A 56,365-nucleotide genomic window follows, 5' to 3' on the forward strand; every position below is an offset into this window, starting at 1 on the left:
CTGCGGCCAAGCGTGAACTTTGGCCGACGTTGCTGGAATGGCGCCGGGCCTGGTCGGCGCCTGGCAGCGAGGCCGATGACTGAACTCGCCATTCAGCGGCTGACGACCGACGACCTGGAACGGCTGGTGGTGCTGGAGAGCTGCCAGCCTCACCCTGGGTCACGGCGCCAGCTCGAGGCCGCCTTGAACGATGAGGATAGCTGCGTGCTGGGAGCCGAGGTGGCGGGAGAACTCGTAGGCCATGCCGTGGTCGTCAGGCTGCCCTTCGAGGCCGAACTGCAAGCCATTCTGGTGGTGCCCGCCATGCGACGCCGCGGCCTGGCCGCGGCGCTGCTCGAAGCGGTGCTGGAGCAGGGGCGGCAATGGCGCAGCGAACGCGTACTGCTGGAGGTGAGGGCAGGCAATGCGTCGGCCATCAGGCTCTATCGGCGGGCAGGCTTCAGCGAAGACGGGCGACGGCGGGGTTATTATCCACCCCTGGAGGACAGGGCCGACGCGAACAGGGAAGATGCCATTCTGATGTCGCGTCGACCATAAGGGCTCAGGCCCGCTCGGTTTCCACCTCGTCGAACTTGCCCAGCAGCGCGGTCAGGCGGCGCTCCCACTCTTCGCGCTCCTGCTTCAGACGGCTGTTTTCCTCGCGCAGCTCCTCGGCTTCCATCTTCAGCAGTTCCAGGGCCTCGACGGCACTGGCCACTTTCTGTTCGAGCCGATTGAAGAGTTCGGTGCTCATCGTGTTCTCCTGAAATAATGTCCTGCCGGAGCGGGCGCCTGCCCGCGCTGATTCCGTTGCGCAGCGTAACGCTGAGGGCCAGGCTCGGCAAGCGTAGCCGAACGGCGACGCCCGACCTATTCTGCGGGCCGGGCGATGCGCCTATAGAGGCGTCCGGTGCTGTCGCCGGCGCGGACTTCGCGATGCAGCGACCAGTTGGCTGGCATGCGCACGTCGAGCGCCGTTTCGGTCTCGACATAGATCCAGGCCTCCGCGGCGAGCCAGCCTTGCTCCAGCCGCTCACAGCATGGCTCGGCCAGGCCTTGGCGAAAGGGCGGGTCGAGAAAGACCAGCGAGAAAGGGGCAAACCCGGCTGGGCCGGCGACAAGCAGCGCGAGAGCGTCGACACTCAGCACCTGGCCCCGCTCTGCGGTGCCCAGGGTGTGGAGGTTGTCCACAAGCGCACGGGCCACCTGGCCGTCGCGTTCGATGAACAGTGCCGTGTCGGCGCCGCGAGAGAGTGCTTCCAGGCCCAGCGCGCCGGTGCCGGCGAACAGGTCGAGCACCCGTGCACCCGGCGTGGCTGCGACCAGCCAGTTGAACAGCGTCTCGCGCACCCGGTCGGGCGTGGGGCGCAGGCCGGGGCTGTCGAGCACGGGCAGCAGACGTCGGCGGTACTCCCCGCCGATGATGCGCAGGCGGCCGTCACGCTGGGGCGAGCGAGCGCCGGGGCGGGAGCGTTGGCGAGAGGAGGAGCGGCGACGTGTCATGCGACGGAATTGTACCTGGCGCCGTGTCCACAGTCATGGTGCGCGGTGTTAGGATGTAGCGATCATTCACCCGTGAGGCTGAATTCCCACATGTTCGGTTTTTTCAAGCGCAAGAAGCAGCAGGAATCCCAGCAGGAAGAGCAGCAGCAACGACAGCCGACTCAGCCTGATGCGGAGCGTGAGGAAGAGGCGTCCCACGAAGGTGCGCCAGCGAGTGAAGCGGCTGCAGAGGTAGAGCCAGAGGCGGCGCCCGCCGAGCCGGACGTCGTCGATGCGCTGCGCCCCGAGGAGGCCGCCATGGCCGGCCCGGCGGCGGATGAGGTGCGTGATCGGACCGAAGCGGTCGACGAGGTTGATCGGGAGGAGGAGAACGAGGTGCTGCGCGAGGAAGCGCTGGCTTCCGAACCCGAACCCGAACCCGAACCCGAACCCGAGCCCGAACCTGAGCCCCTCCGCGCTCCCCTGCAGGAGAAGCCTGTCGCCGAGAAGAAGGGCTGGTTCGCGCGCATCCGTTCGGGCCTGGGCAAGACCCGCGCCAACCTCACCGAGGGCGTCGCCGGACTCTTCCTGGGCAAGAAGCAGATCGACGACGAGTTGATCGAGGACCTCGAGACCCAGCTGCTGATGGCCGACGTGGGCATCGAGGCCACCAGCGAGATCGTCGAGCGTCTCACCGAGCGTGTTTCACGCAAGGAGCTCAAGGACCCCCAGGCGCTTTATCGCGCCCTGCAGGACGAACTCGCCACGATGCTCGACGCCGTGGCCAAGCCGCTGGCGCTGCCGGCCAAGGGAGAGGGGCCCTTCGTGATCCTGGTGGTGGGGGTCAATGGCGTGGGCAAGACCACCACCATCGGCAAGCTGACCCAGCGATTCCAGCGCGAGGGGCGCAGTGTGATGCTGGCCGCCGGCGATACCTTCCGGGCCGCGGCGGTGGAACAGCTCAAGGTATGGGGCGAACGCAACAAAGTGCCGGTCATCGCCCAGCACACCGGCGCCGACAGCGCCTCGGTGATCTACGATGCGGTGGCCTCGGCCAAGGCGCGCAAGATCGATGTGCTGATCGCCGATACCGCCGGGCGCCTGCACAACAAGGGGCACCTGATGGAAGAGCTCAAGAAGGTGCACCGCGTGATGGGCAAGCTCGACGACAGCGCGCCTCACGAAGTGATGCTGGTGCTTGATGCCGGCACCGGCCAGAACGCACTCTCTCAGGCCAATACCTTCAACGAGGCGGTGCCGGTCACCGGCATCACCCTGACCAAGCTCGACGGCACCGCCAAGGGTGGCATCATCTTCGCCTTGGCCAAGCAGCTCGGCACGCCGATCCGTTTCATCGGCGTGGGCGAGGGCCTGGACGATCTGCGTCCCTTCGAGGCCCGAGACTTCGTCGACGCCCTCTTCGACCAGGGCGACGAGGGGGCCGTCGCCTCGTCATGATCCTCTTCGAGCATGTGGGGAAGCGTTACGGCGGGCGTTTCGAGGCGCTCGCCAACATCGATTTCCGCGTGCAGCGCGGCGAGATGGTCTTTCTCACCGGCCATTCGGGGGCCGGCAAGAGTTCGTTGCTACGCCTGATCATGCTGCTGGAACGGCCGACCCGGGGCCGGGTGCTGGTCGCCGGTCATGACATCGGGCGCCTGCACCCCAGTCAGGTGCCGTTCTACCGTCGCCAGATCGGCGTGGTGTTCCAGGATCACCAACTGCTTGTCGACCGCTCCATCTTTCATAACGTGGCGCTGCCGCTGGAGATTCGCGGGGTCGAGCCGCGCGAGGCCGCTCGCCGGGTGCGCGCGGCGCTGGACAAGGTGGGCCTGCTGCACCGTGAGAAGGCGCTGCCCATCGAGCTCTCCGGCGGCGAGCAGCAGCGCGTGGGCATTGCCCGGGCGGTGGTCAACAAGCCCTCGCTGCTGCTCGCCGACGAGCCCACCGGCAACCTCGACCCGCAGCTCTCGGCCGATATCATGGCGCTATTCGAGGACTTCAACCGCATTGGTACCACGGTGATGATCGCCAGCCACGACCTGGCGCTCATTGCGCGCCTGCGTCACCGTGTACTGCGCCTGCGCGAGGGACGCCTGATCGCCGACGAGGAGGCCGCATGAGTCGGCAGCCTCCCGCGCGGCCTCGCGGCGCTCGCAGCCAGCGCACCCGATCGACGAGCCGCTTCCGCGGCTGGCTGCGTCATCACCGCGCCATGAGCCTCGACAGCGCTCGGCGCTTGCTGCAAGCCCCCCTCGCCAGCCTGCTCACCATGCTGGCCATCGCCATTGCCCTGGTACTGCCGGCGGCGCTGTGGCTGGCGCTGGACAGCGCGCGTCTGCTCGATGCCGAACTCGATGAGAGTGCCACGCTCACCGTCTATCTCTCCCACGGCATCGACGAGGCTCAAGCTGGGCGCATCGATGAGGCCGTTGACGCTCAGGAGGGCGTCGCCCGAACCCAACTGATCTCGTCGGCCGAAGGCATGGCTGAGTTTCAGCAGGCGCTTGGGTTGAACGACGCCCTGGGTCGGCTGGAGCACAACCCGCTGCCGGCCAGCATCGTGGTGGTTCCCGTCGACCCGGCTCCCAAGGCCGTACGCCATCTGGCCGGCGAACTCGAGACGCTGAGCGGCGTCGATGAGGTGCGCCTCGATCTGGCCTGGCTCGAGCGTTTGCGCCACCTGGCCGAGCTGGGCAGTCGCCTGGCCCTGGCCCTCGGCGTACTGTTCGGCCTGGGGGTGCTGCTCGTCGTGGGCAACACCATACGCCTGGCGGTGGAGAGTCGCCGCCAGGAGATCGAGGTGGTCATGCTGATCGGTGCCACGCATGCTTTCGTGCGCCGCCCCTTCCTTTACAGCGGCGCCTGGTATGGCCTCGGCGGTGGCCTGCTTGCCTGCGGCTTGCTTGGCCTCGGCAACCAGTGGCTGGCGACACCGGTCAGCGCGCTGGCGGCGAGCTACGGCGCCACCTTCAGCCTGCCTCGTCTGGGGCCGGAGGGCTCGGCAACGCTGCTGTTGTGCAGTACACTATTGGGCTGGCTGGGTGCCTGGATCGCCGTGAGCCGCCACCTTGCGGAGGTTCGGCCGCGATGAGGAGCCGCGGAGGTCCGGCCAAGATAGGGCGTGTGCCCGCGGTGGGCCGGCTGCAGCCAGGCGGCGCGCCGAACGTGGCAAGGGCTCGAGGCATGGCGCTGCGACACGCTGTCGCGAATCCCGTGCTGCGCTAGCGACCGCGTCCGGCATCTGCCAGGCTGAGGACGCCAGGGAACGTTATCGACTTTCGTCCGTCTAATCGAGCGATTGAACTGTATATTAGGTTTTCAAGGAGACAACCTGCAATGAGCACCAGTCTTCTGCCGGTGGGCCAGCTCTCACCGGGGCATGACCTCAACGGGTACATCCAGGCGGTCAACGGCATCCCCATGCTGACCGCCGAGGAAGAGCGCGAACTCGCCTTCCGCCTTCACGACGAAGGCGATCTGGAGGCGGCGCGTCGCCTGGTGCTGTCGCATCTGCGCTTCGTCGTGCATATCGCGCGCAGCTACTCCGGTTACGGTCTGCCACAGGCCGACCTGATCCAGGAAGGCAACGTGGGGCTGATGAAGGCCGTCAAGCGCTTCGATCCCAATCAGGGGGTGCGCCTGGTCTCCTTCGCCGTGCACTGGATCAAGGCCGAAATACACGAATTCGTGTTGCGCAACTGGCGTATCGTCAAGATCGCTACCACCAAGGCCCAGCGCAAGCTGTTCTTCAACCTGCGCAGCGCCAAGAAGCGCCTGGCCTGGCTGAACAACGACGAGGTCGATGCCATCGCACGCGACCTGGACGTCAAGCCCGAGGTGGTGCGGGAAATGGAAGGCCGTCTGTCGGCCCATGATGCCGGCTTCGACGTCTCGCCGAGCGACGACGAGGAGACTGCCTACCAGGCGCCGGTTCACTATCTGGACGATGACGGCTCCGACCCCGCGGCCCAGCTTGAGGACAGCGACTGGGAAGATGATGCCAGTCGCCGCCTGCGGATGGCCCTGGAGGCGCTGGACGAGCGCTCGCGCGATATCCTCCAGCGCCGCTGGCTGGCCGATGACAAGGCCACGCTGCATGAGCTGGCCGATGTCTATGGTGTCTCCGCCGAGCGCATACGTCAGCTCGAGAAGAATGCCATGAAGAAGATCCGGCAGCAGTTGGGCGACGCCCTGGCGGCCTGACGGCATCGCTGCCTGAACGACGAAGCCCCGGTTCGCACGGATCCGGGGCTTTTTCGTGTAGCGAACGAGAGGTTAGGCGCTCTGGGTGATCGGTGCGCGCATCAGCTGTGCCGAGAGCAGTGACCACTGATCGTCCCAGTGCTCGGTGGGGCGGCGCTGGAAATCGCTGCGCACGTACTGGGAGATGCGCCCTTCGGCCACGGCCATCAGCAGGTTGGCGGTGGCCGACACCGGCAGTACGGTGCGCCGCCGCTCGCGCAGCTCGGCTTCGCGCAGTACCTGCTTGAGCTGGGTTTCCAGGCGCTCGAAGAGCTGGTGGATGCGCAGCCGCAGCCTCTCGGTCTCGCCGGTCAGCACGTCGCCCTCGAGCAGGCGGGAGAGGCCCGGGTTCTTCTCGGCGAAGGCCAGCAGCAGGGTAAGGATCTGCCCGCAGCGCGGCACGGCCTCATGCATCTCGTCGAGAATACGCGAAATGCGCTCGAACAGGGTCTCCTCGATGAACGAGATGAGTCCCTCGAACATTCTCGCCTTGCTCGGAAAGTGGCGGTAGAGGGCGGCTTCGGAAACCCCTACCTGGCGCGCTAGCGCCGCGATGGTGATGCGCTTGCCGCTGTCTTCTTCCAGCATCAGGGCGAGCGCCTGCAGGATCTGCTCGCGCCGGCTGGACGTCTGTGTTGCCTGCGTCATGTCGAAGTATGTCTTCTGGTTATTGGATGGCCGGAGGCCCTCGCCCCTGGCCGGTACGGAGCGAGGGCTCCTTCAGTTGTTGTCGTTCCCTTGCTGGTCGGCATCGGTGATCAGGGTACCGACCCCGGCATTGGTGAAGATTTCCAGCAGCGTGGCATGCGGCACGCGGCCATCGATAATATGCGCGCTGCGCACGCCGCCCTTCACGGCCTCGAGCGCGCAGCGGATCTTGGGCAGCATACCACCATGAATGGTGCCGTCGGCGATCAAAGCGTCCACCTGGGCAGTGGTCAGCCCGGTGAGCACCTCGCCCTCGGCGTTCATCAGGCCGGCCACGTTGGTCAGCAGCATCAACTTCTCGGCGCCCAATGCCTCGGCCACCTTGCCCGCCACCAGATCGGCATTGATGTTGTAGCTGTGGCCCTGGGCATCGACGCCGATCGGGGCGATCACCGGAATGAAGTCGCGCTCGGCGAGCATCTCGATCAGGTCGGTGGAGACATGTTCGACTTCCCCCACGTGGCCGATGTCGATGATTTCGGGGGCGGTCATTTCCGGCGTCTTGTGTTCCACCTTGAGCTGGCGCGCGCGGATCTGGGCGCCATCCTTGCCGGTGAGGCCGATCGCCTTGCCGCCGCATTGGTTGATCAGGTTCACGATGCCCTTGTTGACCAGACCGCCAAGCACCATCTCCACCACGTCCATGGTCTGCGAGTCGGTGACCCGCATGCCGTTGACGAAGCGCGATTCGATCTTGAGCTTGGCCAGCAGCTCGCCGATCTGTGGCCCGCCGCCGTGGACCACCACAGGATTGATCCCCACTTCCTTCATCAGCACCATGTTGCGGGCGAAGGAGTCGATCAGGGTGTCCTCGGTCATGGCGTTGCCGCCGTACTTGACGACGACGGTCTTGCCGGAGAAGCGCTGAATGTAGGGAAGTGCCTCGGAGAGCACTTCCACTACCAGCCGCGGGTCACGAGTCGTTTCGGTCATGGTCCTTCCTCAGGGAATCGAAAACGCTGCCGTCAGCTCGGCAGCGTCAGCGCCGGATCGACCTGCGTGAGGGCGTCGGCGAAACGGTTGCGGATGCGCTCGAGGGCCGCGTCGCTCTTGCCCTCGAAGCGCAGCACCAGCACCGGCGTGGTGTTGGAGGCGCGGCAAAGGCCCCAGCCGTCAGGGTAATCGACGCGGATGCCGTCGAGGGTGGTCTTGACGCCATCGTCGCCAAAGTCGCCCTCGCGAGCCAACTTATCGACCAGCTCGAACTTGTTCTCGTCGGTGACGTGGACGTTGATCTCGGGTGTGCCGATATCCTGCGGGTAGCGGGCGAAGTAGGCGTCGGCATCGTCGTCCTGCTTGGCGAGGATCTCCAGCAGCCGGGCGGCGCCGTAGAGGCCGTCGTCGAAACCGTACCAGCGTTCCTGGAAGAAGATGTGACCGCTCATCTCGCCGGCGAGCGCCGCGCCGGTCTCCTTCATGCGTGCCTTGATCAACGAGTGGCCGGTGCGCCACATCTCCGGCGTGCCGCCGGCCCGCTCGACCACGCCAGCCAGATTGCCGGTACACTTGACGTCGAAGATCACCCGGGCGCCGGGGTTGCGCGACAGCATGTCCTCGGCGAAAGCCATCATCAGATGATCGGGATAGATCAGCTTGCCACTCGGGGTGACCACGCCGAGGCGATCACCGTCGCCGTCGAAGGCCAAGCCGATGTCGGCGCCGGTCTCCTTCACCGTGCGGATCACATCCTGCAGGTTTTCGAGCTTGCCCGGGTCGGGGTGATGGTTGGGGAAATTACCGTCGATCTCGGCGAACAGCGGCACGGTGTCGGCGCCGAGCCGCTCGATCAGCTTGGGACCCAGCTCGCCGGCCACGCCGTTGCCGCAGTCGACCACCGCCTTGATCGGGCGCTCGAGCTTGATGTCGCCGACGATGCGCTCGAGGTAGGCGTCGCGCACGTCCTCGTGACGTACGCTGCCCTGGCCCTCGACGAGATCGCCGGACGCGATGCGCTGGTACAGCGCAGTGATCGCCTCGCCTGAGAGGGTCTCGCCACCTAGCACGATCTTGAAGCCGTTGTAGTCCGGCGGGTTGTGGCTGCCGGTGACCATTACCCCGGAGGCGGTGCCCTCCAGCACGTGAGTGGCGAAGTAGAGCACCGGCGTGGGCACCATGCCGATGTCGACCACGTTGCGGCCGGCGGCGGTCAGGCCGCGGATCAATGCCTCGCTAAGCCGCGGACCGGAGAGGCGGCCGTCGCGGGCCACCACCACGGTGGCTTCGTTGCGGGCGGCGGCCTCCGAGCCGATGGCGCGACCGATCTGCTCGACGGTGGCCTCGGTCAGGGTGTCGTCGACGATGCCGCGAATGTCGTAGGCGCGGAAGATGGAGGCCGGTACGCTGCTGTTCTCGACTTGGCTCATAGCGGTTCCTTGTCAGACAGTGTGAGTTCGTGGATATCAGGTTGCGAGGGACTGCTGCCGGGCGTCACCGCTCCTTGGGACGCCCGCGGCGTTCTGCGATCAGTGGCGACCCGAACTGCCGAAGCCGCCTTCGCCGCGCAGGCTGGCCTCGAAGTCGTCGACGACCTCGAGTTCGGCTTGGACCACCGGTACCAGGACATACTGAGCCAGACGCTCGAAGGGCTCCAGCACGAAGGTGGTATGGCCGCGGTTCCAGACGGAAATCATCAGCTCGCCCTGGTAGTCCGAGTCGATCAGCCCCACCAGGTTGCCGAGCACGATGCCGTGCTTGTGGCCCAGTCCCGAGCGCGGCAGGATCAGGCCGGCCAGGCCCGGGTCGCCGATATGGATGGCTAGGCCGGTGCGTACCAGCTCGCACTGGCCGGGCTCGAGGGTAAGCGGCGCCTCGAGCAGGGCGCGCAGGTCCATCCCGGCCGATCCCAGCGTGGCGTAGCGGGGCATGTAGTCGTGCAGCCGCTCGTCGAGCAGCTTGACCTCCAGCCGCGGGCGGTGGGTTGGCCTGGTGTTTTGTGACTCGGGCATGGTCGCTCCGTCGGGTTCACTGATTCTGGATTCGGATAGGTTCGGGGCGGCGCTCAATGCACGGGGCGCGAGGTCAGGCAGCCGAGCGCCCGCTCGATCACCGCCCTGGCGAGCTCGGACTTGGGCTGTGGCGGCAGACTCGCGCCACCTTCTCCCTCGCCGTCACGCCACAGCAGTAGGGCAGCGTTGTCGTCGGCGCCGAAGCCCAGGCCCGCGGTCGAGACGTCATTGGCGACGATCATGTCCAGCCGCTTGCGCTCGAGCTTGTCGCGCGCGTATGCCTCGAGCTCGCGGGTCTCTGCCGCGAAGCCCACGACCAGGGGGCGGCCTCCTGCGCTATCCCGGAGCCTGGCGATGTCGGCAATGATATCCGGGTTCTTGACCAGCTTCAGGGTCAGGCCTTCCTCGCCTTCGCGCTTCTTGATCTTGTGCTCGGCGGCCGTCGCGGCGCGATAGTCGGCCACCGCGGCACAGCCGATGAAGAGATCGCACTCGGTCGCCAGCCGGCGGCTCGCCTCGTGCATCTGTCGCGCCGTCTCCACATCGGTGCGCTCGACTCCTGCGGGGGTCGGCAGGTTCACCGGGCCGCTGATCAGGGACACGCGGGCGCCGAGTTCGGCAGCGGCGGCGGCCAGCGCAAAGCCCATCTTTCCCGAGCTGTGGTTGGAGAGGTAGCGCACCGGGTCCAGCGGCTCACGGGTGGGGCCGGCGGTGATTACCACGTGCAGGCCGCGGGCCGGCATCTCCCCGGCAAGCGCAGCCTGGCCGTGCGCTGTTTCGCGATTCGGCAGGATAAGCTCGGCCATGATCGCCTCGGGCTCGAGCATGCGGCCCGGCCCCACGTCGCCGCAGGCCTGGTCGCCGCTGGCAGGCCCCAGCAGCCGCCAACCGTCCTGTGCCAGGCGCTCGGCGTTGCGCTGGGTAGCGACGTGGCGCCACATGGCCTGGTTCATGGCTGGTGCCAGGATTCTCTCGGCGTCGCTGGCCAGGCACAGCGTGGTGAGCAGGTCGTCGGCCATGCCTTGAGCCAGGCGCGCCATCAGGTCGGCAGTGGCCGGGGCGATCAAGATCGTCTCGGCCCAGCGAGCCAGTTCGATATGGCCCATGCCGGCCTCGGCTTCGGGATCGAGCAGCGAGGTGCGCACCGGTTCGCCGGTCAGAGCCTGCAGCGTCAGCGGCGTGATGAAGGCCTGTGCGCCTTCGGTCATCACCACACGCACTTCGCAGCCCGACTGCTTGAGCAGACGGGCGAGCTGGGCGCTTTTGTAGGCGGCGATGCCGGCGCTGATGCCGAGCAGAATACGCCGGCCGGCGAGCCGATGGGCGGACTGCGTTGTCATGAATACTTCCTGAGCTGAAACCTGACCCCGACCGTTAACCTTACCACTGCCGTTGAACTTGCGCAGCCGCATCCTGTCGCGCGAGTCGGTTACAATGGCTGACGCTAATTAACCCATGGAAAGCGTAGCAAGGAGACAGGGGATGTCGATTCGCGACTGGCCCGAGGGCGAGCGCCCGCGGGAGAAACTGCTGGCGCTGGGCGCCGAGGCGTTGTCCGATGCCGAACTGCTGGCGATCTTCCTGCGCGTAGGGGTGGCGGGGCGCTCGGCGGTAGATCTGGCCCGCGATCTGCTAGGAGCGTTCGGCGGTCTGCGCCAGCTGCTCGAGGCCGACGAGACGCGTTTCTGCGCCGAACGCGGCCTGGGCACGGCCAAGTTCGTCCAGCTCCAGGCCACCCTCGAACTCTCCAAGCGTCACCTGGCGGCTCAACTCGCCCGCGGCAATGCGTTGACCTCACCCACGCTGGTGCGGGCCTACTTGGCCACCCAGTTGCGCCACCTGGGGCACGAGGAGTTCGCCGCGCTGTTCCTCGATACCCAGCATCGCGTGATCCGCTTCGAGTCGCTGTTCCGGGGTACGTTGGACAGCGCCTCGGTCTACCCGCGCGAGGTTGCGCGCCGCGCGCTTGAGCTAGGCGCCGGCGCGATAATCTTTGCCCATAACCACCCTTCCGGGGTGGCCGAGCCCTCCGATGCCGACCGGCGCATCACCGAGCGGCTGCGCGAAGCGCTGGGGTTGTTCGAGATCCGTGTGCTGGACCACTTCGTGGTCGGCGATGGGGAGGTCGTATCTTTTGCAGAGAGAGGGTGGCTTTAGGCGGCAGGACAGGTAGAATACGCGCCTACTATTGCCTGCCGGGGCGCACTCTGCTATAAAGTGCAGCCTTTGAATTCCCTTGGGTCAAATGACAACGGGGTCGTTCCCGGTTTGCCCGACAGGTTTTGAACACACAGGTTTGACCACCTGGCCAAGCGGTTGGAGGCTCCCATGTCCAAAGTATGTCAGGTTACCGGCAAGCGCCCGGTGACTGGTAACAACGTTTCACACTCCCAGCGCAAGACCCGCCGTCGCTTCTTGCCGAACCTGCACACCCACCGTTTCTGGGTGGAGTCCGAGAACCGCTTCGTCAAGCTGCGGGTCTCCTCCAAGGGTATGCGCATCATCGACAAAAAGGGCATCGACGCGGTGCTCAGCGACATCCGCAAGCGCGGCGAAGCCGTCTAAGCGACCAAACAGGGAGACAGCAGTCATGCGCGACAAGATCAAGTTGGTGTCCAGCGCCGGTACCGGCCACTTCTACACCACTGACAAGAACAAGCGGAACACCCCGGACAAGCTCGAATTCAAGAAGTACGATCCGGTCGTTCGCAAGCACGTGATGTACAAGGAAGCCAAGATCAAGTAACCCGATCCGGCGCTCTCCATTGGAGGTGGGCGTCCGGGGCGACTTGACGGCTTCCAGCCGCAGGTAGCAAGACCTGTCCTCCTGAACCCGGTTTTTACCGGGTTCAGGCGTATCTATTTCCGGGATTTTTTTCACCATGCCCGAGCTTCCCGAAGTCGAGACCACCCGGCGCGGCATCGCCCCCCACGTTGAGGGACGCGAGATCGTCGAGGCGATCGTGCGCCAACCGCGCCTGCGCGTGCCGGTACCGGACGACTTCATCGAGCGCCTGGTGGGCTCGCGCATCGGCACGCTTTCGCGACGCGCCAAGTACCTGATGCTGCCGCTCAAGGGCGCAGACACCGGCAGTCTGATCTGGCATCTGGGCATGTCGGGCAGCCTGCGCATCGCCCGGCTGGGCGATCTGCCCAAGAAACACGACCATGTCGATCTGGTGCTCGACGGCGGTGCCATCCTGCGCTACCACGATCCGCGCCGCTTCGGCTTCGTCGACTGGCTCGCCGGCAGCCAGGAGAGCGACCCGCGGCTGGTCAACCTGGGGCCCGAGCCGCTCTCCGAGGCCTTCGACGGCGAGCGGCTCTACTGCCTCTCGCGCGGTCGGCGCATGGCGGTCAAGCCGTTCCTGATGGACAATGCCGTGGTGGTGGGCGTGGGCAACATCTACGCCAGCGAGGCGCTGTTCCTGGCCGGCATCGACCCACGACGCGCGGCGGGGCGCATCTCGCGCGAGCGCTACGAGCGCCTGGCCGCGGCGGTGCGAGAGGTGCTGGCCGCCGCCATCACCCAAGGCGGTACCACCTTGCGCGACTTCGTCAGCGGCACCGGTGAGCCGGGCTACTTCAAGCAGCGCCTCAACGTCTATGGTCGTCATGGCCAGGGCTGCCGACGCTGCAACGGCGAGCTGCGCCTGGTAACGCTGGGGCAGCGGGCCAGTGTCTTCTGCCCTGCTTGCCAAAAATGACCCCCACTCCATGAGACGAACCATGACCCAGACCCTGCGCCTCAAGAAGAACGCCGACCGCCGCCTCAAGGCCGGTCACCTGTGGCTCTACTCCAACGAGGTCGACGTCGAGGCCACGCCCCTCAAGGGCCTCGAACCGGGCGGCCAGGTAATCGTCGAGGCCGCCAATGGCAAGGCCATGGGCGTGGCCTATGTCAATCCCAACTCGCTGATCTGTGCCCGGGTGGTGTCACGCGACCCCGGCATGCGGCTCGACCGCTCGCTGCTGGTGCACCGCTTCAACCAGGCGCTGGCGCTGCGTCAGCGGCTGTATGCCAAGCCCTACTACCGACTGGTGCACGGCGAGGGTGACCTGTTGCCGGGGCTGGTGGTGGACCGCTTCGACGATGTCCTCGTGGTACAGCTCAATACGCTGGGCATGGAGCGCCTCGCCGAGGAGGTCGTGGCGGCGCTGGACAAAGTGCTCTCGCCGCGGGTCATCGTGTTCAAGAACGACTCCTCGGGGCGCCGGCAGGAGCAGCTCGAGCGCCAGGTCACCGTGGCCAAGGGCGAGCTCGACGGGCCGGTACCGATGGAGGAGAACGGCGTGCGCTTCCACGTGCCGGTGCTCGATGGCCAAAAGACCGGCTGGTTCTTCGATCATCGCGCCAACCGCGCCTGGCTCAACGGCTTGGTCGCCGGCAAGCGGGTGCTGGACGTATTCAGCTATGTCGGCGGTTGGGGCGTGCAGGCAGCGGCCCATGGTGCCAGCGAGGTGCTGTGCGTGGACGCCAGCGCCCAGGCGCTGGAGCGGGTAGCCGAGAATGCGGCCCTGAACGGCCTGCACGAGCAGGTGGCGGTAGGCGAAGCCGATGCCTTCGAGGCACTGGCCGCGCTCAAGGCCGACGGCGAGCAGTTCGATGTGGTAATCCTCGACCCGCCGGCCTTCATCAAGAAACGCAAGGACATTCCCAACGGTGAGCGCGCCTATGCCAAGCTCAACCGCGAGGCGATGCGCTTGCTGGGACGCGACGGACTGCTGCTGTCGGCCTCGTGCTCCATGCACCTGGCGCCGGAGCGGCTGGTGGACGTGGTGCGCGGTGCGGTGCGCCACCAGGATCGTCACGGCCAGGTGATTTATCAAGGCCATCAGGCGGCGGACCACCCGGTGCACCCGGCCATTCCCGAGACCGCCTATCTGAAGGCTCTCGGCGTAAGGGTTTTCCGGGATTGAAATGATTGGCTACGTTCGCGTCTTCGCCCACTCCAATTCGCTGCTGGTCAGCCACGTGCGCAACCTGCTGGCCGCGGCGGGCATTCCCGTGGAGCTGCGCAACATGGTGCTGGCCGGTGGCGCCGGCGAGCTGCCGCTGGGCGAGTGCGAACCCGAGGTGTGGGTGGCCGAACACAATCGCGAGCGTGCAGAGAGCCTGATTCGCGATGCCATGGCGGGCAGCAACGAGCAGGCGGAGTGGCGCTGTTCGAACTGCGGCGAAACGCTGGATGGTGTCTTCGAAGCCTGCTGGCGCTGCGGCACGCCCAAAGCCTGAACCTGCAACGGAGTGCACCATGCCACAGGAATGGGATCTTCCCGGACCGTTCGTCATCGAGCTCGAGGTGGAAGCCTCGGCCATCGACGAGTACGGCCATGCCAACAATGCCGCCTACCTGCGCTGGGTCGAGCAGGTGAGCTGGGCGCATTCGGAACACCTCGGCCTCGATCTGGCCCGCTATCGTGAACTGGACCGCGCCATGGCGGTGCATCGCCACGAACTCGATTACCTGGCGCCGGCCTTCGAAGGGGAGCGCCTGGTACTTGCCACCTGGATCGTTGGCTGCGACGGCCGCCTCACGCTGACGCGGCGCTTCCAACTCGTTCGCCCGGCCGATGGTCGCACCTTGCTGCGTGCTCGCACCCGCTTCGCCTGCATCGAGCTCTCCAACGGGCGTCCGCGGCGTCTACCCGAGGAGTACGTAACCGTCTACGGCGGTGCGCTCATTGTCGAGAAAGGCTGATATTTTTTCGTCAGGATCGGATCTTTTGAGCTGATTTTCTGCTAATAAATGGCATTGCATGGATTTTTGCCGTTGTTGGTTTCCTGTGCTTCATGTTTTGACTTCCTGTGCTGTAATGCGCGTGTCGTATACCTAACAACATGCAGCAGACGCTCAGGAGGTGCCCCATGAAGATCGCCGTGCCGAAGGAAATCAAGAACCATGAGTATCGCGTCGCCCTGACTCCCACGGGGGCGCGGGAACTGGCGACGCGAGGCCATTCGGTGACCGTTCAGGTAGGCGCCGGGGAAGGGGCTGGTTTCTCCGATGCCGATTATGAGGCGGCCGGCGCCCGGCTAGAAGCCAGCGTCGATACCCTGTGGGGCGGGGCCGAGCTGATTCTCAAGGTCAAGGAGCCGCAGGCGGAGGAGGTGGCACGCCTCTCCAGTGGGCAGACCCTGTTCACCTACCTGCACCTGGCGGCCGAGGAGAAGCTGACTCGTGGCCTGATGGAGAGCGGGGCCACCTGCATCGCCTACGAAACCGTCACCGACCGCCAGGGCGGCCTGCCGCTGCTGGCACCCATGAGCACCGTGGCCGGTCGCATGGCCATTCAGGCTGGTGCTCACAGCCTGGAGAAGGCCCAGGGCGGCTCCGGCGTGCTGCTGCCGGGCGTGCCCGGCGTGGCGCCGGGCAAGGTGACCGTTATCGGCGGCGGCGTGGTGGGCGAGAATGCCGCACGCATGGCGCTGGGGCTGGGCGCCGAGGTGACCGTGCTCGACAAGTCGATCCCGCGTCTCGAGGTGCTCGACGACCGCTATCAGGGGCGCATGAAGACCGTCTTCTCTACCGCCGACGCAATCGACGAGGCGGTGCACGAGAGCGACCTGATCGTCGGTGCCGTGCTGATTCCCGGCGCCGCCGCGCCCAAGCTGATCACCCGCGCCATGCTCGCCGACATGAAGCCCGGCAGCGTGCTGGTGGACGTGGCCATCGACCAGGGCGGCTGCTTCGAGACCAGCAAGCCCACCACCCATGCCGAGCCGACCTACATGGTCGACGGCGTCGTTCACTACTGCGTGGCCAACATGCCGGGTGCGGTGGCGCGCACCTCGACCCAGGCGCTAACCAACGCCACTCTGCCGTTCGTCATCGCCCTGGCCGACAAGGGCTGGAAGCGGGCGCTGGCCGATGATGCCCACTTCCTGCCTGGGCTCAACGTCCACGACGGCCAGGTCACCTATCGCGCCGTGGCCGAGGCGTTTGGCCTTGAGAGTGTCGATCCCGCCAGCCTGGTGCGGTAACGGCCGATTCGTTTGAAGCGGGGGCAGGTCGCCTTGCCTGCCCCCCTCGCGTTAACATAGCGGGCATTTCCGACAGCAGAGTCCGCTTTCCATGAGTGCAGCTTCCCAGAAGACACGCGTTCTCACCGGCATCACCACCACCGGTACGCCCCACCTGGGCAACTACGTCGGGGCCATCAAGCCCGCCATCGCCGCGAGCCAGGACCCGAGCGTGCAGTCCTACTACTTCCTCGCCGACCTGCATGCGCTGATCAAGTGCCAGGACCCCCAGCGCGTGCAGGAATCGCGCCTGGAGATCGCTGCCACCTGGCTGGCGCTGGGGCTCGATACCGACAACGCCATCTTCTACCGTCAGTCGGACATCCCCGAGATCCCCGAGCTGACCTGGATGCTGTCGTGCGTCTGCGCCAAGGGCCTGATGAACCGCGCCCACGCCTACAAGGCGGCGGTGGCCGAGAACGAGGCCGCGGGCAACCAGGACCCCGACAAGGGCATCACCATGGGCCTGTTCGGCTATCCGGTACTGATGGCCGCCGACATCCTGATGTTCAACGCCAACAAGGTGCCGGTGGGTCGCGACCAGATCCAGCACATCGAGATGGCGCGCGACATGGGTGGGCGCTTCAACCATCTCTACAAAGGGGAGTTCTTTACCCTGCCCGAGGCGGTAGTGGACGACGACGTGGCGGTGCTGGGCGGCCTCGACGGGCGCAAGATGTCCAAGAGCTACAACAACACCATCCCGCTGTTCGTCTCAGAGAAGAAGCTGCTCAAGCTGGTGCGCAAGATCAAGACCAACTCGCTGGAGCCCGGCAAGCCCAAGGACCCGGAGGGCTGCACCCTGTTCCAGATCTACTCCGCCTTTGCCACGCGCGAGGAGCGTGAGGCGATGCGCGGTGAGTACGCCAGCGGCATCGGCTGGGGCGAGGTCAAGAACCGCCTGTTCGAGCTTCTCAACGAGCAACTGCGCGAACCTCGCGAGCGCTACGTGGCGCTGATGGAGGATCCGGGGCACATCGAGAACGTGCTGCTCAAGGGGGCCGAGCGCGCACGCGCCGAGGCGGCACCGTTCATGGACAGGCTGCGCCATGCCGTGGGACTGGGGCGCTTCGTCTGAGCGGTTGTGTACCGTACCCGGGGCGCCTTCTTGGCGCCCTGTCTCGTTCTGATGGCCGGTTGGCGCGCATCGGCGAAACTTGCCACGCTGCATGAGAGTGTCGAGAGGAGAAGAGACATGGTCACTGCGGTGGATACGGTGCGTCCGCGTCGGGTCTCTCTGGTGCTGGGAGCGCTGCTGCTGGCCGCCGCCCTGATGGTAGGTCTGGCCTACGGTACGCGCCTGGGCCTGCTGCTGGTCGTCGGGGCGTTGCTGGGGGTGTCGCTCTACCACGCCGCCTTTGGCTTCACCGGCGCCTGGCGGGTCTTCATCAGCGAGCGCCGCGGGCGCGGACTTCGCGCGCAGATGGTCATGCTGGCCATCGCCGTGGTGCTGTTCTTCCCTGCGCTCGGTGCAGGTACCCTCTGGGGGCAGGGCGTGACCGGCTTCGTGGCGCCGATCGGCGTTTCGGTTGTGGTGGGCGCCTTCCTGTTCGGTATCGGCATGCAGCTCGGCGGCGGCTGTGCCTCGGGCACGCTGTTTACCGCCGGTGGCGGCAATGCGCGCATGATGATCACGTTGCTCTTCTTTATCGTCGGCTCGCTGATCGGCACCGCACATTTCGGCTGGTGGATGAGTTTGCCGGCCTTTCGACCGGTGTCCTTGGTGCAGACCTTCGGCGCGGAAGGCGGCATCGCCGTGAGTCTGGCGCTGTTCGGCACCATCGCCGTGCTCACGGTGCTGATGGAAAAGCGCCGCCACGGCGGGTTGGAGGAGGCGCCTCGGGCCAACTTTGGCCAGGGGCGCTGGCTAACCGGTCCCTGGCCGCTGCTGCTCGGTGCCGTGGCGCTGGCGCTGCTCAACTTCGCCACCCTGGCGCTGGCCGGCCGCCCCTGGGGCATCACTTCCGCCTTCGCCCTGTGGGGCGCCAAGGCTTACGAAATCCTTGGTGGCGACGTCAGCCAGTGGAGCTACTGGCAGAGTCCGGGCAACGCCGCGGCACTGCATGCCAGTGTATGGAGCGACATCACCACGGTGATGAACGTGGGGATCATCCTAGGTGCCATGGTCGCTGCTACCCTGGCCGGGCGTTTCTCTCCGACCCTGCGGATTCCGCTGGGCTCGGTGGGGGCGGCAGTGATCGGCGGCCTGCTGCTCGGCTATGGAGCCCGGCTGGCGTTCGGCTGCAACATCGGCGCCTACTTCAGCGGCATCGCCTCGGGCAGCCTGCACGGCTGGGCGTGGCTGGTGGCGGGTTTCGCCGGCAACATGCTCGGCGTGCGACTACGCCCGCTGTTCTTCGATCGTCCGCCCCGCGACAGGACCCGGGCCAAGGTAAGTTGAGCTTTGCGCCACGGCTCGAGAGGCGTGGTAGAGTTACGCCAACGCGCCGCCAGAGCGCTTGGGAACCTCGCCCCGTCGAGCGTTTCCTACGGCCCGGTTCCAGTCACCGTATCGAGACAAGAGATGCCCGAAAGCAAACGTCCACTCTATATTCCCTACGCTGGCCCTTCGCTGCTCGAAATGCCGCTGCTCAACAAAGGCAGCGCCTTCACCCGCGAGGAGCGGCTCGAGTTCAATCTGATCGGCCTGCTGCCGCAGAACGTGGAGTCCATCGAGGAGCAGGCCGAACGCGCCTACCGCCAGTACCAGCAGTGCCACAGCGACCTGGAGCGGCACATTCACTTGCGGGCGATCCAGGACGACAACGAGACCCTCTATTACCACCTGGTGATGCAGCATCTCGAGGAGATGCTGCCGATCATCTATACCCCCACGGTGGGCCAGGCCTGTGAGGAGTTCTCCAATATCTACCGCAGCCACCGCGGCCTGTTCGTCAGCTACCCTGACCGCGAGCGCATGGACGACATCCTGCGCAGCGCCACCAAGGACCGGGTCAAGGTGATCGTGGTCACCGACGGTGAGCGCATCCTCGGCCTCGGCGACCAGGGCATCGGCGGCATGGGTATTCCGATCGGCAAGCTGGCGCTGTATACCGCCTGCGGCGGCATCAGCCCGGCCTATACGCTGCCGATTACCCTCGACGTGGGCACCAACAACCAGGCCCTGCTCGACGACCCGATGTACATGGGCTGGCGCCACCCGCGTATCTCCCAGGAGGAGTACGACGCCTTCGTCGACGAGTTCATCGCCGCGGTGAAGCGCCGCTGGCCCAACGTGCTGCTGCAGTTCGAGGACTTCGCCCAGGCCAACGCCGTGCCGCTGCTGGAGCGCTACCGTGACCAGTTATGCTGCTTCAACGACGATGTGCAGGGTACCGCCGCCGTTGCGGTGGGCACGCTGATGGCGGCCTGCCAGGCGCGTGATGAGACCGTTGCCGACCAGCGCGTGGTGTTCGTCGGTGCCGGCTCCGCCGGCTGCGGCATCGCCGAACAGGTGATCGTGGCGATGCAGGCCGAGGGGCTCTCCGAGAAGGAGGCACGACGGCGCGTGTACATGGTCGATCGTGACGGTCTGGTGACCACGGACCAGCCGTGGCTGCGCGACTTCCAGCGTCGCCTGGCCCATGAGCCGGAACTCGTCGAGGGGTGGCAGGACCAATCACTGCTCGAGGTGGCGCGCCATGTCCAGCCCACCGTGCTGATCGGTGTCTCGGGGCAGCCGGGGCTGTTTTCCGAGGACGTGATTCGTGCCATGCACGCCGGCTGCGAGCGGCCGGTCATCCTGCCGCTCTCCAACCCCACCTCCCGCGCCGAGGCGACGCCCGCCGACGTGCTCGAGTGGACCGACGGCCAGGCGCTGGTGGCGACAGGCAGCCCCTTCCCGCCGGTGGAGTACGGTGGCAAGACCTACCCCATTGCCCAGTGCAACAACGCTTACATCTTCCCCGGGATCGGCCTGGGCGTCGTGGCAAGCGGCGCCAGGCGCATCACCGACACCATGCTGATGACCGCTTCCCGAGCGCTGGCTCGCGAGGCGCCGCTGGTGAGGGAGGGCGAAGGCTCGCTGCTGCCCGCGCTATCGCAGATTCGAGAGCTGTCCAAGGCCATCGCCTTCGAGGTCGCCGCTCAGGCCCAGCAGGAAGGCGTGGCGTTGCGCACCGACGGCATCAAGCTGCGTCAGGCCATCGAGCGCAGCAGCTGGACGCCGGAGTACAGGTCCTATCGTCGCCGCGCGTTCTAGGTGGCAAGCCACGGGCTACGGGACTCGAGCTGAGAGCTAAATGCAGCCTGAGGCTCGAAGCCCGATACAAGTCGCCCCTGCCGGTTACCCGACAGGGGCTTTTGCATGGATGCAGAATGAAGGAACGGCGGTCTTACGCCGCGCCAATCATGCGCCGCAGCACGTAGTGGAGGATGCCACCATGGCGGTAGTACTCCAGCTCGTTGGCGGTGTCGATGCGGCACAGGGCCTCGAGCGCTCCTTATCATGACGAAAAACGGCAGCCAAAGGTTATAAGTTAGACGGGGTTACTGTATGTCTTGTGAATGATGAGGTTGGTCTTTTATAGCCTTTTCGTAAAGATTTGATAGTGCTATCTGCATGTTTCTGTTCCCTTTGAGTTGCTTTATGAACCTTTTCGAGAATCTTTCAGTGATCTGGGAGTATTTGTTTTGCTCTCCAGTGCTTTCAACTATCGCAGCTTGAAGGGCTAGTGGGATTTTCTTTCCATACTGTTCTATCATTAGGTCATGAGCATTATTGTCTTTAGTTTTTACCAAAACGCTATTTAAAAGGAAAAGTTCAACCATCCCGCTCTCACAAATATCTGGTCGGCTGAATAAGTCGAGAGCTCTTTCCTTTATAGCTTCTGCAAAATAATCATACCCATAGCTTTCATTAAGGCAGTGTGAAATAATGCATAGAAGCTGTATGGCGCTGAATTGTTGTAAAGGACTTTCAGTTTTCTGTTCTATTAATTCTTGGTATAGGTTGGCTGCATCATGAAATGCCGATTCAACGCTTCTGGTTATAATTATGTAAGGGGTGAGGTAGGCTGCCAATAAAAAACCGCCGTGGCCAATTATTTTTAGAAAGCGATATTTTTCATCTCTGAGATCTATGTTGTCAATTGCATTTATGATCTCGGGGCAGTCGCGTTTAATGCCGAGGTAAAAGAAGTATGATGAAGACCAGTACATGTCATATATTTCTTCATTTATGGTCGCCTTGTTATCCCTGGATAGTGCTTGTGCATAAAAGAATTCTGCAAATGTTCTATGGCGAAAGGAAATCGTTTTTTTCTGTCGGTTGTATATAAAAACTTCGTTTTTGCTTATAATTTTCTCAAAAAGTTTTTCTTTCTCTATCTGGAATTTTCTGCTGTTTACGTAGTCGTTGTAAATAGACTTGGCATCCCCGGCAGGGATGTGAATGAGTGAGTTTTCGATTGCAAATTCAGCAATATTAATAACGGTGTTATTGGTGATGTCATATTCTATTTGTGACTGGAGCCCTTTTTGCATATCCCATCTTCCCAGAACAAGCTCCATGTATTTAGCATATAAGTCTGTCATGGTGGATGGGATTTCTTGAATATTTTCTTTCAATATTCTAGCTAGCAGAATAGCAGAAATAGGGGTTCTTGGTAGTGCTTTAAATACCTGTGATCTGTCTAAGTCTTTTTCTAGCCTTGCTATTGCCGAGCTGTCTTGGCATATGGTTTTTACCAAATCCAATACTTGAGGCACCGTAAAGGGACAAAGTTGATATCTTGTGAAAAATCCGTCTAGCTCAGCCTCAAGCTCGGGGTCATCAAAATTTCTCGAAGTGATCACTATCTTTATGTTATCTTGGTTTTTTACACTCTCTCGTATGGATGAAAGAAAAGCTAGTCGATCCTCGTTGGTGATGCGAAGTTCGTCCATTGCATCGATCATGATTAAATACATTTTTTGAGGTTTAAGCTTGAATTTTGTGAGCGTTGTTGTTATTAGGTTGGAAATGCAGGCGGAATGATCATCGTATAAATCAATGGCGTCGATTAAGATTGGCAAAGTTTCGTTTTGGACAAAATTTTCGCTATTTGAAAAATAACTAGCCGCTCTTCCTAGTAGTGTTGACTTTCCGCTTCCCATCATTGCTTCAATGAGGATTAGTCGTTCTTTTCGTATGGCTTCGTGAATGTCGACTCTTTTTATCGGTCTAGGCTTTGTGAGCTTGTATATGCTTTTTGAATTGTCTATTTTGATTAGGCTTTGAGGTACATAGGTATTGTCTGTGATATAAAAACCCATGCCGTTATTGTGAGTGATTTCTTTAGACGTTTCTCTTACATGATTGAGATATTCGTTTTCTTCAATCGTAACATTGTTCCAAAACTCGGAGCAGTGAGTATCAATTAAAGTTATTAGCATGTCTTGATCAATGAATTTTATTTTCTTGCTTTTGTATTTGTTGTGAATTTTCTCTCTGGCATTTTGGGTTATGGTGCCACTTGCGATAACCCAGATTTCAGTTAGGTAGATTTTTTTCTTTCCGCCTTCTACTGTTCTCTCAATATCACATTCTTCTATTTGTCTCTCGACTTCTGAATGGCTCTGAGTTATTTTTCCAATCTTAACAACAGCGCCTATATATTCTGTGCCGCCTAATGTGTTGTCCTTTTTTGTGAGTATGAAGTCTGCGCCCATCTCACTGTTGCCTTGACGATAATCAACGCTCACTATGTCAGTGAGCTTTCTAAATAGTACGTTAAGTAGGGGGTGGAATTCTTTAACCTCGTCTTGAATTGAACGTAATTTTTCTACGCGATGGTCTTTCATGTCTTCCCTGCTTAAGTGATGTTTTGTTAGATAATTTCATAGGTTCTTGTTTATGGCAATAGAAAGGCCCCGCTTCAGCGGGGCCGTTCTATATGCACTGACGTGGCTTGCTCAAGCCGCGCCAATCATGCGCCGCAGCACGTAGTGGAGGATGCCTCCATGGCGGTAGTACTCCAGCTCGTTGGCGGTGTCGATGCGGCACAGGGCCTCGAGCTTCTTCTCGCCCTTGGCGCTCTTCACCGTGACCGTCACCTTGCCGCCCGGGGTGAGATCGGCCAAGCCCTCGATCGAGACTGTCTCGTCGCCGGTCAGGCCGAGGCTCTTGCGATCCTCGCCTTCGGGGAACTGCAGCGGCACCACGCCCATGCCGATCAGGTTGGAGCGGTGGATGCGCTCGTAGGACTCGGCCAGCACGGCGCGCACGCCGAGCAGACGCGTGCCCTTGGCCGCCCAGTCGCGCGAGGAGCCGGTGCCGTACTCCTTGCCGGCCACCACCACTAGCGGCGTCTCCTTCTCCTGATACTTCATGGCGGCGTCGTAGATCGCCATCTGCTCACCCGAGGGCACGTGGCGGGTCTCGCCGCCGACCACGCCGTCGAGCATCTCGTTGCGGATACGCACGTTGGCGAAGGTGCCGCGCATCATTACCTCGTGGTTGCCACGCCGCGAGCCGTAGGAGTTGAAGTCCACCGGCTTGATACCGCGCTCCTGCAGGTAGCGCCCGGCGGGACTGTCGGGCTTGATGGCGCCGGCCGGCGAGATGTGGTCGGTGGTCACCGAGTCGCCCAGCAGGGCGAGGATATGGGCATCCCGGACGTCCTCGATCGGTTCCGGGGCGCGGCCCATGCCCTCGAAGAAGGGCGGGTGCTGGATGTAGGTCGAGGAGGGCGACCACTCATAGACCTGGCTCTGCGGTACCTGCAGCGCCTTCCAGGTCTCGTCGCCTTCGAACACCTCGGCGTACTCCTTGCGGAACATCTCGGTCTTGACCTTTTCCACGGCACTGGCGATGTCGGCCTGAGAGGGCCAGATGTCCTGCAGGTAGACCGGGTTGCCGTCCTTGTCCTCGCCCAGTGGATCGCGGCTGAGGTCGAGGCGTACGTTGCCGGCCAGGGCGTAGGCCACCACCAGCGGCGGCGAGGCGAGCCAGTTGGTCTTCACCAGCGGATGGATACGGCCTTCGAAGTTGCGATTGCCGGAGAGTACCGAGGCCACGGTGAGGTCGCCGTCCTCGATTGCCTTCTCTATGGGCGGCGGCAGCGGACCGGAGTTGCCGATGCAGGTGGTGCAGCCGTAGCCCACCAGGTTGAAGCCGAGGGCGTCGAGGTCGTCGTTGACGCCACCCGCTTCGAGGTACTCAGTGACCACCTTCGAGCCGGGTGCCAGCGAGGTCTTGACCCAGGGCTTGGTCTTGAGCCCCTTGGCCAGGGCGTTGCGCGCCAGTAGCCCGGCGGCCATCATCACGCTGGGGTTAGAGGTGTTGGTGCAGGAGGTGATGGCGGCGATCACCACGGCGCCGGGGTTGAGCATGAACCGCTCGCCGTCCAGTTCGACGTCCTGGCTGTCATGGTGCTCATAGCTCTCGTGCACGCCGACCGCCGTCTGGCCACCCTCCGAGTAGAGCCGTCCCTTCTCCTCACTGGGAGTCGGCGTGCCGTTCTGCTCGCCCTCCATCAGTTTCTCGAAGGTGACCTTCATGTCCTTCAGCGCGACGCGGTCCTGGGGGCGCTTGGGGCCGGCCAGGCTGGCCTCGACGTCGCCCAGGTCCAGGTGCAGGGTGTCGCTGAAGATCGGTTCGTCCCCGCTTTCGCGCCACAGCCCTTGAGCCTTGCTGTACGCCTCTACCAGTTCGATCTGGGCATCGTCACGGCCGGTCAGGCGTAGATAGGCGAGCGTTTCGTCGTCGACCGGGAAGAAGCCGCAGGTGGCGCCGTACTCCGGCGCCATGTTGGCGATGGTGGCGCGGTCGGCCAGTGGCAGGTCGGCCAGGCCGTCACCGTAGAACTCGACGAACTTGCCCACCACGCCGCGGCTGCGCAGCATCTGGGTCACCGTCAGCACCAGATCGGTGGCGGTGATGCCTTCCTTGAGCTTGCCGGTGAGCTTGAAGCCCACCACCTCGGGAATCAGCATCGACACCGGCTGGCCGAGCATGGCGGCTTCGGCCTCGATGCCGCCCACACCCCAGCCCAGGACGCCGAGGCCGTTGATCATGGTGGTGTGGGAGTCGGTGCCCACCAGCGTATCCGGATAGGCGAAGGTCTTGCCGTCTTCTTCCTTGCTCCACACCGTACGGCCCAGGTACTCCAGGTTGACCTGATGGCAGATCCCGGTGCCCGGCGGCACCACGCGGAAGTTGTCGAAGGCGTCCTGGCCCCAGCGCAGGAACTCGTAGCGCTCCCGGTTGCGCTCCATCTCGATGGCGACGTTGTCCTTGAAGGCGGTAGGGTTGCCGTACTTGTCGACCATCACCGAGTGATCGATGACCAGATCCACCGGCGACAACGGATTGATGCGTGAAGGGTCCTCGCCGAGCTTCTGCACCGCGGCACGCATCGAGGCCAGGTCCACCACGCCGGGCACGCCGGTGAAGTCCTGCATCAGCACCCGGGCCGGGCGGTAGCCGATTTCGCGGTCGGAGCGCCCGCCTTGCTGCCAGTTGACCAGCGCCTGCAAGTCCTCGCGCGCAACGCTCGGGTCGTCGGCGAAGCGTAGCTGGTTTTCGAGCAGGATCTTCAGCGTCTTCGGCAGCCTGTCGATGTTGCCCAGGGCATCGGCTGCCTGCGGCAGGCTGTAGTAGTGATAGGTGGTGCCGCCGGCGTCCAGGGTCTGCAGGGTGTCCGGCATCTCGTCACGGCTCATGAAGGTCTCCTGTCACGGTAGTGAACGGTCCTTTTCTTCGCTCTCATGCTTAACACATGGTCATGATAGGTCCCCCTTTCAAGCGCTGCCCAGGGTTTCTATGCTGAATGAAAGCCTGTTGCGTGGCGCCGCCGCCCTTGAGGGGAGCAGCGCCGGGAGTTTTCGTCATGCATGAAGAGCGGCTCGACACTCATCCGGTCAACTGCCCCTACTGCAGTATGCCCTTCGACCTGCTCGTGGATATCACTCAGGGCAGCCACCAGACGTGGGAAGACTGCCCCTATTGTTGTGCACCGATCCAGCTTCGGGTGGAAGTGTCGCCGCTGACGGGAGAGCTCGATGCCCTGATGCTGGGGCGCGACGACGAAGTGCTGTGAAAGCGTGGGGCAGGACGACGCTCTCGGCCTCCGAGGCTGGTACAATGGCGACAACCCTTGCCCCGGCGGGTCGCCAAGGCAGCGACCGGGGACATGACAAGCCTCATCTTGTTTTCGAGCTGCGAGGATTCCCTTCATGAGCGAAGCGCGTCACGAACGCTTGATCATTCTCGGTTCCGGCCCGGCCGGCTATACCGCTGCGGTCTACGCGGCCCGGGCCAACCTCAAGCCGGTGCTGATCACCGGCATCCAGGCCGGCGGCCAGTTGACCACCACCACCGACGTGGACAACTGGCCCGGCGACGATGCCGGCGTGCAGGGGCCGGAACTGATGGAGCGCATGAAGCGCCATGCCGAGCGCTTCGATACCGAAGTACTGTTCGACCATATCCACGAGGTCGACCTGCGCAACCGCCCCTTCACCCTCAAGGGCGACAGCGGCAGCTACACCTGTGATGCGCTGATCATCGCCACCGGTGCCAGCGCCCGCTATCTGGGGCTACCCTCCGAGCAGCAGTTCATGGGCCAGGGGGTGTCGGCCTGCGCCACTTGCGATGGCTTCTTCTACCGCAACAAGGAGGTCGTGGTGGTGGGCGGAGGCAATACCGCCGTGGAAGAGGCGCTCTATCTCTCCAATATTGCCTCCAAGGTGACCCTGGTGCATCGTCGCGACAGCCTGCGTGCGGAGAAGATCCTGCAGGACAAGCTGCGCGAGAAGGCCGAGAACGGTAACGTCGTGCTCGAGTGGAACCATGTGATGGAAGAAGTGCTGGGCGACGCCAGCGGCGTGACCGGCGTGCGTATTCGCTCCACCGTCGACGGCAGCGTCAAGGAGCTCGAGGTCCCCGGCGTCTTCATCGCCATCGGCCACAGCCCCAACACCGCCATCTTCGAGGGCCAACTGGAGATGCACGACGGCTACATCAAGGTGAAGTCCGGCCTCGAGGGCAACGCCACCGCCACCAGCATTCCCGGCGTGTTCGCCGCCGGCGACGTGATGGATCATGTCTACCGCCAGGCGGTGACCTCCGCCGGTACTGGCTGCATGGCGGCATTGGATGCGGAGCGCTACCTGGACGATCTGTAAAACAAATCTGGAAGCTGCTTGGCTATGAGTCCGCGGCTTCCTGGCGTCAGGCCTGTTCGGGGGCGCTGTGAACCCTTCCCTGGGCGCTACCGATGCCATCCATGGCATCGGACCCCCTCTCAGGCCTGCCCCCAGCGCCGCTTGAGTTGGTGGCGCCAGATCTTGGTACAGAACCGGTCAATAGTGCGGCGGCACCTCATCCTGCGCTGACGGTGCCCCCATCTCCGAATCCTGCAGCGCCCGCTGCTGGTCGCGCAGCTTTTCCTGCATCAGGGTATTGATCCGCTCCAGCTGCGCCAGGCGCCGTTCCTGATTGGCAACGGCATGGTCCAGCGTGTCCAGCCAGTGCTCCTGGTAGGCGATGCGGCTCTCCAGTGCTTCGAGCCGGGTGGCGAGCACCCGGGAAAGGCTCATGCTAGAATCGTCGCGCTGCGTGTCGCTGTTCATCGTGACACCTTCATTGGGCGATAGGGCCTCGGGTCGTGTCGTCATCAGACATCCTGTTTCGCCAATTCCACATAACAAGTGAGCAATACGGATCCATGAATCGCAAGGTTATCATTCGCTGTACGTTGATCAGCCTGCTGCTGGCGCTGCCGGCACCGTTGCTGATTGCCCTGTCACTGGCCCTGGCCGATGTCGGACTACCCCAGCAGCTGCTTACCCTGCTGGAGCCCGACGGCTACATTGCGGGCTATGTTACCGTGTCTCTCGCCGTGTTCGTGCTGCTGCTCGTCGCCACCCTGGCCACCCATGCGGTAAGCCCTCAACTGGCGGTGCTCGCCGCCGTGGAGAACGACGATCGCGAGATCGGAGAGGTCAAGTGGTTCAACGTCAACAAGGGCTATGGTTTCATCAAGCGCGAGAGCGGGGAGGACGTGTTCGTGCATTTCCGCGCCATCCGCGGTCGCGGCCATCGTACCCTGGCCGAGGGTCAGAAGGTGCGCTACTACGTGATCGAAAATGAACGGGGACTACAAGCCGACGATGTCACCGTAATCACTTGAACGAAGTACCTGGCCTGGCCATCGCTCGGCAGCTTTTGCGAGCAGGTCAGGCTTCAAGAACATCGCCCCGCATGTTTCAGAACATGCGGGGCGATGTCGTTTCGGCTCACTGGCCGGAATCGGGCCAGTCGATGGCGTTTTCGCTGCCGTCGGGAAGCACTTGCCAGAAGCGGTCGGGATCGTCGCCGGGCTGCCAGCCACCCAGCGAGCAGCGTACCTCGCAGCCGAGCCGTGCAGCGGCGTCGCGGGCACAGTCGCAGTCCCTCAGCCACGGGGTATGCGAGCTGTCGAACCACAGGCTGGCGAAGCCGTCGGCGGCCTTCTCGACCAGCAGCACCGGGACCTCATGACCTTCGTGATGACCTCGCGTTTGCCACTTGCCCCGGCCGGCGCCGCGCAGCGGGGCCGCATCCAGCGTCTCGCCGAGCCAGGCATCGATCGCACCCGGCTGGGGCTGGCGCAGGTAGATCTCGATGTCGGGATAGCGCAGGTGACTGTCGTGCTGGTGTGGCATGGTGATCCCTCTCGGCGCGGTCAAGGCTGGGCGGTGCCGTTGGTGAAAAGCTTGGCCAGGATCGCCTCGTAGATTCGACTCAGGTCGTCGAGGTCGGCGGCGCGAACGTGCTCGTTGGTCTGGTGAATGGTGGCGTTGCGAGGCCCCAGTTCCACGACCTGGCTGCCCAGCGTGGCGATGAAGCGCCCATCCGAGGTCCCTCCGCTGGTCGAGAGCCGGGAGCGACGGCCGAGTACGGCCTCCACGCCGTGCAGGGCGGCCTCCACCAGCTCACCCTCGGCAGTCAGGAACGGCTCGCCGTTGAGGGTCCAGTCGAGCTGGTACTCGAGGCCGTGGGCATCGAGTATCGCTTCGGTGCGTGAGCGCAACTGCTCATGGGTCACCTCGGTGGAGAAGCGGAAGTTGAACACCACTTCCACATCGCCGGGTATGACGTTGGTCGCACCGGTGCCGGCACGCAGGTTGGAGATCTGAAAGCTGGTGGCGGGGAAGAAGTCGTTGCCGCCGTCCCAGTGTTCACGTACCAGTGCGTCGAGTGCCGGCATGGCCTGGTGGATCGGGTTGCGCGCCAGGTGCGGGTAGGCCACGTGGCCCTGCACGCCCCGGATGTGCAGCACGCCGCCCAGCGAGCCGCGCCGACCGTTCTTGATCACGTCGCCGAGCACGTCGGTGGAGGAGGGTTCGCCGACGATGCAGTAGTCGAGGCGCTCGTTGCGCTCGCGCAGGTGCTCGACCACCGCCCGGGTGCCGTCCACGGCGGGCCCTTCCTCGTCGGAAGTGATCAGGAAGGCGATCCGTCCGTGGTGGTCGGGATGTGCGCTGACGAAACGCTCCACTGCGGTGATCATCGCCGCCAGGCTGCCCTTCATGTCGGCCGAGCCGCGGCCGCGCAGCATGCCTTCGTCATCAATGCAGGGCTCGAAGGGGGGCGTATCCCAGTGCACGTGGGGCCCGCTCGGCACCACGTCGGTATGGCCGGCAAAGGCCAGTACCGGGCCGTGATGGCCGTGGGTGGCCCAGAAGTTCTCCACGTCGCCGAAGGGCAGGCGTTCGATGTGAAAGCCCAGCCGCTCCAGGCGCTCGATCATCAGCGCCTGGCAGCCGAGGTCGTCGGGGGTGACCGAGGGGCGGCGAATCAGCTCGAAGGCGAGCTGCAGGGTCGCCGAGAGCCCCTGGGGATCAGTCGTTGGCATGCAGGGCCTCGTTGAGCGCGATGGCGCTCTTGTTGGTCAGGCACTCGATGCGACCGTTCTGCGAATTGCGTCGCAGCAGCAGGTCGCTCTGGCCGGCCAGCTCGCGCGCCGCCACGGTCCTGACTTCCTGGCCCTGGTCGTCGAGCAGGGTCACCTTGGCGCCGGCAGTGATGTAGAGCCCGGCTTCCACGGTGCAGCGGTCGCCCAGCGGAATGCCGATACCGGCGTTGGCACCGATCAGGCAGCCCTCGCCGACCTTGATGACGATGTTGCCGCCGCCGGACAGGGTACCCATGGTGGAGCAGCCGCCGCCCAGGTCGGAGCCCCTGCCCACCATCACGCCGGCGGAGATGCGACCCTCGATCATGCCGGGACCTTCGGTGCCGGCGTTGAAGTTGACGAACCCCTCATGCATCACGGTGGTGCCTTCGCCCAGGTAGGCGCCCAGGCGCACCCGGGCGGTATCGGCGATGCGTACGCCGCTGGGCACCACGTAGTCGGTCATCTTGGGGAACTTGTCCACACAGTCCACCGATAGCGTGCGGCCCTCCAGGCGTGCCTTGAGGCGGCGGGCAGGGAGCTCCTCGATGTCGATCGGCCCTTCGCTGCTCCAGGCCACGTTGCGCAGCAGGCCGAACATGCCGGTGAGGTCGACGCCGTGGGGCTTGACCAGGCGATGCGACAGCAGGTGCAGCTTGAGATAGACCTCGGGCGCGCTCTGCGGCGGCAGGTCGCTTTCCAGGAAACTGGCGACCAGCGGGCGCTGGCTGGCGGCCAATGCCTCGATCAGCTCGGCCTGGGCGACGTGGCCCGCTGCCGTTAGCGCCTCACCAAGCTTGGCGCAGTGTTCGGGCAGGAAGCTGACGGCGCTGTTGCCGGCGGGGACGTCGAGCACCTTGCCGACGGCCTCCACCAGGCTGGCATCCGGCTTGAGCAGCGGCGCCGGATAGTAGATCTCCAGCCAGTCGCCCTGGGTGTTCTGGGTGCCGATTCCGAAGGCAAAACTCAGCATGTGGTGTCCTCACGTCATGAAGGGGATGGGCTTCAGCCCTTGAGATCGTCGTAGTCGCCGTCGCGATAGCCGATGCGTATCTCGTCGCCGGTATCGAGCAACGGCCGCTTGAGCAGGGTCGGATTGGCCATGACCAGCGCGCGGACTTTGTTGGCATCGAGGTCCTGCTTGTCCTCATCGGGCAGGTTGCGCCAGGTGGTGCTGCGCCGATTGATGGCCTCCATCACTGGGACCCGCGTGAGGATATGCTCGAGCAGAGCGGCGGAGAGGCCATCCTCGCGCAGGTCGTGGATCTGATAGGGCAGTCCTTTCTCGTCCAGGGCCTTGCGCGCCTTGCGGCAGGTGTCGCAGTTCTTGATCACGAAGAGGGTCGCCATCATGCACTCCTTTCGATGAAACGGCGAATTCGCTGGGCGGCTTCCACGGTGGCGTCGAGCTCGGCCACCAATGCCAGGCGGATGCGGCCTGCCCCGGGATTGGTGCCATCGGCACCCAGGCGTCCCATGTAGGAACCGGGGAGCACGCTGACGTGTTCCATGGAGAACAGCGCTCGGGTGAAGGCTTCGTCGTCACCGCCCGGTACCGCCGGCCATAGGTAGAAACTGGCCTCGGGGGTGGGAAATTCAAGCACCGGGGCGAGAATTTCGCTCACCGCGGCGAACTTCTCGCGATAGGCGTCGCGGTTGGCGCGCACGTGGGCTTCGTCGTTCCAGGCGGTGATCGAGGCGTGCTGCAACGGCAGCGACATGGCGCAGCCATGATAGGTGCGGTAGCGCTTGAACGGGGCGATCAGCCCGGCGTCACCGGCGACGAAGCCGGAGCGCAGCCCTGGCAGGTTGGAGCGCTTGGAGAGCGAATGGAACACCAGGCAGCGGCGGTAGTCGTGGCGGCCGAGGGAGGCGCAGGCCTCGAGCAGCCCCGGCGGCGGGGCACCCTCGTCGAGGTAGAGCTCTGAGTAGCACTCATCGGAGGCGATGATGAAGTCGTGTTCATCGGCCAGGGCGATCAGTTTCTCGAACTCGGCCCGCGGCGTCACCGCGCCGGTGGGGTTGCCCGGCGAGCAGAGGAAGACGATCTGCACCTCGCGCCAGGTGTCGGCCGGCACGGCGTCGAAGTCGGGGCGAAAGCCGTTTTCGGCCCGGCAGTCCAGGTAGAGCGGCTGTCCGCCAGCAAGCAGGGTGGCGCCCTCATAGATCTGATAAAAGGGGTTGGGCACTGCCACCCGGGCCGGGCGGGTGCGGTCCAGCGCGGCCTGGACGAAGGCGAAGATCGCCTCGCGGGTACCGTTGACCGGCAGCACCTGGCGCTCGGCGTCGAGTCCCTCGAGGCCGAAGCGTCGCCTGGCCCAGCCGGCGATGGTGTCGCGCAGCTCGGGAATACCGGCGGTGGCCGGGTAACGGGCGAAGTCGAGCTGGTGCGCCTGGAGCGTCTCCAGCGCGGCAGCGAAAGGGGCGTGCTGCGGTTCGCCGATGGTCAGCGGAATGTGCGCGGGCCCGGCGGGAGGCATCACGCCGTCCTTTAGATTGGCGAGCCTTTCGAAGGGGTAAGGCTTGAGGGCGTCGAGATCGGGGTTCATCGGTGTCCAGGCGCCGTGGGTCGGCGTCGTTGTCGTGTCTGCGGGCAGACCGACGATTATAGGGAAGGCCCCGGCTCGCCTCAAACCCGTACGTGGCGTGACGTCAGCGCGCCACGTCCAGCATTTCGATCAGCCGCTCGCGCAGGCGCTGCTGACGCTCGGGGTCGGTCAGCGGCGCGCCCGCCTTGTCGGTAATGAAGAACACGTCCTCGACGCGCTCCCCCAGGGTGGCGATCTTGGCCGCCGACAGCGAGATATCCTGCTCCATGAAGATGCGCCCGACCCGGGCCAGCAGGCCGGGGCGGTCCGGGGCGGTCAGCTCCAGCAGGGTTCGCTCGTTGGCCGGGTCCTGCTCGATCAGCACCTCGGTGGGTACCTTGAAGTGGCGCAGTTGGCGCGGCGTGTGGCGGGTGACTATCTGCGGGTAGTCGTCCGGGTCGTCGAGCTCCTCGACGAGATGCGCGCGGATCTCCTCGATGCGACTCGGGTCGCGAATGGCGCGGCCCTGATCGTCGAGCACGATGAAGGTATTGAGCGTCCAGTCATTGCTCGAGGTGGCGATGCGCGCATCGTGGATAGAGAGCCCGAGCTGCTCCATGGCCGCGGCGGTGGCGGCGAACAGGTCGTCCACCGAACGGGTATGGATGAACACCTTGGTGCCGCCGTCGGTCATGTCGTCGGTGGGGGCGCTGATCAGGATCAACGGCAAAAGGGACTCCCCGTGGGCCAGGATCCCCATGGTCTGCCAGGCGATCTCGCTCGGCGCGTACTGCAGGAAGTACTCCTCGCCGAGCGACTCCCACAGGCGGTCGACCCGATCGATGTCGGCCCCTACCGTGGCCAGCAGCGAGCGCGCCTCGCTGCGGGTCTCGCGCACCCACTCCTCGCGGTCGAGGGGGTTGTCCAGGCCGCGGCGCAGGGCGCGCTTGGTCTCGGCGTGGAGCTGGCGCAACAGCGAGGCGCGCCAGCCGTTCCACAGCGTCGGGTTGGTGGCGTTGATGTCGGCCACGGTCAGCACGTAGAGGTAGTCCAGGCGGATCTCGTCGCCGACCTGGAAGGCGAATTCGCGAATCACGTCGGGGTCGGTGATGTCGCGTTTCTGTGCCACCATCGACATCACCAGATGGTTCTCCACCAGCCAGCTGACCAGCCGCGTGTCGCGGCTCGACAGGCCGTGGCGCTCGGCGAAGCGCTCCACGTCGCGGGCGCCTAGCAGCGAGTGATCACCGCCGCGTCCCTTGCCGATGTCGTGGTAGAGCCCGGCAATCCACAGCAGTTCCAGCTTGGGCAGTTGGTGCACCAAGGCTGCCGCCACCGGGAAGTCGTCGCGCGCCTCGGGCTTGCGAAACTGATGGATGAACTTGAGCAGGCGCAGGGTGTGGGCGTCCACGGTGTAGATGTGGAACAGGTCGTGCTGCATCAGCCCCACCGCCTGGCCGAATTCCGGCAGGTACTTGCCCAGCACGCCGTAGCGGTTCATGCGCCGCAGCTGGCGCGCCACGTTGCCGCTGGAGCACAGCAGCGACATGAACAGGTGCTGGTGCTGGGCATCGTCACGGTAGAGATCGTCGATCAGGTGGCGATGATCGCGAATCAGGCGGATAGTGTCGGCGCGCACGCCCTCGATCTCGGGATGCTCGGCCATCAGCAGGAACAGCTCGAGTAGCGCATAGGGGTGGTCGCGAAACACCGAGCGGTTGCGCGCCTTGATATAGCCGCCCTCGATCACGAAGCGCTCGTTGAGGTCGCTGGTCTCCAGCCGCTCGCCGCTGCGCAGTATCGCTTCGTCGAAGTGCTGCAGCAGCATGTCGTTGAGACCCGCCAGCGCCGTGACATGGCGGTAGTAACGCTTCATGAACTGCTCGACGGCGAGCCGTTCGGGCGTGTCGCGAAAGCCGAACAGCTCGGCAATGGTACGCTGGTGGTCGAACAGCAGGCGATCCTCGGCGCGACCGGTGAGCATGTGCAGGGCGTAGCGCACCTGCCACAGGAAGGCCTGACCCTGGCTCAGGATGCGCAGTTCGGCATCGTTCATGAAGCCGTTCGCCACCAGATCCTCGTAGCGCTGGCTGCCGAAGTGGCGCTTGGCCACCCAGCCGATCATCTGGATATCGCGCAGTCCGCCCGGCGAACTCTTGATGTTGGGCTCGAGGTGATACTCGGAATTGTTGAAGCGGTGGTGGCGGGCGATCTGCTCCTGCCACTTGGCCTCGAAGAAGCGATCGGACGGCCACATCCGCTCGCGGGCGATGCGCGCCTTCATCGCCTCGCGCAACGACTCGGGGCCGGCCAGGAGGCGCGACTCCATCAGGTTGGTGATGATGGTGATGTCGCCTTCGGCCTCGCGCTCGCAATCCGACAGCGAGCGCACGCTGTGGCCGATCTCCAGGCCGATGTCCCACAGCAGCGTGATGAAGGCGGTCAGCGGCTCGCGGTAGGGGGTGTCGTCATCGTCCTCGAGCAGCAGCATCAGGTCGACGTCGGACTGGGGGTGCAGCTCGCCGCGACCGTAACCGCCTACTGCCAGCAGCGCCACGCCGTCGTCGGGCCACGCCTGCAGCGACCAGGCCACGCCGAGCAGCTGGTCGAGGCACCAGGCGCGGCCGTGCACCAGGTCGCGGATGTCGGCACCGGCGTGGAAACGCTCGTCGAGTCGGCTCTGGATGTCGCGTAGCGCCGCCTTGAACGGGGCGATGGGAGAGCGCGTGCCGGCGAGCTCGCGCCGGAAGGTCTCGGCGTCGAACAGCGACTCGTCGGGCACGAAGCGATAGTGGTGCAGGAGCATGTTGGCTCGGCTCAGTGGTCGAGGAAGGACAGGTCTTCCTCGTGGCGTGCGGTGAGCACCTCGACGCCGGTCTCGGTGACCAGCAGCGTGTGCTCCCACTGCGCGGACAGGCTTTTGTCCCGGGTCACGGCGGTCCAGCCGTCGCGCAGCACCTTGGTCTGGTGGCCGCCGACGTTGATCATCGGTTCGATGGTCAGGCACATGCCGGCGGCCAGGGTGGCATCGGCCTCGGGCGCATAGCCGTCATAGTGCAACACTTGCGGATCCTCGTGGAAGCCGGCGCCGATGCCGTGACCGCAGAAATCGCGTACCACCGAGTAGCCGTTGGCTTCGGCGTGGCGCTGGATGGCGCGTGCCAGTTCCGAGAGGCGCACGCCCGGACGTACCAGGGCGATGCTCTTGTAGAGGCACTCCTGGGTCACGCGGCACAGCCGCTCGCCCTGGATGTTCTCGCCGACGATGAACATGGCGCTGGAGTCGCCGTGGTAACCGTCGGCGGTCTTCACGGTGACGTCGATGTTCATGATGTCGCCCCGCTTCAGCTTCTTTTCCGAGTCGGGGATGCCGTGGCAGACCACGTGGTTGAGCGAGGTGCAGATCGACTTGGGAAAGCCGTGGTAGTTGAGCGGCGCCGGCGTCGAGCCCAGCTCGTTCACGATATAGTCGTGGCACAGACGATCCAGCTCGCCGGTGGACACGCCGGCCTTGACGTGCGGTGCTATCATTTCCAGCACGCTGGCGGCCTGTCGGCCGGCCTCGCGCATCTTCTCGATCTCGTCGGGCGTCTTGATGAGTATGTTCATGGAATCTCGGTTCAGAGGGGTTGCAGCGCCGGCAACGTGGCCAAGGACGGCGGGCGACTTCATCTCGTTGGCGAACTATGGTATAAAGCCGCGCGCTTTCCTGCAATCGTCGCCCGTCTGGCCCAGGTCGGTTCGGCGGCGAGGCGGCGGAGCGTCGGCGTCCGGCAGCGACAGGTCGCGGCTCGAGCCGTTAACTCAACAGCCTTGAAAACACACACGTACCGGCACATGGTCCCGGGTGCTGCCGCGGTCGGTCCCGGCAGTCGGATCCATGGGGTGCGTGGAGGCCTAACCCGATTTTTCAGGAGTCATCCATGGCACATGTCAACATGCGCGACCTGCTCAAGGCAGGCGCACACTTCGGCCACCAGACCCGTTACTGGAACCCGAAGATGGGCAAATTCATCTTCGGCGCCCGCAACAAGATCCACATCATCAACCTCGAGCACACCCTGCCGGCCCTCAACGAGGTGATCGACGTGGTCGAGAAGATGGCGGCGGCCAACAACAAGATCCTGTTCGTCGGCACCAAGCGCAGCGCGAGCAAGATCATCAAGGAAGAGGCCAACCGCGTCGGCATGCCTTTCGTCAACCACCGCTGGCTCGGTGGCATGCTGACCAACTACAAGACCATCCGGCAGTCGATCAAGCGTCTGCGCGACCTCGAGACAATGCGCGAGGACGGCACCTTCGAGAAGCTGACCAAGAAAGAAGTCCTGATGGCGACCCGCGAGCAGGACAAGCTCGAGCGTTCCATCGGCGGCATCAAGGAGATGGGCGGCCTGCCCGACGCGCTGTTCGTGATCGATGTCGACCACGAGCGCATCGCCATCAACGAGGCGAACAAGCTCGGTATCCCGGTCATCGGCGTGGTGGACACCAACTCCGACCCGGACGGCGTCGACTACGTGATCCCCGGCAACGATGACTCCATCCGTGCCATTCAGATCTACGTCAAGGCCATCGCCGATGCCTGCGCGCGGGCGAAGGAAGGCCGTCCCGACGAATTCGTCGAGGTCACCGAGGGTGAAGGCGGCGACGCGGCTGCCGCTGCCGAGTAACGGCGAGTCGCCCGGATCGGCGCTGTCGATCCGGGCGGGCGGCCGACCAAGATGGCCGCCCGCGACCGCTCCGTTGCGGCGGGGCGGGACCCCACCGGGCCCATGGGCCCGGCGCCCTTATTCCCAGGTCGAACCTGAACGGGTTCCACTTATCGAGAGGTGAATACCATGGCAGCGATCAGCGCTTCCCAGGTGAAGGAACTGCGCGAGCGTACCGGGCTCGGCATGATGGAGTGCAAGAAGGCACTCACCGAAGCCGATGGTGACATCGAAGTCGCTATCGAGAACCTGCGCAAGAGCTCGGGTCTGAAGGCCGCCAAGAAGGCCGGTCGTACCGCCGCCGAAGGCGCCGTGGCGACTCGCGTCGCCGAGGACGGCAGCTACGGCGTGGTGGTCGAGATCAACTCCGAGACCGACTTCGTCGCTCGTGACGACAATTTCAAGGCGTTCGCCGACCAGGTTGCCGATGCCTTCTTCGCTGCCAAGAGCGAAGACGTCGCCGCGGTGATGGAAGGGGCTCTCGAGAGCGCCCGCGAGCAGCTGGTGCAGAAGATCGGCGAGAACATCGGCGTGCGTCGCTGCGCCGTGGTCGAGGCGCCCGAAGGCGGGCTGGTGGGCGAGTACGTCCACGGCGGCCGTATCGGTGTGCTCACCGTGCTCAAGGGTGGCAACAGCGAAGTGGCCAAGGACGTCGCCATGCACGTGGCTGCGATCAACCCGGCCGTGGCGCGTCCCGAGAACATGCCTCAGGAGCAGCTCGACAAGGAGAAGGCGATCATCCTGGCCCAGCCCGACATGGCCGGCAAGCCCGAGCAGATCGCCGAGAAGATGGTCGAAGGCCGCCTGAAGAAGTACCTGGCCGAGAACAGCCTGACCGAGCAGCCCTTCGTCAAGGATCCGAACCAGTCCGTCGCCGAGTTCGTCAAGGCCGCCGGCGGTGAGGTGATCGGCTTCACCCGTTTCGAGGTGGGCGAGGGCATCGAGAAGGAAGAGGTCGACTTCGCCAAGGAAGTCATGGAACAGGCTGGCCGTCGCTAAGGTCAGAGGTTCCAGCTCGAGAATGGCGTGCGCGCGAGCGCACGCCTTCTCGTATCCGGCCCCCGCGTCGGACATAGTAGAGTAGCTTCATCCCCTTGACGCCCAGGAGAGTTGCCATGCCCGCATCCGATCTCGTCGACAGCCCCGCCAAGTCCCGCGCCGAGAAGTCGAAGTACAAGCGTATCCTGCTCAAGCTCTCTGGCGAGGCCCTTATGGGTGAGCACGACTTCGGCATCGACCCCCAGGTGCTCGATCGCATGGCGCTGGAGATCGGCCAGTTGGTCGGTATCGGCGTGCAGGTGGGTATCGTCATCGGCGGCGGCAACCTGTTTCGTGGCGCCGCTCTCAACGCGGCCGGCATGGACCGGGTCACCGGCGACCACATGGGCATGCTGGCCACGGTGATGAATGCGCTGGCCATGCGCGACGCCCTGGAGCGTTCCAACATCCGTTCCCGGGTCATGTCCGCCATTCCCATGAGTGGTGTGGTCGAGCATTACGATCGCCGTACCGCGATTCGCTACCTGACCTCGGGAGACGTGGTATTGTTCTCCGCCGGCACCGGCAATCCCTTCTTCACCACCGATTCCGCGGCCTGCCTGCGCGGCATCGAGATCGATGCCGACGTGGTGGTAAAGGCCACCAAGGTGGACGGCGTCTACGACAAGGACCCGGTGAAGCATGCCGATGCGGTCAAGTACGATCATCTGAGCTACGATAATGCGCTCGATCAGAAGCTCGGCATCATGGATTTGACCGCTATCTGCCTGGTGCGGGACCATGACATGCCGGTTCGCGTCTTCAACATGAACAAGCCGGGCGCCCTGCTGAACCTGGTGGTGGGCGGCAAGGAAGGCACGCTGATAGACAGAGGTTGATACCCGTGATCAATGACATCCAGAAAGATGCCGAAAGTCGCATGAAGAAGAGCCTCGACGCTCTGCATGCCAATTTCAACAAGATCCGTACCGGGCGTGCTCATTCCAGCATTCTCGACTCGGTCACCGTGGAGTATTACGGCAGCCAGGTACCGCTCAACCAGGTAGCATCGGTCAACGTGGAAGACGCTCGAACCCTCTCCGTGGTGCCGTGGGAGCAGAACCTGGTGCCCAAGATCGAGAAGGCGATCATGACCTCCGACCTGGGCCTGAATCCGGCGAGTGCCGGCAACGTGATCCGCGTGCCGATGCCGATGCTCACCGAGGAGACCCGCAAGGGCTACATCAAGCAGGCTCGTGCCGAGGCCGAGAATGCTCGCGTGGCGGTACGCAACGTACGTCGCGATGCCAACAACGACATCAAGGCCCTGCTCAAGGAGAAGGAAATCTCCGAGGACGAGCAGCACCGCGCCGAGGATGCCATCCAGAAGCTGACCGACAAGTACATCGCCGAGATCGACAAGCAGCTCGAAGTGAAGGAACACGACCTGATGCAGGTCTGAGCAGCGCCGGGCGGCGGCCTGCCGCGTTGCCGCCCGGTCCTTACACCGCCATTGCGAGACATCATGACGTCAGCGCAGACTTCCGCATCGCAGATGCCACCCAAGCCCCCCGGCGACGACCTGCCTCGACACGTGGCGATCATCATGGACGGCAACAATCGCTGGGCGCGTGCACGTGGGCTGTCCGGCATTCGCGGCCACCGTGCCGGCGTCGAGGCCGTGCGCGCGGTGATTCGCCGGGCCGCTGAGCGCGGCATCCACACCCTGACACTGTTCGCCTTCTCCAGTGAGAACTGGCGCCGCCCTGAGGCCGAGGTGCGCGCCCTGATGGAGCTGTTTCTCATCGCGCTCAAGCGCGAAGTGCGCAAGCTGCACGACAACGGTATCCGCCTCTCCGTCATCGGCGACCGCAGCGCCTTCTCTTCCTCGATCCAGAAATACATCGTGCGGGCCGAGGAGCTCACCCGTGAAAATACCGGCCTGCACCTTGTCGTGGCTGCCAATTACGGCGGCCGCTGGGACATCGTCAACGCCACCCGGCATCTGGCCGAACGTGCCGCGGCCGGCGAACTTGAACCTGGCGCCATCGACGAGGACGCTTTCCAGCGGGAGCTGTGCCTGGGCGACGAGGCGCCGATCGATCTGTGTATCCGTACCAGTGGCGAGCAGCGCATCTCCAATTTCCTGCTGTGGCAGATGGCCTATGCCGAACTCTATTTCACGCCGCTGCTGTGGCCGGACTTCGACGGTCAGGCTTTCGATATGGCGATCGACGATTTCTGTCGGCGCCAGCGTCGCTTCGGTATGACCGATGAACAGATCGAGGCGAAAGGTGCTTAGACAGCGGATCGTGACGGCGGCATGGCTGGCGCCGCTGATGCTGGCCGGTCTGTTCGGCCTGGCGGGCGGCGCCTTTGCCGCCTTTACCGGCGTCGTCGTGCTGCTGGCCGCCTGGGAGTGGACCAACCTCGCCGGGGTGCTGGCGGCAAGCCGTCGCCTGGCACTGGTGGCCGTCCTGGCTCTGCTGATGGCGCTGCTTTGGTGGTGTGGCGCGGCGCGGTCTGTCTGGCCGCTGTGGTTCGCCGTGGCCGGCTGGGCGGTCAATTTCTACTGGGTCGTGCACTATCCGGCGAAGCGCGAGCAGTGGGGTTCGACGACGGCACGCCTTGCCATGGGGCTGTGGGTGCTGCTGCCGGCCTGGGTCGGCTTCAATGTGCTGCGCGACACCGGCGGTGTGTGGTTGCTCTACGTGCTGCTGTTGGTATGGGGCGCCGATATCGGGGCCTATTTCTGCGGGCGCGCCTGGGGCCGTCGCAAGCTCGCACCGGGGGTGAGCCCCGGCAAGTCCTGGGAGGGCGTGGCCGGCGGCGTGGCCGTGACGCTGCTGCTGGCGCTGCTGTTCGCCGTGTGGCAGGGGCTTGGTGTGGCCGCGGGGCTGGGGCTGGTGATGGTGACCGCGGGAGTGACGCTGGTCTCGGTACTTGGTGACCTGCTGGAGAGCATGTTGAAGCGCTTTCGCGGCATCAAGGACTCCAGCAACTTGTTGCCCGGACACGGCGGCGTGCTCGACCGCATCGACAGCCTGACCGCGGCGGTGCCGCTATTTGCGCTGCTCTCGCTCGGGATGCTGTGACATGAATGGGACGCTTCACCAACAGAGTGTCACGGTGCTGGGGGCCACCGGCTCCATTGGCACCAGTACGCTCGACGTGATCGCGCGCCACCCCGAGCGTTACCGGGTGCATGCGTTGACGGCTCACCGCTCGCGCGAGGCGCTGCTGACGCTGTGCCTGCGCCATCGCCCGGCGGTGGCGGTGCTCGGTGGCAAGGAAGATGCGGCCTGGCTGCATGAGCGCCTGGCCGAAGCGGGGCTCGATACCGAGGTGTGCGCGGGTGAGGCGGCGCTCGTCGAGGCGGCGAGTGACGCTGGCGCCGACGTGGTGATGGCCGCCATCGTCGGCGCCGCAGGCCTGTTGCCGACGCTTGCCGCGGTGCGTGCCGGCAAGCGCGTGCTGCTGGCCAACAAGGAGGCGCTGGTAATGTCCGGAGCGCTGTTCATGGATGCGGTGACGCGCCATGGAGCAACGCTGCTGCCGATCGATTCCGAACATAATGCCATCTACCAGTGTCTACCACCCGAGCACCGCGGCGGCCTGTCCCGCCATGGCGTGACTCAGCTGCTGCTGACCGCCTCCGGCGGCCCCTTCCGCGGCTGGTCCCGTGAACGTCTGGCCACGGTGACGCCGGCACAGGCCTGTGCTCATCCCAATTGGTCGATGGGGCGCAAGATCTCGGTCGACAGCGCCACGCTAATGAACAAGGGCCTGGAACTGATCGAGGCGTGCTGGCTGTTCGATGCCCGGCCCGACCAGGTGCAGGTGGTGGTGCACCCGCAGAGCGTGATCCACTCCATGGCCGCCTACAGCGATGGCTCCGTGCTGGCCCAGTTGGGTAACCCGGACATGCGCACCCCGATTGCCTACGGGCTGGCATGGCCAGAGCGCATCGAGGCCGGGGTCGAGCCACTGGATCTGTTCCAGATAGCCCGTCTCGACTTCGAGGCGCCCGACGAGGTGGCGTTTCCCTGCCTGCGACTGGCGCGCGAAGCTATGCAGGCCGGCGGTACGGCGCCGGCCGTGCTCAACGGGGCCAACGAGGTGGCCGTCGATGCCTTCCTGGCGGGGCGGTTGAGCTTTCCGGGAATCGGTGAGCTGGTGGCGGAAGTCCTGGAAGCGCTGCCGGTCGAGGCCGGTGGCGATCTGGAGCTCATCCTCGATGCCGATGCCCGGGCGCGCCAGACGGCGCGCGCCAGGCTAGAGCGACGCTGAGCCGCGGGCGGCCGTCGGCGTGACTTTGCAAGGAGAATGACTTGGGTCTGATCCAGAACGTGCTGGCCGTCATCGTGGTGCTGGGCCTGTTGATCACCTTCCACGAGTTCGGCCATTACTGGGTGGCGCGCCGCTGTGGTGTCAGGGTGTTGCGCTTTTCGGTGGGCTTCGGCAAGCCGATCTGGTCCCGCGTCGATCGTCACGGGACCGAGTTCGCCGTAGCAGCGATTCCGCTTGGCGGCTATGTCAAGATGCTCGACGAGCGTGAGGCGCCGGTTCCCGGCGAGCAGCTCCATGAAGCGTTCAACCGCAAGACGGTGTGGCAGCGCATCGCCATCGTCGCGGCGGGGCCGCTGGCCAACTTCCTGCTCGCTATCGTCGCCTACTGGGCGCTGTTCGTGGCCGGCACCTCCACCGTGGCACCGGTAATAGGCGAGGTGACGCCCGATTCGCCGGCGGCCCGCAGCGGCCTGCAATCAGGACAGGAGATCGTAGCCGTTCAGGACAGCGAGGTGCGCTCCTGGGATGAGATCAACCTGCGCCTGATCGCACATATCGGCCACAGCGGGGAGCTTTCCCTTCAGGCTCGCGAGGGTGCCGCATCCGAGCCTCGCCGCTATCGACTGCCGGTGGAAGAGTACCTGGTGCGCCAGGAGCCGCCACAGCCGCTGGCCACGCTCGGCATTACACCCTGGCAGCCGCGCATTCCTGCGGTGCTGGGCCAGGTGATCGACGGTGAACCCGCTGCCGAGGCGGGGCTGCGACCGGGCGACCGGATTCTGGCCGTGAACGGCAACCCGGTCGAGGAGTGGATGGATTTCGTCAGTATGGTGCGCGGCCGGCCGGGCGAGACGCTGGAGCTAGAGGTGGCGCGTGGTGACGAGCGTCTCGGGCTGACGCTCACGCCGGGCACGCGCGACATCGAGGCCGGGGCGGCCATCGGCTATGTGGGTGCCGGCGTCGAAGCGGTCGAATGGCCCGAGGAGTATCGCCGCGAGATTCGCTACGGCCCCGTGGCGGCGGTGGGGCAGGCCATGAGCCGTACCGGTGAGATGACGCTGCTGACCCTGGATGCGATTCGCAAGATGCTGGTGGGGCTGATCTCACCGTCCAACCTGTCGGGGCCGATCACCATCGCCCAGATGGCAGGCGACACGGCGCGCACCGGGCTTGAGAGTTTCGTCAGCTTCCTGGCCTATCTCTCGATCAGCCTGGCGGTGTTGAACCTGTTGCCCATTCCGGTACTGGATGGTGGCCACCTGCTTTACTATTTCGTCGAGGTGGTTCGCGGCCGGCCGGTGTCGGAGCGGGCTCAGGCGTTTGGATTGCGCATCGGCCTGGCGCTGGTCGGTACGTTGATGCTGATGGCCCTGTATTTCGATCTGATGCGTCTCTGGTAGCAAGCGCCCCACAGGGGCACGGGGAGGCGGAGCTTCGCTCTGCCTTGTCAGTCACCCGCACATATGTATATGGTGCCTGTCTGGACAGGCAGGCGGATCAACGCGAGCGAAGCGACTGCATGAATATCAAGACCCTCGGACTGGCGGCACTGCTGCTGGCCGGTTCCAGTACGGTGCTGGCCGAACCTTTCGAAGTTTCCGACATTCGCGTGGAGGGGCTGCAGCGGGTTTCCGCTGCTTCCGTCTTCAACGCCTTCCCCATCAGCACACGTGACCAGGTCGATGACCGTGAGCTTGCCGAGGCGGCTCAGAGCCTGTTCGCCACCGGCCTGTTCGAGGATATTCAGCTTGCTCGCGACGGCAACGTGCTGGTCATCCAGGTCGTCGAGCGGCCGACCATCTCGCGCCTCAACATCAGCGGCAACAAGCAGCTCTCGGAAGAGGACCTGCGTCGCGGACTGCGCGAAGGCGGGCTGGCGGAAGGCCAGGTGCTGCAGATATCGACGCTCGAGGACATCCAGCGCGAGCTGGAGGGGGTCTACCAGGCCCAGGGGCGCTACAGTGCCCGTATCGAGACCAGCGTGCGCGAGATCGACGAGGGGCGCGTCCAGGTCGATATCGACATCAACGAAGGTGCGGTGGCCAAGATCCGTCAGATCAACATCGTCGGCAATCGACAGTTCGACGATGACGAGCTGCGCGAGGTGTTCGAGCTCAACGACCGTCCCGGACGCTTCTTCGGTTGGTTCTCAAAGGACGAGTACTCCCGCGAGGCGTTGGCCGGCGACCTGGAGCGGCTACGCTCCTTCTACCTCGATCGCGGCTACGTCAATTTCAACATTACCTCTACTCAGGTGTCGATCAGCCCCGACAAGTCGCAGATCTTCGTCACTATCAACGTCGACGAGGGCAGCCAGTACAGGCTGGGTAACATCGACTTCGCCGGCGAGCTGCAGATCAGCGAGCGCGAGGCGCGTAATCTGCTGCAGGTGGAGAGCGGCGAGACCTTCTCGCGCAGCGACGTGATCGCCACCAACGAGGCGCTGCGCTCGCGACTGGGCGCCGAGGGCTTCGCTTTCGCCCGCGTGGAGGGCGTGCCCGAGCCGCGCGCCGACGGCGAGACGGTCGACCTCACCTTCCACGTCGAACCGGGGCGCCGTGCCTACGTGCGCCGGATCAACTTCATCGGTAACACCACCACCCAGGACGAGGTGCTGCGCCGCGAGATGATCCAGATGGAGGGGGCACCGGCCTCCACCGAGTCGATCAGCCAGTCGCGTCGTCGTCTGGAGCGCCTGGGCTTTTTCCGCCAGGTGGAAGTGGAGACCCAGCCGGTGGCCGGAGAGCCCGACAAGCTTGACGTGACCTATACCGTCGAAGAGCAGCCCTCCGGCTCGGTGTCGGCGAGCATCGGTTTCTCCCAGAGCGCCGGGGTGATCTACGGGGCGGCCCTGGCGCAGAACAACTTCCTGGGTACCGGCAACCGCGTCAATATCGGCGCCCAGCGCAGCGACACCTTCACCAGTGTCAACTTCGGCTTCACCGACCCCTACTGGACGCTGGACGGCATCTCGCGCGGTTACAATCTGTTCTATCGCGAGACCGACTACGAGGACTCGGATATCTCGACCTACTCCACCGACGCCTATGGCGCGGGGATCAACTTCGGCTATCCGGTCAGCGAACTGTCGCGGCTCAACTTCGGGGCCAGTCTCGAGGACCTCTCGATCAAGACCTACCGCGATACCGCTTCGGAGATCGTGCGCTACGTCGACGACCAGGGCGCCGAGGCCCAGAGTCTCAAGCTCACCGCGAGCTGGACCCGCAACAACCTCAACCGCGGCATCATGCCCACCTCGGGCGATTACCAGCGCGTGTCGCTGGAGACCGCAGCACCCGGCAGCGATGCCGACTACTACAAGCTGCGCGCCCGCGCCCAGCAGCTCTTCGCGCTCAACGAGGAGGAGACCTGGGCCCTCAAGTTCGGCACCACTCTGGGCTATGCCGACAGCATCGGTAACGATCCCTACCCGTTCTACGAGAATTTCTTTGCCGGTGGCTTGGGGTCGGTGCGCGGCTTCACCGCCAACACCCTGGGTGAGCGCACCACGCCGCGCGAGTCCGGGCGCGACCGGACGCTGGGCGGCAACATTCTGGTCGAAGGCAGTGCCGAGCTGCTCTTCCCGCTGCCCTTCATCGAGGATCAGCGCTCGTTGCAGACCGGCTTCTTCGTCGATGCCGGCAACACCTTCCTGACCAGCTGCTACCCGGTGGTCGAGGGCGACGGCCCTTCGAATTGCTCGTCGGGAATCGATCTGGGCGAACTGCGCTACAGCGTCGGCGTAGGTCTCTCCTGGCTGACGCCGGTCGGGCCGCTGACCTTCAGCATCGCCGAGCCGCTCAACGACGAAAGTGGCGACGATACTCAGTTCTTCCAATTCTCGCTGGGCCAGACGTTCTGAGCCGGCCTGCCAAGAGGTGCTTTGCATGCGTAAGTCGATTGCCATTCTTTGCCTGGGACTGTTCGCCGCGCTGGCCGTCCCGGCCTACTCGGCCGAGGTTGCGGTACTGGACTGGCGCAGGGCGCTGCTCGCTTCCGATGCTGCCCAGCGCTCCATGCAGGACCTCGAGGGCCGTCTGTCCGGCCAGCAGCAGGAGGCCCAGTCGCTGGGCCAGGAGCTGTCCCAGCTGCAGCAGCGGCTGCAGCAGGAGGGCGATAGCCTCCCCGACGCCGAGCGACAGTCGCTGATTCAGGAATTCCAGCAGAAAGGCAGCCGCTTCGAGCAGCTGCGCCAGCAGATCATGGAGGCGCAGATGCAGGCCGAGCAGGAATTCCTGCAGCAGGCCGAGCCGAAGCTGCAAGAGGCGGTGGGCCAAGTGATCGAGCGACACGGCGTCGAGGTGTTGGTGGAACCCCAGGGTGTGCTTCACGCCGAACAGGACCTGCCCAATCTGACGGACGAAGTGATCGAAATCCTCAACACTCTCAACTGAACATTGCGGCAGTCGCTGCCGCTCGCTGTCGATACGGGTTTCCATGACGCATCCAGCAATTCGTGAATTCACCCTGGCCGAACTGGCCGAGCGGCTTGGCGCCCACCTTGTGGGGGACGGCGCTCTCCGGGTCCGGGGGCTGGCTACCTTGAAGGAGGCCGGCCCCGATCAGGTTGCCTTCGTGGCCAACCGCAGCTATCTGAAGGATCTGTCGGGGACCTCGGCCGGCGCCGTGCTGCTGCATCCGGAGCATGCAGACGCCTGTCCCGGGGCACGACTGGAGTTGTCGAACCCCTATCTTGGCTACGCCCAGCTGTCGCAGCTGTTCGACCCGATCCTGGCAGCTCCTCAAGGGGGCATCCATCCCGAGGCCGTGGTGGCCGATGACGTGGTACTGGGCGAGCGAGTCGAGATCGGCCCCAATGCCGTCATCGAGGCGGGTGTGGAGCTGGGCGACGAGGTGGTGGTCGGTGCCGGCTGCTTCATCGGCGCCGGCTCGCGCATCGGCGCCGGCTCGCGCCTGCATCCCAACGTCACCGTCTGTCATGGCGTGATCGCCGGGGCGCGGGTCATCCTGCACAGCGGCTGCGTGATCGGTGGCGACGGTTTCGGCTTTGCCCATGACGGCGGTCGCTGGCACAAGATCGCCCAGCTCGGTGGCGTGGTGCTGGGCGACGACGTCGAGGTGGGCAGCTGCTCCAGCATCGATCGCGGTGCGCTCGACGACACCGTGATCGGCAACGACGTCAAGATCGATAGCCAGGTGCAGATCGCGCACAATGTGCGCATCGGCGATCACACGGCGCTGGCTGGCTGCGTCGGTATCGCCGGCTCCACCCGGGTGGGCAGGAACTGCATGCTGGGTGGCGGCGTGGGGCTCGCCGGCCACCTGACACTCTGCGACGGCGTACAGGTCACCGGCATGAGTCTGGTGACCAACTCGATTCATGAGCCGGGCATCTACTCCTCCGGTACCGGGGCCATGGTCAATGGCTTGTGGCGCAAGAATGCGGTGCGCTTCAAGCAGCTCGATGATTTCGCCCGGCGTCTGGCGCGGCTGGAGAAGCGCAGCCAGGAGGGTTGAGGCAGGGTCGGGCGGCGCTATAATTCCGCTTGCCTGATGCAGGCGTTCTATCGGGAAGCCCGGGCGATGCGCGCCGACGCTCGTAATGGCTTCCCTACTTCATTTCAGAGGTCGCTACGATGGTAATGGACATCAACGAGATTCGTGAATACCTGCCGCACCGATACCCGTTCCTGCTGATCGACCGGGTAACGGAGCTGAGCCTGGGTGAATCCATCGTTGCCTATAAGAACGTCAGCATCAACGAGCCGTTCTTCAATGGCCATTTCCCACACCATCCGATCATGCCCGGGGTGCTGGTGCTGGAAGCGCTTGCGCAGGCCTGTGGAATTCTCGGCTTCAAGACCGTCAACAAGCTGCCGGCCGACGGCTATGTCTATTACCTCGTAGGTAGCGACAACGCACGTTTCAAGCGGCCGGTGATGCCGGGCGACCGACTGCGGCTGGAGGCGAAGGTCGAGCGTGAAAAGCGCGGCATCTGGAAGTTCGCCTGTCGTGCTACGGTAGATGGCGAACTGGTCTGCGAGGCCGACGTCATCTGTGCGGAGAGGAAGGTTTCTTGATACATACCACTGCCATCGTCGACCCTGGGGCACGTCTGGCCGAGGATGTGGAAGTCGGGCCCTTCAGCGTGATCGGACCCGACGTCGAGATCGGGCCCGGCAGCCGTATTGGCCCACACGTTGTCATCAAGGGGCCGACCGTACTGGGAGCGCGAACGCGTATCTTCCAGTTCGCCTCGGTGGGCGAGGATTGCCAGGACAAGAAATATGCCGGCGAGCCGACGCGTCTGGTGATGGGCGACGACAACGTCATTCGCGAATGCGTGACGCTGCATCGGGGTACCGCACAGGACCGGGGCGAGACCACCATCGGTTCGCGCAACCTGTTCATGGCTTATGTGCATGTCGGCCATGACTGCGTCATCGGCGACGACTGTGTGCTGGCCAACCAGGCGACCTTGGCCGGGCACGTGACCTTGGGCAACTTCGCCATTCTCGGCGGCCTGTCGGCGATCCATCAATTCTGTCACTTCGGCGATCACGCCATGGCCGGCGGTGGTTCAATCATCACCAAGGACACCCCCGCCTTCGTCATGATCAACGGCAATCCGGCCAGGGTGCACGGGCTCAACCAGGTGGGACTCAAGCGGCGCGGCTTCTCTGCCGAGACGATCAAGGCGCTGAACGATAGCTACCGGCTGGTCTATCGTCAGGGACTGACCGTACCGCAGGCGCTGGAGGAGATACGCAGCCGCTACGCGCTGCCCGAGACCGAAACCTTCGCTGCCTCCATCGAGGTCTCGACACGCGGCATCATACGCTGACGCGGCTTCGCAACGGGTTGGATATGAGCAAGCTTGCGCGTGTCTATATCGTCGCCGGCGAAATGTCCGGCGACCTGCTCGGGGCGAGCCTGATGCGTGCGCTGAAGGCGCGCCATCCCGAGGTGCAGTTCCGTGGTATCGGTGGCCCCGGCATGATTGCCGAGGGTATCGACAGCCGCTTCCCGCTGGAAACGCTCTCGGTCATGGGCTTGGTCGAGGTGCTCAAGCATCTGCCCGAGCTGGTCCGGGTGCGTCGCGCCCTGCGCGCCGATGCCCTGGCATGGCAGCCCGACGTGATGATCGGCATCGATGCCCCGGACTTCAACCTCGGTCTCGAGCGTCAGCTGCGCGAGGCGGGGCTAACCACGGTTCATTATGTCAGCCCTACGGTATGGGCTTGGCGCCAGGGCCGAGTGAAGGGCATCGCCAAGTCGGTCGACGCCATGCTCACGTTCCTGCCCTTCGAGGCGGCCTTCTACGAACGACATCGTCTGCCGGTGGCCTTTGTCGGCCATCCGCTGGCCGACGAGCTGCCGCTGGTCTGTGATCGTGGCGGCGCGCGGGGCGAACTCGGCCTGCCGCAAGACGCGCCGGTGCTGGCCGTGCTGCCGGGCTCGCGGAGCAACGAAGTCCGCTTTCTCGGCACCACTTTTCTCGATGCAGCCGAGCGACTGTGTCGCGAACGTGCCGCACTCAAGGTGGTGATCCCAGCGGCGACACCGCTGCGCCGGGAGGAGCTCGAACGCCTGCTGGCAAGCCGTCCGACGCTGGAGGGGCGGGTCACGCTGCTCGACGGTCGGGCGCGCGAGGCGATGGTGGCCAGCGACGCGGTATTGCTGGCTTCGGGGACGGCGGCCCTCGAGGCGATGCTGTGTCATCGCGCGATGCTGGTCGCCTATCGCATGGCGCCGCTGACGCACTGGCTGGCCCGTCGCCTGGTCAAGACCCGGTGGATCTCGCTGCCCAACCTGATCGCTCAGGAAACCTTGGTGCCGGAGCTGATCCAGGACGCCGTGACACCCGAGGCGATCGTCACGCATCTCGGGGCGATGCTCGACGACGCCGAGCGCCGCGTCGCCCTCGAGGCGCGCTTCGCCGAGCTGCATGCCGGGCTGCAGCGCAATGCCAGTGCCAGGGCGGTCGATGCCATCGAGGCCGTGGTCGCAGGGCAGCCGCTTCCCGCCTCGCTGGACAGCGAAGCGGGGAGTGAGGCAGCGGCCGAACGGGCGCCGCAGAGAGGGAGAGAGTAGACATGAGCGACTGTCCGTTTCCTCCGTTGGTGATCGACTACCAGGGCCATTTGCTGGCCGGTGTCGATGAAGTGGGCCGTGGGCCGTTGATCGGTGCGGTGGTGGCCGCAGCGGTGATCCTCGATCCCATGCGCCCCATCGAGGGCCTGACCGATTCGAAGAAGCTTACCCCGCAGCGGCGTGTACAGCTCGACGCTGAGATCCGCGAGCGAGCTCTGGCCTACGCCGTGGCAGAGGCGAGTCACGCCGAGGTCGATGAACTCAACATCTACCATGCCACCCATCTGGCCATGCGCCGGGCGATCGATGGCTTGTCGCTGGTGCCGGAGTACCTGCTGGTGGACGGCAATCGCCTGCCCGGGCATCATGTCCCCGGCCAGGCGATCGTCAAGGGGGATGCCCGCCATCCGGCCATTGCCGCCGCCTCGATACTGGCCAAGGTGGCGCGCGATGCGCAGATGGTGGCGCTCCATGGCCTCTACCCCGAGTATGGCTTCGCCCGTCACAAGGGCTACGCCACGCCCGAACACCTTGACGCGCTGGAGCGCCTCGGGCCATTGCCCGAGCATCGTCGCTCCTTCGCCCCGCTGAAGGGCCAACTCGAGCTGCTTTAGCCCACACACCGCCACACCCCGAGCCTCTTATGACCACGCCTTTCGTACACCTTCGCGTCCATACCGAGTACTCCCTGGTCGACGGTCTGGTGCGGCTCAAGCCCCTGCTCAAGGCCACCGCCGAGCAGGGCATGCCGGCGCTGGCCGTGACCGACGAATCCAACCTGTTTGGCCTGGTCAAGTACTATCGCGGCGCTCAGGGCAGCGGCCTCAAGCCGGTCATCGGGGCCGACCTGTGGCTGGCCAACCCCCACGACGAGACGCACCCCTATCGGCTGACGCTGCTGGCGATGAACGGCACCGGCTACCGCAACCTCACCGAGCTGATCTCGCGTGGCTGGATGCAGGGGCAGCGCCAAGGGCGCGCGGTGCTGGAAAAGCGCTGGGTGTTCGCCCAGAGCGAGGGGCTGATCGCGCTGTCCGGCGGCCGCGAAGGTGAGATTGGAAGGCACCTGCTGTCGGACCATCGCGACGAGGCGCGTGCACTGCTCGAAGAGTGGAAGTCCGCCTTCCCCGATCGCTTCTATCTGGAGCTGATCCGCACCGGACGGCCGCTGGAGGAGGAGTGCGTGCACCTCTCGGTGGAGCTTGCCATGGCGACGGATACGCCGGTGGTGGCCACTAACGACGTGCGTTTCCTCGAGCGCGACGACTTCTGGGCACACGAGACGCGGGTCTCAATCGGCGAGGGCAAGGCGCTCGACGACCCGCGCCGAGAGCGCAAGTATACCGAGGAGCAGTATCTCAAGAGCCCGGCGGAAATGGCCGAGCTGTTCGCCGACATTCCAGAGGCGCTCGAGAACAGCGTGATGATCGCCGCGCGCTGCAACGTCGACGTGCGCCTGGGCGAGATCTTCCTGCCCGAGTTCGAGATTCCCGAGGGCATGACCCAGGACGAGTTCTTCCGCAAGGTCTCCCACGACGGCCTCACCGAGCGCCTCGACTTCCTCTACCCGGCCGAGAAGTATCCGCGTGACGGTGCCGAGTTCGTCGAGATCGACAAGCGCTACCGCGAGCGGCTGGATTTCGAGCTCGACATCATCATCCAGATGGGCTTCCCCGGCTATTTCCTGATCGTGATGGACTTCATCAAGTGGGCCAAGGAGAACGACGTGCCGGTAGGGCCAGGGCGTGGCTCCGGGGCCGGCTCGCTGGTGGCCTACGCGCAGAAGATCACCGATCTCGACCCGCTGGAGTACGACCTGCTGTTCGAGCGCTTCCTCAATCCCGAACGGGTCTCGATGCCCGACTTCGACGTCGACTTCTGCATGGAGAAGCGCGACCGGGTGATCGAGTACGTGGCCGACCGCTACGGCCGCAACGCGGTATCGCAGATCGTCACCTTCGGCACCATGGCGGCCAAGGCGGTGGTGCGCGACGTGGCCCGTGCCCAGGGCAAGCCCTATTCGCTCGGCGACAAGCTCTCCAAGCTGATCCCTTTCGAGGTGGGCATGACGCTGGCCAAGGCCATCGAAGCGGAGCCGGCGCTGAAGGAGTTCATCGAGAATGACGAGGAGGCCGCCGAGATCTGGGAAATGGCGGTAAAGCTCGAGGGCATCACTCGCGGTACCGGCAAGCACGCCGGCGGCGTGGTGATCGCGCCCACCAAGCTGACCGATTTCTCGCCGCTGCTGTGCGACGAGGAGGGCAACGGCCTGGTCGTGCAGTTCGACAAGAACGACATCGAGGAGGCCGGGCTGGTCAAGTTCGACTTCCTCGGCTTGCGCACCCTGACCATCATCGACTGGGCGCTGGAAATGGTCGACAAGGTGCGTGCGGTCAAGGGAGAGGGGCCGCTCAACATCGATAGCATCCCGCTCGACGACGGGCCCACCTTCGAGATGCTCAAGCGCGCCGAGACCACTGCGGTGTTCCAGCTCGAATCGCGCGGCATGAAGGAGCTGATCAAGCGCCTGCTGCCCGACTCGCTGGAGGACATGATCGCACTGGTCGCGCTGTTCCGCCCAGGGCCGCTGCAGTCGGGCATGGTCGACGACTTCATCAACCGCAAGCACGGCCGTGCCGAGATCTCCTACCCGCACCCGGACTATCAGCACGAGTGGCTCAAACCGGTACTCGAGCCCACCTACGGCATCATCCTCTATCAAGAGCAGGTGATGCAGATCGCTCAGGTGCTGGCCGGCTACACCCTGGGCCAGGCCGACATGCTGCGCCGGGCGATGGGCAAGAAGAAACCCGAGGAGATGGCCAAGCAGCGTGCCGGCTTCATGGAAGGCTGTGCGGCCAACGGCATCGACAAGGAACTGGCGGGCAACATCTTCGACCTGGTAGAGAAGTTCGCCGGCTACGGCTTCAACAAGTCGCATTCGGCGGCCTACGGCCTGGTCTCCTACCAGACCGCCTGGCTCAAGACGCACTACCCCGGCCCGTTCATGGCCGCGGTAATGTCCACCGAGATGGACAACCTCGACAAGGTGGTGCCGCTGATCGAAGAGTCGCGGCGCATCGGGCTCACCGTGACGCCGCCGGACGTCAATATCGGCGCCTACAAGTTCAGCGTCGACAGCGAGGGGCGCGTGGTTTATGGCCTGGGCGCCATTCGCGGCGTGGGCGAGGGGCCCATCGGTGCCATCGTCGAGGCGCGCGAGACGGACGGGGCGTTCGCCGACCTGTTCGACTTCTGCCGCCGGGTCGACCCCAAGCGCATGAACAAGCGCACGCTGGAGGCATTGATCCGCTCCGGCGCCCTGGACAACCTGGGCCCGAACCGCGCGGTGCTTTCCGCGGCACTCGACGACGCCATCCGCGCCGCCGCCCAGACCCAGACCAACCAGAACCTGGGCATGATGGACATGTTCGGCGAAGCCTTCGCCGACGATGAAGCCGAGAGCGATCCCTACGAGGCCTACCGCGGCGCCCGCGAATGGACCGACAAGGAGCGCCTCGCCGGTGAGAAGGAGACCTTGGGGCTCTACCTCACCGGGCATCCCATCGACGAGTATGAGAAAGAGCTTGCCCGTTTCGTCTCCACCCGCATCAGCGATCTCAAGCCCTCTCGCGAGTCGCAGCGCGTGGCCGGCCTGGTGGTGGCCATGCGCACCATGAAGTCCAAGCGTGGCGACACCATGGCATTCATTACCCTGGACGACCGCACCGGACGCATCGAGGCGTCGCTTTTCGGTGAGCTGTTCGATTCCCTGCGCGGCCAGATCGAGGCCGATCAGGTACTGATCGTCGAGGGCGAGGTCTCCAGCGACGACTTCTCCGGCGGCCTGCGCCTGCGCGGCAAGGATGTCACGCCGATGGTGGCCGCCCGTGCGCGCTACGGCGAGGCGGTGGAGCTCTCTCTCGACGGCACCCGGGTCAATGGCCGATTGGTCGACACGCTGCGCGACAGCTTGACGCCGCACCGTGACGACGGTGGCCTGCCGGTGCGTCTGCGCTATCGCAACGATTTCGCCGCCGGCTGGATGGAACTCGATGCGCAGTGGCGCGTGGCACCCAGCGACGAGCTGCTGATCGCGCTGCGTGAAGTAGAGGGGCAGGACGGCGTGCGCCTCAAATACCGTTAGACCCACTACCCTTGGCGGCGATCGGCGCTGGTGAAGGCCGCCGGGGCTGACCGGCGACAGGCCTGCGAGGAGGCGCTGTGAACCCATCCCTGGGCGCTACTTTTGCCATCCATGGCAAAAGACCTCCTCTCCGGCCTGTCCCCGGCACCCCTTGGTGCTGGAGAAGTCCGCATACGTTGCCTTGCGCCGTGCGTTGAGGGTGCGATAATGCCCGACACTCGATTTTATGGCTTCCGGGACGAACAGCATCCATCATGCCCCGGCGACAGCAAAGACAAGGCGGCCCAGCCACTATGAATCCCAACTATCTCGATTTCGAACAGCCCATCGCCGAACTTCAGGCCAAGATCGAAGAACTGCGCCTGGTCGGCAACGACAGCCAGCTCAACCTCAGCGACGAGATCAGTCGCCTCGAGGAGAAGAGTCGCAAGCTCACCGAGTCGATTTTCAAGGACCTCACGCCCTGGCAGGTGTCGCAGATTTCGCGCCATCCCCAGCGCCCCTATACGCTCGACTACCTCGAGCATGTCTTCACCGACTTCGATGAGCTGCACGGCGATCGTCGTTTCGCCGACGACCCGGCCATCGTCGGCGGCGTCGCCCGCCTCGACGACCGCCCGGTGATGGTCATCGGCCACCAGAAGGGGCGTGACGTCAAGGAGAAGGTGCGGCGCAACTTCGGCATGCCGCGCCCCGAGGGCTACCGCAAGGCGTGCCGCCTGATGGAGATGGCCGAGCGCTTCAAGATGCCGGTGCTCACCTTCATCGACACGCCGGGCGCCTACCCCGGCATCGACGCCGAGGAGCGCGGCCAGAGCGAGGCCATCGCCTACAACCTGGCGGTGATGTCGCGGCTCAAGACACCGATTATCTCCACCGTGGTGGGCGAGGGCGGCTCCGGCGGGGCACTGGCCATCGGCGTGTGCGACGAGCTGACCATGCTGCAGTACTCCACTTATTCGGTGATCTCGCCCGAGGGCTGTGCCTCGATCCTGTGGAAGAGCGCCGAGAAGGCCGCCGATGCCGCCCAGGCCATGGGCATCACCGCCGAGCGACTGCAGGAGCTCGGCTTCGTCGATACCCTGATCGAGGAGCCGCTGGGCGGCGCCCACCGCCACCCGCAGACCACCGCTGAGCGGGTCAAGGAGGCGCTGTTGGCGAGCCTCGAACGGCTCGAGGCGATGGATACCGACGCTCTGCTCGAGCGCCGGTATGAGCGGTTGATGAGCTATGGCGCACCGGCATAAGAGAGCGCCTCTACAGATCGTGATCGACGACGCCCTGGCGGAGACCCCGCCGGGGCGTGTCGTCTGGGTGGCGCTTTCCGGCGGGCTGGATTCGAGCCTGCTGCTGACCCTTGCCGCGGCGGCCTGCCGGCGCCATCCCCGGCCGCTGTACGCGCTGCACGTTCAT

The 56,365-nt window shown here is 64.6% G+C and carries 55 protein-coding genes (2 of these 55 running past the window's edge); 38 read left to right on the forward strand and 17 right to left on the reverse strand.

Annotation, left to right across the window (positions count from 1 at the left end; all coding sequences use genetic code 11):
* Together KPL81_RS04585 and KPL81_RS04590 are read left to right on the forward strand one after the other, a co-directional pair.
* On the forward strand, positions 1–83 hold the final stretch of the coding sequence (locus KPL81_RS04585) for a hypothetical protein (protein ID WP_219790859.1). The gene continues 733 nt to the left of window position 1, outside the view; 83 of the gene's 816 nt are visible here — the last part of the coding sequence; its start codon lies beyond the left edge, outside the window; the stop codon is at positions 81–83.
* Positions 76–537, forward strand: coding sequence for a GNAT family N-acetyltransferase (locus KPL81_RS04590; RefSeq protein WP_219790860.1), 462 nt, complete (start codon positions 76–78; stop codon positions 535–537). The genes KPL81_RS04585 and KPL81_RS04590 overlap by 8 nt, the downstream gene beginning before the upstream one ends.
* A 4-nt stretch (positions 538–541) precedes the next feature.
* Here the strand turns inward: KPL81_RS04590 and KPL81_RS04595 are convergent, their stop codons facing one another.
* Both KPL81_RS04595 and rsmD read right to left on the reverse strand, forming a co-directional pair.
* Entirely contained in the window at positions 542–733 is a 192-nt protein-coding gene (locus KPL81_RS04595; protein ID WP_209475881.1) for a cell division protein ZapB, read from the reverse strand.
* A gap of 116 nt (positions 734–849) precedes the next feature.
* Positions 850–1,482 (reverse strand): 16S rRNA (guanine(966)-N(2))-methyltransferase RsmD, encoded by a 633-nt coding sequence (gene rsmD / locus KPL81_RS04600; RefSeq protein WP_219790861.1) that lies wholly within the window; start codon positions 1,480–1,482, stop codon positions 850–852.
* A 90-nt stretch (positions 1,483–1,572) separates the two neighbouring features.
* Here rsmD and ftsY point away from each other — a divergent pair, with 90 nt between their 5' ends.
* The 4 genes from ftsY (at position 1,573) to rpoH (ending at position 5,667) form a co-directional block, all read left to right on the forward strand.
* Positions 1,573–2,919: a signal recognition particle-docking protein FtsY gene (gene ftsY / locus KPL81_RS04605; protein WP_219790862.1), complete on the forward strand. Its 1,347-nt coding sequence runs from the start codon at positions 1,573–1,575 to the stop codon at positions 2,917–2,919.
* On the forward strand, positions 2,916–3,584 hold the full coding sequence (gene ftsE / locus KPL81_RS04610; RefSeq protein ID WP_209475887.1) for a cell division ATP-binding protein FtsE: 669 nt from the start codon (positions 2,916–2,918) through the stop codon (positions 3,582–3,584). The genes ftsY and ftsE overlap by 4 nt, the downstream gene beginning before the upstream one ends.
* Positions 3,581–4,555, forward strand: a complete 975-nt coding sequence (gene ftsX / locus KPL81_RS04615) for a permease-like cell division protein FtsX (protein ID WP_219790863.1) — start codon at positions 3,581–3,583, stop codon at positions 4,553–4,555. The genes ftsE and ftsX overlap by 4 nt, the downstream gene beginning before the upstream one ends.
* Before the next feature lie 245 nt (positions 4,556–4,800).
* Entirely contained in the window at positions 4,801–5,667 is an 867-nt protein-coding gene (gene rpoH / locus KPL81_RS04620; RefSeq protein ID WP_219790864.1) for an RNA polymerase sigma factor RpoH, read from the forward strand.
* A gap of 72 nt (positions 5,668–5,739) precedes the next feature.
* Here rpoH and slmA read toward each other — a convergent pair whose 3' ends face one another.
* The 5 genes from slmA to coaBC form a co-directional block, all read right to left on the reverse strand.
* Positions 5,740–6,354 (reverse strand): nucleoid occlusion factor SlmA, encoded by a 615-nt coding sequence (gene slmA, locus KPL81_RS04625; protein WP_209475892.1) that lies wholly within the window; start codon positions 6,352–6,354, stop codon positions 5,740–5,742.
* A gap of 72 nt (positions 6,355–6,426) precedes the next feature.
* Positions 6,427–7,347: an acetylglutamate kinase gene (gene argB, locus KPL81_RS04630; RefSeq protein ID WP_219790865.1), complete on the reverse strand. Its 921-nt coding sequence runs from the start codon at positions 7,345–7,347 to the stop codon at positions 6,427–6,429.
* A gap of 32 nt (positions 7,348–7,379) precedes the next feature.
* Positions 7,380–8,777: a phosphomannomutase/phosphoglucomutase gene (locus KPL81_RS04635; RefSeq protein WP_219790866.1), complete on the reverse strand. Its 1,398-nt coding sequence runs from the start codon at positions 8,775–8,777 to the stop codon at positions 7,380–7,382.
* Positions 8,778–8,876: 99 nt separating this feature from the next.
* Complete coding sequence (dut, locus tag KPL81_RS04640) at positions 8,877–9,359, reverse strand: dUTP diphosphatase (RefSeq protein WP_219790867.1); 483 nt, start codon at positions 9,357–9,359, stop codon at positions 8,877–8,879.
* 53 nt (positions 9,360–9,412) lie between these two features.
* Entirely contained in the window at positions 9,413–10,699 is a 1,287-nt protein-coding gene (coaBC, locus tag KPL81_RS04645) for a bifunctional phosphopantothenoylcysteine decarboxylase/phosphopantothenate--cysteine ligase CoaBC (protein WP_219790868.1), read from the reverse strand.
* Positions 10,700–10,841: 142 nt separating this feature from the next.
* Here coaBC and radC point away from each other — a divergent pair, with 142 nt between their 5' ends.
* The 11 genes from radC (at position 10,842) to KPL81_RS04700 (ending at position 20,584) form a co-directional block, all read left to right on the forward strand.
* Positions 10,842–11,516, forward strand: coding sequence for a RadC family protein (radC, locus tag KPL81_RS04650; protein ID WP_219790869.1), 675 nt, complete (start codon positions 10,842–10,844; stop codon positions 11,514–11,516).
* A gap of 171 nt (positions 11,517–11,687) precedes the next feature.
* Positions 11,688–11,924: a 50S ribosomal protein L28 gene (gene rpmB, locus KPL81_RS04655; protein WP_010630182.1), complete on the forward strand. Its 237-nt coding sequence runs from the start codon at positions 11,688–11,690 to the stop codon at positions 11,922–11,924.
* A gap of 25 nt (positions 11,925–11,949) precedes the next feature.
* Complete coding sequence (gene rpmG, locus KPL81_RS04660) at positions 11,950–12,105, forward strand: 50S ribosomal protein L33 (protein WP_016417370.1); 156 nt, start codon at positions 11,950–11,952, stop codon at positions 12,103–12,105.
* Positions 12,106–12,241: 136 nt separating this feature from the next.
* Positions 12,242–13,066, forward strand: coding sequence for a bifunctional DNA-formamidopyrimidine glycosylase/DNA-(apurinic or apyrimidinic site) lyase (mutM, locus tag KPL81_RS04665; RefSeq protein WP_219790870.1), 825 nt, complete (start codon positions 12,242–12,244; stop codon positions 13,064–13,066).
* A gap of 22 nt (positions 13,067–13,088) precedes the next feature.
* Positions 13,089–14,279, forward strand: coding sequence for a class I SAM-dependent rRNA methyltransferase (locus KPL81_RS04670; RefSeq protein ID WP_219790871.1), 1,191 nt, complete (start codon positions 13,089–13,091; stop codon positions 14,277–14,279).
* Between the two features lies 1 nt (position 14,280).
* Positions 14,281–14,595: a putative signal transducing protein gene (locus KPL81_RS04675; RefSeq protein ID WP_219790872.1), complete on the forward strand. Its 315-nt coding sequence runs from the start codon at positions 14,281–14,283 to the stop codon at positions 14,593–14,595.
* Positions 14,596–14,614: 19 nt separating this feature from the next.
* A complete protein-coding gene (locus tag KPL81_RS04680; protein WP_219790873.1) occupies positions 14,615–15,061 on the forward strand; it encodes an acyl-CoA thioesterase in 447 nt (148 codons plus the stop codon).
* A 167-nt stretch (positions 15,062–15,228) separates the two neighbouring features.
* Positions 15,229–16,344, forward strand: a complete 1,116-nt coding sequence (gene ald, locus KPL81_RS04685) for an alanine dehydrogenase (RefSeq protein ID WP_219790874.1) — start codon at positions 15,229–15,231, stop codon at positions 16,342–16,344.
* A 91-nt stretch (positions 16,345–16,435) separates the two neighbouring features.
* Positions 16,436–17,461 (forward strand): tryptophan--tRNA ligase, encoded by a 1,026-nt coding sequence (locus KPL81_RS04690; RefSeq protein WP_219790875.1) that lies wholly within the window; start codon positions 16,436–16,438, stop codon positions 17,459–17,461.
* 117 nt (positions 17,462–17,578) lie between these two features.
* Positions 17,579–18,784: a YeeE/YedE family protein gene (locus KPL81_RS04695; protein WP_219790876.1), complete on the forward strand. Its 1,206-nt coding sequence runs from the start codon at positions 17,579–17,581 to the stop codon at positions 18,782–18,784.
* Positions 18,785–18,907: 123 nt separating this feature from the next.
* Positions 18,908–20,584, forward strand: coding sequence for an NAD-dependent malic enzyme (locus tag KPL81_RS04700; RefSeq protein ID WP_219790877.1), 1,677 nt, complete (start codon positions 18,908–18,910; stop codon positions 20,582–20,584).
* Between the two features lie 287 nt (positions 20,585–20,871).
* On the opposite strand, the gene KPL81_RS04705 is transcribed toward KPL81_RS04700, so the two are convergent.
* On the reverse strand, positions 20,872–23,166 hold the full coding sequence (locus KPL81_RS04705) for an NACHT domain-containing protein (RefSeq protein ID WP_219790878.1): 2,295 nt from the start codon (positions 23,164–23,166) through the stop codon (positions 20,872–20,874).
* A 111-nt stretch (positions 23,167–23,277) separates the two neighbouring features.
* Positions 23,278–26,028 carry an aconitate hydratase AcnA gene (acnA, locus tag KPL81_RS04710; RefSeq protein ID WP_219790879.1) on the reverse strand — a complete coding sequence of 917 codons (2,751 nt, stop codon included), beginning with the start codon at positions 26,026–26,028 and terminating at the stop codon, positions 23,278–23,280.
* 167 nt (positions 26,029–26,195) lie between these two features.
* Here acnA and KPL81_RS04715 point away from each other — a divergent pair, with 167 nt between their 5' ends.
* Together KPL81_RS04715 and trxB are read left to right on the forward strand one after the other, a co-directional pair.
* On the forward strand, positions 26,196–26,405 hold the full coding sequence (locus KPL81_RS04715) for a zinc ribbon domain-containing protein (protein WP_209475921.1): 210 nt from the start codon (positions 26,196–26,198) through the stop codon (positions 26,403–26,405).
* 136 nt (positions 26,406–26,541) lie between these two features.
* Entirely contained in the window at positions 26,542–27,492 is a 951-nt protein-coding gene (gene trxB, locus KPL81_RS04720) for a thioredoxin-disulfide reductase (protein WP_219790880.1), read from the forward strand.
* Positions 27,493–27,669: 177 nt separating this feature from the next.
* On the opposite strand, the gene KPL81_RS04725 is transcribed toward trxB, so the two are convergent.
* Positions 27,670–27,984, reverse strand: coding sequence for a SlyX family protein (locus KPL81_RS04725; RefSeq protein ID WP_219790881.1), 315 nt, complete (start codon positions 27,982–27,984; stop codon positions 27,670–27,672).
* Between the two features lie 50 nt (positions 27,985–28,034).
* Here KPL81_RS04725 and KPL81_RS20715 point away from each other — a divergent pair, with 50 nt between their 5' ends.
* Positions 28,035–28,499 (forward strand): cold-shock protein, encoded by a 465-nt coding sequence (locus KPL81_RS20715; protein WP_209475926.1) that lies wholly within the window; start codon positions 28,035–28,037, stop codon positions 28,497–28,499.
* A 106-nt stretch (positions 28,500–28,605) separates the two neighbouring features.
* On the opposite strand, the gene KPL81_RS04735 is transcribed toward KPL81_RS20715, so the two are convergent.
* From KPL81_RS04735 to map, 7 genes are all read right to left on the reverse strand, one after another.
* Positions 28,606–29,013, reverse strand: coding sequence for a hypothetical protein (locus tag KPL81_RS04735; protein ID WP_209475928.1), 408 nt, complete (start codon positions 29,011–29,013; stop codon positions 28,606–28,608).
* A gap of 20 nt (positions 29,014–29,033) precedes the next feature.
* On the reverse strand, positions 29,034–30,206 hold the full coding sequence (gene dapE, locus KPL81_RS04740; RefSeq protein ID WP_219790882.1) for a succinyl-diaminopimelate desuccinylase: 1,173 nt from the start codon (positions 30,204–30,206) through the stop codon (positions 29,034–29,036).
* Positions 30,193–31,218 carry a 2,3,4,5-tetrahydropyridine-2,6-dicarboxylate N-succinyltransferase gene (gene dapD / locus KPL81_RS04745; RefSeq protein WP_219790883.1) on the reverse strand — a complete coding sequence of 342 codons (1,026 nt, stop codon included), beginning with the start codon at positions 31,216–31,218 and terminating at the stop codon, positions 30,193–30,195. The genes dapE and dapD overlap by 14 nt, the downstream gene beginning before the upstream one ends.
* Positions 31,219–31,250: 32 nt before the next feature.
* Positions 31,251–31,595, reverse strand: coding sequence for a Spx/MgsR family RNA polymerase-binding regulatory protein (locus KPL81_RS04750; RefSeq protein WP_219790884.1), 345 nt, complete (start codon positions 31,593–31,595; stop codon positions 31,251–31,253).
* The gene (gene dapC / locus KPL81_RS04755) at positions 31,595–32,794 is read right to left on the reverse strand and encodes a succinyldiaminopimelate transaminase (RefSeq protein ID WP_219790885.1); all 1,200 of its coding nucleotides are present in this window, start codon (positions 32,792–32,794) and stop codon (positions 31,595–31,597) included. Before dapC ends, KPL81_RS04750 begins: the two co-directional genes overlap by 1 nt.
* A gap of 103 nt (positions 32,795–32,897) precedes the next feature.
* Positions 32,898–35,579 (reverse strand): [protein-PII] uridylyltransferase, encoded by a 2,682-nt coding sequence (locus KPL81_RS04760; RefSeq protein WP_219790886.1) that lies wholly within the window; start codon positions 35,577–35,579, stop codon positions 32,898–32,900.
* 11 nt (positions 35,580–35,590) lie between these two features.
* Entirely contained in the window at positions 35,591–36,382 is a 792-nt protein-coding gene (gene map / locus KPL81_RS04765; RefSeq protein ID WP_219790887.1) for a type I methionyl aminopeptidase, read from the reverse strand.
* Positions 36,383–36,696: 314 nt separating this feature from the next.
* Between map and rpsB the strand changes: the two genes are divergently transcribed.
* The 18 genes from rpsB to tilS all read left to right on the forward strand — a co-directional run.
* Entirely contained in the window at positions 36,697–37,443 is a 747-nt protein-coding gene (gene rpsB, locus KPL81_RS04770) for a 30S ribosomal protein S2 (RefSeq protein WP_209475940.1), read from the forward strand.
* 168 nt (positions 37,444–37,611) lie between these two features.
* Positions 37,612–38,481, forward strand: coding sequence for a translation elongation factor Ts (gene tsf, locus KPL81_RS04775; RefSeq protein ID WP_209475942.1), 870 nt, complete (start codon positions 37,612–37,614; stop codon positions 38,479–38,481).
* Between the two features lie 116 nt (positions 38,482–38,597).
* Entirely contained in the window at positions 38,598–39,359 is a 762-nt protein-coding gene (gene pyrH, locus KPL81_RS04780; RefSeq protein WP_219790888.1) for a UMP kinase, read from the forward strand.
* Between the two features lie 5 nt (positions 39,360–39,364).
* Positions 39,365–39,922: a ribosome recycling factor gene (gene frr / locus KPL81_RS04785; RefSeq protein WP_219790889.1), complete on the forward strand. Its 558-nt coding sequence runs from the start codon at positions 39,365–39,367 to the stop codon at positions 39,920–39,922.
* A gap of 63 nt (positions 39,923–39,985) precedes the next feature.
* The gene (gene uppS, locus KPL81_RS04790) at positions 39,986–40,762 is read left to right on the forward strand and encodes a polyprenyl diphosphate synthase (RefSeq protein WP_422674099.1); all 777 of its coding nucleotides are present in this window, start codon (positions 39,986–39,988) and stop codon (positions 40,760–40,762) included.
* Positions 40,755–41,555 carry a phosphatidate cytidylyltransferase gene (locus KPL81_RS04795; RefSeq protein WP_219790890.1) on the forward strand — a complete coding sequence of 267 codons (801 nt, stop codon included), beginning with the start codon at positions 40,755–40,757 and terminating at the stop codon, positions 41,553–41,555. Before uppS ends, KPL81_RS04795 begins: the two co-directional genes overlap by 8 nt.
* Before the next feature lies 1 nt (position 41,556).
* A complete protein-coding gene (gene ispC, locus KPL81_RS04800) occupies positions 41,557–42,750 on the forward strand; it encodes a 1-deoxy-D-xylulose-5-phosphate reductoisomerase (protein WP_219790891.1) in 1,194 nt (397 codons plus the stop codon).
* Positions 42,751–42,791: 41 nt separating this feature from the next.
* Positions 42,792–44,150 (forward strand): sigma E protease regulator RseP, encoded by a 1,359-nt coding sequence (gene rseP / locus KPL81_RS04805; RefSeq protein WP_219790892.1) that lies wholly within the window; start codon positions 42,792–42,794, stop codon positions 44,148–44,150.
* Positions 44,151–44,269: 119 nt separating this feature from the next.
* Positions 44,270–46,612: an outer membrane protein assembly factor BamA gene (gene bamA, locus KPL81_RS04810; RefSeq protein WP_240549065.1), complete on the forward strand. Its 2,343-nt coding sequence runs from the start codon at positions 44,270–44,272 to the stop codon at positions 46,610–46,612.
* A gap of 25 nt (positions 46,613–46,637) precedes the next feature.
* Complete coding sequence (locus KPL81_RS04815) at positions 46,638–47,144, forward strand: OmpH/Skp family outer membrane protein (protein WP_209475953.1); 507 nt, start codon at positions 46,638–46,640, stop codon at positions 47,142–47,144.
* 43 nt (positions 47,145–47,187) lie between these two features.
* Positions 47,188–48,228, forward strand: coding sequence for a UDP-3-O-(3-hydroxymyristoyl)glucosamine N-acyltransferase (gene lpxD, locus KPL81_RS04820; protein ID WP_219790893.1), 1,041 nt, complete (start codon positions 47,188–47,190; stop codon positions 48,226–48,228).
* 119 nt (positions 48,229–48,347) lie between these two features.
* Complete coding sequence (gene fabZ / locus KPL81_RS04825; RefSeq protein WP_209475956.1) at positions 48,348–48,791, forward strand: 3-hydroxyacyl-ACP dehydratase FabZ; 444 nt, start codon at positions 48,348–48,350, stop codon at positions 48,789–48,791.
* On the forward strand, positions 48,788–49,555 hold the full coding sequence (gene lpxA, locus KPL81_RS04830; protein WP_209475958.1) for an acyl-ACP--UDP-N-acetylglucosamine O-acyltransferase: 768 nt from the start codon (positions 48,788–48,790) through the stop codon (positions 49,553–49,555). Before fabZ ends, lpxA begins: the two co-directional genes overlap by 4 nt.
* Positions 49,556–49,578: 23 nt before the next feature.
* A complete protein-coding gene (lpxB, locus tag KPL81_RS04835; RefSeq protein ID WP_219790894.1) occupies positions 49,579–50,805 on the forward strand; it encodes a lipid-A-disaccharide synthase in 1,227 nt (408 codons plus the stop codon).
* A gap of 2 nt (positions 50,806–50,807) precedes the next feature.
* Complete coding sequence (gene rnhB / locus KPL81_RS04840; RefSeq protein WP_219790895.1) at positions 50,808–51,419, forward strand: ribonuclease HII; 612 nt, start codon at positions 50,808–50,810, stop codon at positions 51,417–51,419.
* 29 nt (positions 51,420–51,448) lie between these two features.
* A complete protein-coding gene (gene dnaE, locus KPL81_RS04845) occupies positions 51,449–54,952 on the forward strand; it encodes a DNA polymerase III subunit alpha (RefSeq protein WP_219790896.1) in 3,504 nt (1,167 codons plus the stop codon).
* 293 nt (positions 54,953–55,245) lie between these two features.
* Positions 55,246–56,199 (forward strand): acetyl-CoA carboxylase carboxyl transferase subunit alpha, encoded by a 954-nt coding sequence (accA, locus tag KPL81_RS04850; protein WP_209475964.1) that lies wholly within the window; start codon positions 55,246–55,248, stop codon positions 56,197–56,199.
* Between the two features lie 19 nt (positions 56,200–56,218).
* Positions 56,219–56,365: the start of a tRNA lysidine(34) synthetase TilS gene (tilS, locus tag KPL81_RS04855; protein ID WP_338035590.1), read on the forward strand. It continues 1,119 nt past the right edge of the window; the window shows 147 of its 1,266 coding nt (coding positions 1–147); the start codon lies at positions 56,219–56,221; its stop codon lies beyond the right edge, outside the window.

The sequence above is a fragment of the Billgrantia antri genome (assembly GCF_019430905.1).
GTDB classification, from domain to species: Bacteria; Pseudomonadota; Gammaproteobacteria; order Pseudomonadales; family Halomonadaceae; genus Halomonas; species Halomonas antri.

Bases quoted from the DNA above. Each gene is read 5' to 3' on its own strand.
- KPL81_RS04590 (WP_219790860.1), top strand. From the start codon at position 76: ATGACTGAACTCGCCATTCAGCGGCTGACGACCGACGACCTGGAACGG.
- KPL81_RS04595 (WP_209475881.1), bottom strand. From the start codon at position 733: ATGAGCACCGAACTCTTCAATCGGCTCGAACAGAAAGTGGCCAGTGCC.
- rsmD (WP_219790861.1), bottom strand. From the start codon at position 1,482: ATGACACGTCGCCGCTCCTCCTCTCGCCAACGCTCCCGCCCCGGCGCT.
- ftsY (WP_219790862.1), top strand. From the start codon at position 1,573: ATGTTCGGTTTTTTCAAGCGCAAGAAGCAGCAGGAATCCCAGCAGGAA.
- ftsE (WP_209475887.1), top strand. From the start codon at position 2,916: ATGATCCTCTTCGAGCATGTGGGGAAGCGTTACGGCGGGCGTTTCGAG.
- ftsX (WP_219790863.1), top strand. From the start codon at position 3,581: ATGAGTCGGCAGCCTCCCGCGCGGCCTCGCGGCGCTCGCAGCCAGCGC.
- rpoH (WP_219790864.1), top strand. From the start codon at position 4,801: ATGAGCACCAGTCTTCTGCCGGTGGGCCAGCTCTCACCGGGGCATGAC.
- slmA (WP_209475892.1), bottom strand. From the start codon at position 6,354: ATGACGCAGGCAACACAGACGTCCAGCCGGCGCGAGCAGATCCTGCAG.
- argB (WP_219790865.1), bottom strand. From the start codon at position 7,347: ATGACCGAAACGACTCGTGACCCGCGGCTGGTAGTGGAAGTGCTCTCC.
- KPL81_RS04635 (WP_219790866.1), bottom strand. From the start codon at position 8,777: ATGAGCCAAGTCGAGAACAGCAGCGTACCGGCCTCCATCTTCCGCGCC.
- dut (WP_219790867.1), bottom strand. From the start codon at position 9,359: ATGCCCGAGTCACAAAACACCAGGCCAACCCACCGCCCGCGGCTGGAG.
- coaBC (WP_219790868.1), bottom strand. From the start codon at position 10,699: ATGACAACGCAGTCCGCCCATCGGCTCGCCGGCCGGCGTATTCTGCTC.
- radC (WP_219790869.1), top strand. From the start codon at position 10,842: ATGTCGATTCGCGACTGGCCCGAGGGCGAGCGCCCGCGGGAGAAACTG.
- rpmB (WP_010630182.1), top strand. From the start codon at position 11,688: ATGTCCAAAGTATGTCAGGTTACCGGCAAGCGCCCGGTGACTGGTAAC.
- rpmG (WP_016417370.1), top strand. From the start codon at position 11,950: ATGCGCGACAAGATCAAGTTGGTGTCCAGCGCCGGTACCGGCCACTTC.
- mutM (WP_219790870.1), top strand. From the start codon at position 12,242: ATGCCCGAGCTTCCCGAAGTCGAGACCACCCGGCGCGGCATCGCCCCC.
- KPL81_RS04670 (WP_219790871.1), top strand. From the start codon at position 13,089: ATGACCCAGACCCTGCGCCTCAAGAAGAACGCCGACCGCCGCCTCAAG.
- KPL81_RS04675 (WP_219790872.1), top strand. From the start codon at position 14,281: ATGATTGGCTACGTTCGCGTCTTCGCCCACTCCAATTCGCTGCTGGTC.
- KPL81_RS04680 (WP_219790873.1), top strand. From the start codon at position 14,615: ATGCCACAGGAATGGGATCTTCCCGGACCGTTCGTCATCGAGCTCGAG.
- ald (WP_219790874.1), top strand. From the start codon at position 15,229: ATGAAGATCGCCGTGCCGAAGGAAATCAAGAACCATGAGTATCGCGTC.
- KPL81_RS04690 (WP_219790875.1), top strand. From the start codon at position 16,436: ATGAGTGCAGCTTCCCAGAAGACACGCGTTCTCACCGGCATCACCACC.
- KPL81_RS04695 (WP_219790876.1), top strand. From the start codon at position 17,579: ATGGTCACTGCGGTGGATACGGTGCGTCCGCGTCGGGTCTCTCTGGTG.
- KPL81_RS04700 (WP_219790877.1), top strand. From the start codon at position 18,908: ATGCCCGAAAGCAAACGTCCACTCTATATTCCCTACGCTGGCCCTTCG.
- KPL81_RS04705 (WP_219790878.1), bottom strand. From the start codon at position 23,166: ATGAAAGACCATCGCGTAGAAAAATTACGTTCAATTCAAGACGAGGTT.
- acnA (WP_219790879.1), bottom strand. From the start codon at position 26,028: ATGAGCCGTGACGAGATGCCGGACACCCTGCAGACCCTGGACGCCGGC.
- KPL81_RS04715 (WP_209475921.1), top strand. From the start codon at position 26,196: ATGCATGAAGAGCGGCTCGACACTCATCCGGTCAACTGCCCCTACTGC.
- trxB (WP_219790880.1), top strand. From the start codon at position 26,542: ATGAGCGAAGCGCGTCACGAACGCTTGATCATTCTCGGTTCCGGCCCG.
- KPL81_RS04725 (WP_219790881.1), bottom strand. From the start codon at position 27,984: ATGACGACACGACCCGAGGCCCTATCGCCCAATGAAGGTGTCACGATG.
- KPL81_RS20715 (WP_209475926.1), top strand. From the start codon at position 28,035: ATGAATCGCAAGGTTATCATTCGCTGTACGTTGATCAGCCTGCTGCTG.
- KPL81_RS04735 (WP_209475928.1), bottom strand. From the start codon at position 29,013: ATGCCACACCAGCACGACAGTCACCTGCGCTATCCCGACATCGAGATC.
- dapE (WP_219790882.1), bottom strand. From the start codon at position 30,206: ATGCCAACGACTGATCCCCAGGGGCTCTCGGCGACCCTGCAGCTCGCC.
- dapD (WP_219790883.1), bottom strand. From the start codon at position 31,218: ATGCTGAGTTTTGCCTTCGGAATCGGCACCCAGAACACCCAGGGCGAC.
- KPL81_RS04750 (WP_219790884.1), bottom strand. From the start codon at position 31,595: ATGGCGACCCTCTTCGTGATCAAGAACTGCGACACCTGCCGCAAGGCG.
- dapC (WP_219790885.1), bottom strand. From the start codon at position 32,794: ATGAACCCCGATCTCGACGCCCTCAAGCCTTACCCCTTCGAAAGGCTC.
- KPL81_RS04760 (WP_219790886.1), bottom strand. From the start codon at position 35,579: ATGCTCCTGCACCACTATCGCTTCGTGCCCGACGAGTCGCTGTTCGAC.
- map (WP_219790887.1), bottom strand. From the start codon at position 36,382: ATGAACATACTCATCAAGACGCCCGACGAGATCGAGAAGATGCGCGAG.
- rpsB (WP_209475940.1), top strand. From the start codon at position 36,697: ATGGCACATGTCAACATGCGCGACCTGCTCAAGGCAGGCGCACACTTC.
- tsf (WP_209475942.1), top strand. From the start codon at position 37,612: ATGGCAGCGATCAGCGCTTCCCAGGTGAAGGAACTGCGCGAGCGTACC.
- pyrH (WP_219790888.1), top strand. From the start codon at position 38,598: ATGCCCGCATCCGATCTCGTCGACAGCCCCGCCAAGTCCCGCGCCGAG.
- uppS (WP_422674099.1), top strand. From the start codon at position 39,986: ATGACGTCAGCGCAGACTTCCGCATCGCAGATGCCACCCAAGCCCCCC.
- ispC (WP_219790891.1), top strand. From the start codon at position 41,557: ATGAATGGGACGCTTCACCAACAGAGTGTCACGGTGCTGGGGGCCACC.
- bamA (WP_240549065.1), top strand. From the start codon at position 44,270: ATGAATATCAAGACCCTCGGACTGGCGGCACTGCTGCTGGCCGGTTCC.
- KPL81_RS04815 (WP_209475953.1), top strand. From the start codon at position 46,638: ATGCGTAAGTCGATTGCCATTCTTTGCCTGGGACTGTTCGCCGCGCTG.
- lpxD (WP_219790893.1), top strand. From the start codon at position 47,188: ATGACGCATCCAGCAATTCGTGAATTCACCCTGGCCGAACTGGCCGAG.
- fabZ (WP_209475956.1), top strand. From the start codon at position 48,348: ATGGTAATGGACATCAACGAGATTCGTGAATACCTGCCGCACCGATAC.
- lpxB (WP_219790894.1), top strand. From the start codon at position 49,579: ATGAGCAAGCTTGCGCGTGTCTATATCGTCGCCGGCGAAATGTCCGGC.
- rnhB (WP_219790895.1), top strand. From the start codon at position 50,808: ATGAGCGACTGTCCGTTTCCTCCGTTGGTGATCGACTACCAGGGCCAT.
- dnaE (WP_219790896.1), top strand. From the start codon at position 51,449: ATGACCACGCCTTTCGTACACCTTCGCGTCCATACCGAGTACTCCCTG.
- accA (WP_209475964.1), top strand. From the start codon at position 55,246: ATGAATCCCAACTATCTCGATTTCGAACAGCCCATCGCCGAACTTCAG.